The organism is Acidithrix sp. C25 (genome assembly GCF_904848545.2).
Genome location: NZ_CAJHCI020000010.1, coordinates 1,153,429 through 1,211,099, shown reverse-complemented (window position 1 = coordinate 1,211,099; position 57,671 = coordinate 1,153,429). Strand labels below are relative to the sequence as shown.

The 57,671-nt window shown below is 46.2% G+C and carries 39 protein-coding genes and 1 pseudogene (2 of these 40 only partly in view); 25 read left to right on the top strand and 15 right to left on the bottom strand.

Annotated features, from left to right (window positions below):
• The 4 genes from murJ to ACIDITHRIX25_RS80930 all read right to left on the bottom strand — a co-directional run.
• Positions 1 to 336, bottom strand: the 5' portion of a protein-coding gene (murJ, locus tag ACIDITHRIX25_RS80945; RefSeq protein WP_052606088.1) for a murein biosynthesis integral membrane protein MurJ. 1,281 nt of this gene lie to the left of the window's left edge; the window shows 336 of its 1,617 coding nt (coding positions 1–336); the start codon lies at positions 334 to 336; the stop codon falls past the left edge of the window.
• A gap of 3 nt (positions 337 to 339) precedes the next feature.
• Positions 340 to 2,589 carry a DUF6049 family protein gene (locus tag ACIDITHRIX25_RS80940; protein WP_201733506.1) on the bottom strand — a complete coding sequence of 750 codons (2,250 nt, stop codon included), beginning with the start codon at positions 2,587 to 2,589 and terminating at the stop codon, positions 340 to 342.
• Between the two features lie 941 nt (positions 2,590 to 3,530).
• On the bottom strand, positions 3,531 to 6,176 hold the full coding sequence (locus ACIDITHRIX25_RS80935) for a hypothetical protein (protein ID WP_201733505.1): 2,646 nt from the start codon (positions 6,174 to 6,176) through the stop codon (positions 3,531 to 3,533).
• Between the two features lie 730 nt (positions 6,177 to 6,906).
• Positions 6,907 to 7,725 (bottom strand): SDR family oxidoreductase, encoded by an 819-nt coding sequence (locus tag ACIDITHRIX25_RS80930; RefSeq protein WP_201733504.1) that lies wholly within the window; start codon positions 7,723 to 7,725, stop codon positions 6,907 to 6,909.
• Between the two features lie 431 nt (positions 7,726 to 8,156).
• Here ACIDITHRIX25_RS80930 and ACIDITHRIX25_RS80925 point away from each other — a divergent pair, with 431 nt between their 5' ends.
• Positions 8,157 to 8,279, top strand: a complete 123-nt coding sequence (locus ACIDITHRIX25_RS80925) for a pentapeptide repeat-containing protein (protein WP_349632165.1) — start codon at positions 8,157 to 8,159, stop codon at positions 8,277 to 8,279.
• Positions 8,280 to 8,411: 132 nt separating this feature from the next.
• On the opposite strand, the gene ACIDITHRIX25_RS80920 is transcribed toward ACIDITHRIX25_RS80925, so the two are convergent.
• Together ACIDITHRIX25_RS80920 and ACIDITHRIX25_RS80915 are read right to left on the bottom strand one after the other, a co-directional pair.
• Positions 8,412 to 9,200, bottom strand: coding sequence for a glycosyltransferase family 2 protein (locus ACIDITHRIX25_RS80920; RefSeq protein ID WP_152626052.1), 789 nt, complete (start codon positions 9,198 to 9,200; stop codon positions 8,412 to 8,414).
• 96 nt (positions 9,201 to 9,296) lie between these two features.
• The gene (locus tag ACIDITHRIX25_RS80915; protein ID WP_201733502.1) at positions 9,297 to 10,010 is read right to left on the bottom strand and encodes a transaldolase; all 714 of its coding nucleotides are present in this window, start codon (positions 10,008 to 10,010) and stop codon (positions 9,297 to 9,299) included.
• 135 nt (positions 10,011 to 10,145) lie between these two features.
• Here ACIDITHRIX25_RS80915 and ACIDITHRIX25_RS80910 point away from each other — a divergent pair, with 135 nt between their 5' ends.
• The 5 genes from ACIDITHRIX25_RS80910 to ACIDITHRIX25_RS80890 are packed head-to-tail and all read left to right on the top strand — an operon-like array spanning position 10,146 to position 14,372.
• Positions 10,146 to 10,748 (top strand): SIS domain-containing protein, encoded by a 603-nt coding sequence (locus ACIDITHRIX25_RS80910; RefSeq protein WP_052606078.1) that lies wholly within the window; start codon positions 10,146 to 10,148, stop codon positions 10,746 to 10,748.
• Positions 10,745 to 11,677 (top strand): NAD-dependent epimerase/dehydratase family protein, encoded by a 933-nt coding sequence (locus ACIDITHRIX25_RS80905; protein ID WP_201733501.1) that lies wholly within the window; start codon positions 10,745 to 10,747, stop codon positions 11,675 to 11,677. The genes ACIDITHRIX25_RS80910 and ACIDITHRIX25_RS80905 overlap by 4 nt, the downstream gene beginning before the upstream one ends.
• Positions 11,678 to 11,680: 3 nt before the next feature.
• Positions 11,681 to 12,682: a Gfo/Idh/MocA family protein gene (locus ACIDITHRIX25_RS80900; RefSeq protein WP_201733500.1), complete on the top strand. Its 1,002-nt coding sequence runs from the start codon at positions 11,681 to 11,683 to the stop codon at positions 12,680 to 12,682.
• On the top strand, positions 12,679 to 13,659 hold the full coding sequence (locus ACIDITHRIX25_RS80895) for a GHMP family kinase ATP-binding protein (protein ID WP_052606072.1): 981 nt from the start codon (positions 12,679 to 12,681) through the stop codon (positions 13,657 to 13,659). The genes ACIDITHRIX25_RS80900 and ACIDITHRIX25_RS80895 overlap by 4 nt, the downstream gene beginning before the upstream one ends.
• A complete protein-coding gene (locus ACIDITHRIX25_RS80890; RefSeq protein ID WP_201733499.1) occupies positions 13,659 to 14,372 on the top strand; it encodes an NTP transferase domain-containing protein in 714 nt (237 codons plus the stop codon). Before ACIDITHRIX25_RS80895 ends, ACIDITHRIX25_RS80890 begins: the two co-directional genes overlap by 1 nt.
• Here ACIDITHRIX25_RS80890 and ACIDITHRIX25_RS80885 read toward each other — a convergent pair.
• Complete coding sequence (locus ACIDITHRIX25_RS80885; protein ID WP_201733498.1) at positions 14,359 to 14,910, bottom strand: D-glycero-alpha-D-manno-heptose-1,7-bisphosphate 7-phosphatase; 552 nt, start codon at positions 14,908 to 14,910, stop codon at positions 14,359 to 14,361. The two genes, ACIDITHRIX25_RS80890 and ACIDITHRIX25_RS80885, sit on opposite strands and share 14 nt — an antisense overlap.
• 100 nt (positions 14,911 to 15,010) lie before the next feature.
• Between ACIDITHRIX25_RS80885 and ACIDITHRIX25_RS80880 the strand changes: the two genes are divergently transcribed.
• The 3 genes from ACIDITHRIX25_RS80880 to ACIDITHRIX25_RS80870 all read left to right on the top strand — a co-directional run bounded on the left by ACIDITHRIX25_RS80880 (position 15,011) and on the right by ACIDITHRIX25_RS80870 (position 18,582).
• Positions 15,011 to 15,163 (top strand): hypothetical protein, encoded by a 153-nt coding sequence (locus tag ACIDITHRIX25_RS80880; RefSeq protein ID WP_201733497.1) that lies wholly within the window; start codon positions 15,011 to 15,013, stop codon positions 15,161 to 15,163.
• Between the two features lie 858 nt (positions 15,164 to 16,021).
• Positions 16,022 to 17,035 carry a histone deacetylase family protein gene (locus tag ACIDITHRIX25_RS80875; protein WP_201733496.1) on the top strand — a complete coding sequence of 338 codons (1,014 nt, stop codon included), beginning with the start codon at positions 16,022 to 16,024 and terminating at the stop codon, positions 17,033 to 17,035.
• 5 nt (positions 17,036 to 17,040) lie between these two features.
• Positions 17,041 to 18,582 (top strand): CCA tRNA nucleotidyltransferase, encoded by a 1,542-nt coding sequence (locus tag ACIDITHRIX25_RS80870; RefSeq protein ID WP_201733495.1) that lies wholly within the window; start codon positions 17,041 to 17,043, stop codon positions 18,580 to 18,582.
• 351 nt (positions 18,583 to 18,933) lie between these two features.
• Here the strand turns inward: ACIDITHRIX25_RS80870 and ACIDITHRIX25_RS80865 are convergent, their stop codons facing one another.
• Positions 18,934 to 19,578, bottom strand: a complete 645-nt coding sequence (locus ACIDITHRIX25_RS80865; RefSeq protein WP_201733494.1) for a class I SAM-dependent methyltransferase — start codon at positions 19,576 to 19,578, stop codon at positions 18,934 to 18,936.
• A 660-nt stretch (positions 19,579 to 20,238) separates the two neighbouring features.
• Here ACIDITHRIX25_RS80865 and ACIDITHRIX25_RS80860 point away from each other — a divergent pair.
• Together ACIDITHRIX25_RS80860 and ACIDITHRIX25_RS80855 are read left to right on the top strand one after the other, a co-directional pair.
• Positions 20,239 to 21,978: an alpha-amylase family glycosyl hydrolase gene (locus ACIDITHRIX25_RS80860; protein WP_201733493.1), complete on the top strand. Its 1,740-nt coding sequence runs from the start codon at positions 20,239 to 20,241 to the stop codon at positions 21,976 to 21,978.
• A gap of 821 nt (positions 21,979 to 22,799) precedes the next feature.
• Entirely contained in the window at positions 22,800 to 24,398 is a 1,599-nt protein-coding gene (locus ACIDITHRIX25_RS80855) for an ABC-F family ATP-binding cassette domain-containing protein (RefSeq protein WP_052606055.1), read from the top strand.
• Positions 24,399 to 24,914: 516 nt separating this feature from the next.
• Here ACIDITHRIX25_RS80855 and ACIDITHRIX25_RS80850 read toward each other — a convergent pair.
• Positions 24,915 to 25,988 (bottom strand): inositol-3-phosphate synthase, encoded by a 1,074-nt coding sequence (locus ACIDITHRIX25_RS80850; RefSeq protein WP_052606053.1) that lies wholly within the window; start codon positions 25,986 to 25,988, stop codon positions 24,915 to 24,917.
• 126 nt (positions 25,989 to 26,114) lie between these two features.
• Positions 26,115 to 26,792, bottom strand: a complete 678-nt coding sequence (locus ACIDITHRIX25_RS80845; protein WP_201733492.1) for a PadR family transcriptional regulator — start codon at positions 26,790 to 26,792, stop codon at positions 26,115 to 26,117.
• A gap of 591 nt (positions 26,793 to 27,383) precedes the next feature.
• Between ACIDITHRIX25_RS80845 and ACIDITHRIX25_RS80840 the strand changes: the two genes are divergently transcribed.
• The 8 genes and pseudogenes from ACIDITHRIX25_RS80840 (at position 27,384) to ACIDITHRIX25_RS80805 (ending at position 34,711) form a co-directional block, all read left to right on the top strand.
• Positions 27,384 to 27,788, top strand: a complete 405-nt coding sequence (locus tag ACIDITHRIX25_RS80840; RefSeq protein WP_201733491.1) for a DUF5318 family protein — start codon at positions 27,384 to 27,386, stop codon at positions 27,786 to 27,788.
• Between the two features lie 547 nt (positions 27,789 to 28,335).
• The gene (gene panB, locus ACIDITHRIX25_RS80835) at positions 28,336 to 29,175 is read left to right on the top strand and encodes a 3-methyl-2-oxobutanoate hydroxymethyltransferase (RefSeq protein ID WP_052606050.1); all 840 of its coding nucleotides are present in this window, start codon (positions 28,336 to 28,338) and stop codon (positions 29,173 to 29,175) included.
• 321 nt (positions 29,176 to 29,496) lie between these two features.
• Positions 29,497 to 29,871, top strand: a complete 375-nt coding sequence (gene rpsF / locus ACIDITHRIX25_RS80830; RefSeq protein ID WP_201733490.1) for a 30S ribosomal protein S6 — start codon at positions 29,497 to 29,499, stop codon at positions 29,869 to 29,871.
• A gap of 39 nt (positions 29,872 to 29,910) precedes the next feature.
• Positions 29,911 to 30,402: a single-stranded DNA-binding protein gene (locus ACIDITHRIX25_RS80825; RefSeq protein WP_052606047.1), complete on the top strand. Its 492-nt coding sequence runs from the start codon at positions 29,911 to 29,913 to the stop codon at positions 30,400 to 30,402.
• Positions 30,402 to 30,656: pseudogene (gene rpsR, locus ACIDITHRIX25_RS80820) on the top strand (30S ribosomal protein S18); the annotation flags it as partial. The gene ACIDITHRIX25_RS80825 and the pseudogene rpsR, both read left to right, overlap by 1 nt.
• 137 nt (positions 30,657 to 30,793) lie before the next feature.
• Positions 30,794 to 31,237: a 50S ribosomal protein L9 gene (gene rplI, locus ACIDITHRIX25_RS80815; protein ID WP_052606044.1), complete on the top strand. Its 444-nt coding sequence runs from the start codon at positions 30,794 to 30,796 to the stop codon at positions 31,235 to 31,237.
• Positions 31,238 to 31,373: 136 nt separating this feature from the next.
• Positions 31,374 to 33,389 (top strand): replicative DNA helicase, encoded by a 2,016-nt coding sequence (gene dnaB / locus ACIDITHRIX25_RS80810; protein WP_201733488.1) that lies wholly within the window; start codon positions 31,374 to 31,376, stop codon positions 33,387 to 33,389.
• Positions 33,390 to 33,799: 410 nt separating this feature from the next.
• Entirely contained in the window at positions 33,800 to 34,711 is a 912-nt protein-coding gene (locus ACIDITHRIX25_RS80805) for a DMT family transporter (RefSeq protein ID WP_082058702.1), read from the top strand.
• A gap of 681 nt (positions 34,712 to 35,392) precedes the next feature.
• On the opposite strand, the gene ACIDITHRIX25_RS80800 is transcribed toward ACIDITHRIX25_RS80805, so the two are convergent.
• Positions 35,393 to 35,806, bottom strand: a complete 414-nt coding sequence (locus ACIDITHRIX25_RS80800; RefSeq protein ID WP_152626049.1) for a hypothetical protein — start codon at positions 35,804 to 35,806, stop codon at positions 35,393 to 35,395.
• A gap of 775 nt (positions 35,807 to 36,581) precedes the next feature.
• Positions 36,582 to 39,254 (bottom strand): aconitate hydratase AcnA, encoded by a 2,673-nt coding sequence (gene acnA, locus ACIDITHRIX25_RS80795; RefSeq protein ID WP_201733487.1) that lies wholly within the window; start codon positions 39,252 to 39,254, stop codon positions 36,582 to 36,584.
• Positions 39,255 to 39,502: 248 nt separating this feature from the next.
• Between acnA and ACIDITHRIX25_RS80790 the strand changes: the two genes are divergently transcribed.
• Positions 39,503 to 40,225 carry a VIT1/CCC1 transporter family protein gene (locus ACIDITHRIX25_RS80790; RefSeq protein WP_052606022.1) on the top strand — a complete coding sequence of 241 codons (723 nt, stop codon included), beginning with the start codon at positions 39,503 to 39,505 and terminating at the stop codon, positions 40,223 to 40,225.
• Between the two features lie 1,302 nt (positions 40,226 to 41,527).
• On the opposite strand, the gene ACIDITHRIX25_RS80785 is transcribed toward ACIDITHRIX25_RS80790, so the two are convergent.
• A complete protein-coding gene (locus ACIDITHRIX25_RS80785; protein WP_201733486.1) occupies positions 41,528 to 44,788 on the bottom strand; it encodes an acetyl-CoA carboxylase family protein in 3,261 nt (1,086 codons plus the stop codon).
• A 1,157-nt stretch (positions 44,789 to 45,945) separates the two neighbouring features.
• Here ACIDITHRIX25_RS80785 and ACIDITHRIX25_RS80780 point away from each other — a divergent pair.
• From ACIDITHRIX25_RS80780 to ACIDITHRIX25_RS80760, 5 genes are all read left to right on the top strand, one after another.
• Positions 45,946 to 47,628: a class I SAM-dependent methyltransferase gene (locus ACIDITHRIX25_RS80780; protein ID WP_201733485.1), complete on the top strand. Its 1,683-nt coding sequence runs from the start codon at positions 45,946 to 45,948 to the stop codon at positions 47,626 to 47,628.
• A complete protein-coding gene (locus ACIDITHRIX25_RS80775) occupies positions 47,586 to 49,238 on the top strand; it encodes a glycosyltransferase family 2 protein (RefSeq protein WP_201733484.1) in 1,653 nt (550 codons plus the stop codon). The genes ACIDITHRIX25_RS80780 and ACIDITHRIX25_RS80775 overlap by 43 nt, the downstream gene beginning before the upstream one ends.
• Before the next feature lie 668 nt (positions 49,239 to 49,906).
• Entirely contained in the window at positions 49,907 to 52,495 is a 2,589-nt protein-coding gene (locus ACIDITHRIX25_RS80770) for a beta strand repeat-containing protein (RefSeq protein WP_201733483.1), read from the top strand.
• Positions 52,496 to 53,018: 523 nt separating this feature from the next.
• A complete protein-coding gene (dcd, locus tag ACIDITHRIX25_RS80765) occupies positions 53,019 to 53,585 on the top strand; it encodes a dCTP deaminase (protein WP_052604367.1) in 567 nt (188 codons plus the stop codon).
• Positions 53,586 to 53,871: 286 nt separating this feature from the next.
• A complete protein-coding gene (locus tag ACIDITHRIX25_RS80760) occupies positions 53,872 to 55,914 on the top strand; it encodes a (Fe-S)-binding protein (RefSeq protein WP_201733482.1) in 2,043 nt (680 codons plus the stop codon).
• A gap of 652 nt (positions 55,915 to 56,566) precedes the next feature.
• On the opposite strand, the gene ACIDITHRIX25_RS80755 is transcribed toward ACIDITHRIX25_RS80760, so the two are convergent.
• Positions 56,567 to 57,229: a DUF4232 domain-containing protein gene (locus ACIDITHRIX25_RS80755; protein ID WP_201733481.1), complete on the bottom strand. Its 663-nt coding sequence runs from the start codon at positions 57,227 to 57,229 to the stop codon at positions 56,567 to 56,569.
• A 400-nt stretch (positions 57,230 to 57,629) separates the two neighbouring features.
• A protein-coding gene (locus ACIDITHRIX25_RS80750; protein ID WP_268749149.1) for a hypothetical protein crosses the window boundary here: on the bottom strand, positions 57,630 to 57,671 show its end. The gene runs 87 nt beyond the window's last position; 42 of the gene's 129 nt are visible here — the last part of the coding sequence; its start codon lies beyond the right edge, outside the window; it ends in the stop codon at positions 57,630 to 57,632.

The window sequence follows — 57,671 nt, the reverse complement described above, 5'->3', positions numbered from 1 at the left end:
GATCAAGGTGGCAATTATTAAGGCTCCAACGGTAACAGTCGTGATGGCTGAAAGGGACTCCCAGACCTCGTTTTTAGCCTTTCGAGACGATGCTTTTACCATCACCGGAACGATCGTGGAGGCTAGTACGCCCCCAATCAAGAGATCGAAAAATGTATTAGGTGCGTTGTTGGAGAGGTTGAAGATATCTGAGATCGTGTAAATTCCAAGTGCCCATGCAATTGCAGAGAGGCGAAGAAGTCCAGTTACGCGCGATATTATCGTGCCAATGGCCATAGCTCCAGCGTTTCGGCGCCTGGTGGCTACGTTCCCAATCAAAGACTCCATCTTTTTCATTTGTTAATCAGTCTCATCAATAGAGCTTTGGTCGGATTGTAAGGCGGCTTCTTGGTCGAAGGCAGGTGGTTCTGTTTGGTCCTTTGATTCAACTTGACTCTGAGGGGCTTGGCGGGGTATGAGATTTTGATTTCGCGACCGTCCTCTAAATAGGGTTCTGAGCCACCAAAATCCTAAGGTTAGCAGCGCCAAGATCGTTAGCAGCGATCCAACCGTGGAAAATGTAAGAGATCTAAAAACTACTTGAGTGGATGCGATCTCTAGGTTTCCCTTTGGTGTCGACAGTGTCATTTTGGCCGAGAAGATTCCCAGAGTTTTGGTCGAGATAACAAAGGTAGCGGTATTTGTGGCAGAGACTACTTTTACTAGCTCGTTGTTGCCATTTGGTATATTGAGACGGTCGCTAGATAGCCCAAGGCGAAGCATCAGGCCAACATGCGAATGTGAAGTAACAGAGATGGGAACGCTTGCATTATTTGAAGTCAATGTGACAGTTCTATTGCTTGGAAGTGAAACACCTGAGAAGATTTTGGTGATCGATGAGTTGATATTGGCTAGAAGGCTTTGGTTTTGAGATTGCGAGTTATTCGATGATAGCGCTTCCATAAGCCAAAGGGTCATTGGATCTGCGAGTTTCTTATTGATCAAGGCACTCTTTGTAGCAGCTAATTTGATAGCAGTTTTATTGAAGGTGGCAAGATTGGCTATTTGGGAGTGTCTTTGTCGTGTGAGAGAAGTCTCTAGCCACTGAGCTTTTGGCTTAGCGGAATTTAACGCGTCGAATGCTTGACCAAGTGTCATGATTTTTATCACTTTTGCACCCGATAAAGAGCCAAGGAAGTCATTGGCAACAGCTATTTGGTTTGAGCTATTGACAGGTAGGGTAAGCGACATTATTCGCTGTGTTGAATCATTAGGTTGATCTTCAAAGACCGATACCAAATCAGAGATCGTAAAGTTTGATTTCTCAAAGGCATTTGATGGTTTTTGAAGATCTTGCTTTAATTTTGGGTCTTGGCTTAATATTGAAACTGGACTCGAAGCTCCCTGAGGTATTCTCAACCCGGCTGTAAGTGTGTACTTTAGGTCAGGAAGGTCGAGGTTGTTGCCAGCGGTCACAACCTGATGAAAGCCATCGTTAGCAAGCGCGCTAAGGGCAGAGTTATCAAGGGGTCCTTGGGTAACAAATATTTTGGGCGATGTAGCTGGTGTAAGGCCGACTTGGCTTGCAATCTTTGAGGCGAGGGCGCTATCTTGGGCGATGTAACTAAGAAGGTTAGAAGCATCCAACTGCACCAAATTCAACGGAGTGACACTATTGATGAGAATTTGGTGGTTTGGCTGAGAGGCCCAGCTGGCGATCGTGCGTAACGCTTGGTGAGCGGATTGCGATTTCGAGGTTTTGATTACTTCTAGAGTTTGGGCGCTAAAGCTTAGGGTGAGCGAGAGGGTCGGATAGGTCGATAGAAGTTTAGCAAGCTCAGAGATAACTGGGATGGCATTTGCATTCTTTAGAGAAGTTAGATCTATGTTTAGCCCGAGTCCAAGAGGAACGGTACTAGGGACGGCCGGACTCAAAATAGCTATAGGAATTGCGTGAGATGCGATCGTGGCTCCTTTGTGGATCATGGTAATTACCAATGGGTAAACACCATCGCATGTGTTGGCGCAATCAGTGAGATCGAGGTTGAAGCCTGATTTGTTAGAACTAGCCGAACCCGGCGCGGTAAATGAGATCGGTATTACAAGGGTGGAAGTTGCCGTTTGGTTACCTGGAACCGATACCGGTCTAGAAAATGCGATTGGATAGCTGAGACTCCCAGCATTATTTAGATACTTTAACTCACTTCGATTTTGAAGTTTTGGATAGAGCAAGCCCTCTATAGCTGAGTGTGAGGGTGCGTTGGTGACCTTTATGGAAATTACATAGCCGCTTCCTAGATGTGCTATGGAAGGACCTGCTGTAACTGTGATTGAGGGCGACGTCTCTGCGGCAGCTGCGGACGATGATGCGATGGGCCCGACAAAGATCGTTCCGAAGGTGAAAAAGGTTGCGAGAAAGACGATCGAAGTAAGTAGTCGGCCAAAGGCCTTTGTTCTTAGCCTTGAATTATTCGAGTAATTGTTGTTCCGGTATGTATTTGAACTTGGTCTAACTTTTACCAAATAGAAATTCAGCTTATTGGGTCGAGAGTCATAGTTATCCCTATTCGTGAGGATCCTGGCTAGATTGAACTTTTGACTTAGCGCCATCGAAGCTTTCCATGCCCCTGCATTGTACTTAGGTCGCAACCTACACTCTTGACTACTCTGGCTCAGACCACGGTTTGTGGACGGTGGTCTTCGACCATGTCAATGCTAATGGTACTTTTGTTAGATTGTTGATATCGGCATCTTCTAAGGGGTTGCCACGTCTCGATCCTCTGACGGAGATAGCTAAATTGAGAGCTAGCTCAAGGATTCCTATGATATTCGATGGCCCATATTCTTGTGACGTTCTATTGAGCGCTACGTCTCTATTTTATCCTATGTGGAGATCGGGGTAATGGTTTGTTTGTTTCTAAAGGTACCTAGACAAATGCGTTGTGTGGCGGCTTATATCTTTGGTGTTTTTAGTCAGGCGGCTATGGGATTGGCTGTCGTTCGATGTGACCACGGTGCCAGCTAGAGAGCTCAAAGTTGTTTGTTTCGAGGAGTTACCTTTTGTCAAAATACGATTTATCGGTTCTTTGATGTGTAAATGGTTTTGAGTCATAGATCCAAAAATCGGCATGTAAAGCAAGCAGTCGCCTTCACTCTAAGTATAGAGGCATTTCAAATCGAAATTTTGAATGCCTCTATGTTCAGTTCTGTTGTACTTTTTGTGACCTTAAGGCTCTATGGTCAAGATCGGATGTGGAATTGATTTACGTGTGTGCTGAGGATTGTGATCTGTAGCCGGGTGATGGACGAGAAAGTCGCTCCACGATGACTTTTTTTGTGGAATTGTTTCGCTTTGAAGGTAAAAATAAGCGACATACAAACTAAATAAGACCTAAAAATATTGACCGAGGCGCAGGAGAATAACGTGACAGGTTTAGGCACCACAGCTTCTCGATAATTTCAAATAGTTAATCTCAGAAAGTGATGCAAGCTAAATCTAACACTTTTATTCCCAAATAACTAGGAGGAATTGAAAGTGTTCGTATGATTGTTTACCCTTCGGTTAGTTGAGCAAGATAATCATTTTGTTTATCTTGGCAGACAGATCCTAGCCTTCTACCGAAATAAAGAACTATTATTGTTGTCAATAAAGCAAAGTTTAGCAAGAGGTCTCCCCAAAAGATTATTAATTGTAATGGTGAAGTAAAGCTAATTTTGATTGAGTTATTTCCGGCTCTTACTTTGACTCCGGCCATAAAGTTGTCTACCAGGAGAACTTTGGTCTTGTGGTTGTTGACTGTAACTGTTTCACCGGGTGATATTTGTTGTCTAATTACTACAATTCCAGGTCTGTTGGCTTTGAAGCTTGCCGACATTTGAGACGAGTTTTCAGTGAAGTGTATTGAAGTCAAATTGACAGCATTATTTTGAAGAGTTTTTGATAGATTAGACGCCTCGATCGTTACTGAGTTCGAGGAGATGGCTATCGGATTCCGATTGCGATTATTAGAGTAATTGATTGTCTTTGGGACCCATAACGGAGTTCTATTTTTGCCATTTGCTATGTCGTAAATGAACTCAATTTGCCCTTGGACTAGCGTCTTTCCTAGTAGGCGAAGCTGAGGTTTGCGAAATCCACTCGTTGAATAGTTGTAGATCGTAAAATTCGGTTGGGTGCGCAAGTAAGAGAGCGTGCTCTTATATATTTGATCAAACGGAGCCAGTTGGGGCGCAGATGTGTCCGAGCTATTTGTGACGCTGATTGCCCATTTCAGGAGTGTTGTACCGCTTTTGTCAATTGTGAATGCCTTTTGTAGATCCGGTCGTGAGTCGTAGATATTCAAAAGTGTTGTGAATGCCTTTTGAAAGCTTTGTTGGGACACCTTTAGGCTTTGTGGAACATTTGAGATCTTTACAGCAGATAATGGAATTTCGCGGCTCAAATTTAATGGATTGGAGACAATGACAACTTCAACGCCGAGCGCTTTTAGCTCAGGTATTGTTTGATAATCTATGGGGACGTTGATCATCGCTGGAGCAAAGGGAAAGATCGGCGATTGCGGCTGAAATGGCGATTGATTTCCGAAATATTTTTTAAGTGAGTAGGCGTAGCCTTTAGGAAAATAAACATCAAATGCTTGAATACTCGGAATTGAATTCTTGATCAATATCGACGGAAGAAGAAAATTGAAGGGTGAGAAGGTAAGCGAGTTTTGGTAGCCGTTGTTGGTTAGGATTTGGCTAATTTTTCGTATTTGAGATGTGGGCACTTTAGTTGTATAGAAGGTGCTGGGTACCATGATTAGAATCATCCAAATGCTTACGATGGAGGCGACTGGAGCTCTAAATTTATTCGGTAGAAATACGATGACAAGGGGTAGCGCTATGAAAATCGCTATAATTGGTAGGTTTGTAGCGATTGTGGATGACAGATTGGTCTTTGAAATTATCGCAAAGATCGCTGGACCCTTTTTGAAAATGTCGAACCAAAGTAGTGCGATTATGCTAGCCGTCAATAGAAAGCCTGATATAAGCGGAAGTCGCCACTTCAATGCATCGATCCCAAATCCAGCCAGAATACATAGGGGCAGCCACCATAAAAATGGCAGGAATCGAACCATGGCTATTAGGTTCAGCGGAGGAAGTTGAAAGATGTTTAGTACCGAGAAAGTATCGTTGAATCCTAGTATCCCGAAGATGACTACTGCGGTCATGACCAAGGCGATCGCTCGATGATTGTCTTTGGAAGGTCTTTTTATAAATAGTGCTATCGGGGCCGTAGCACTCAGTCCAAAAAGAATTGGTGTTCCCGCGGTCCAAACGGTGTTGTTGATTTGCAAGGAGCCCGATGTTATTGCTTTGCCAAATGACCAGTAGTCAAAGAGTGACAGGAGCCAATACCGTGGGTTATGTAGCGACCAACTTTTGGTGTCTTGAAATGAATAATAGCTGGTTAGTGGTGTCAGAAATGGTACGATTGCAACTAATGCAGCAACGAAGCCCGCGATTAACGTAGCTGACCAAAGCGCTGCCATCGCTATCTTTGATTGCCAGGAGCCTTTAGTCTTTAGGATCATCGTCAATGTGATTAGCCCAATTGTGATGAGTTCAATCGGTAAGACTTCTACGAAGCCCGACAAGAACAATTGAGATGCAACGAATGTATTTATGGCGATCCACAGGTACTTATTGCGGTTTAGGTTGATTGCATCAATTAAATACGTGGAGCTTAAAGCGAGATAGGGCATCACCATAAGAGGATTGATCATATCTAGATTGAGATTTGCGATCGCAGGTCCGCTCAAGGAATACGATAGGCCAACTACGATCGAACCGAGGTAGCTAATATTGAGGGCGCGGGCAAAAAGATAGGAGCCGCACGCTCCAATAGTCAAGGCAACGACATTCCATATCGATAGATTGTGTGGAAAGAGAAGATGCAGTACTATCTCAGGCACAAACCAAGGAGCGGCTTGGTTTCCTGCCAGGGTGATTCCTAAACCTTCTTTGGGTAACCATATCGGCAGGTGTCCTAGCGACCAAGCATGGTTGACGGCTATTTCTTTATAGTAGGTTATCTGTGACCCAGCCACTGGGTCGGCCACAGAGTAGCTTTTAGGAATAATATTGGTGTCGCTAAAGAGACTCGCTTGCCCTAACAGGATTTTGTAATATCGGCCAAGAATGATTAGCGTCATTACCACAATTGAGGCAAGATCGAGTGTTTTGTCGCGTGACCCGTCCTTGCGTAGAATGCTGACAGGGGCTTGGTTTGCATGATCTATTGGTGTCTGATCTTTGATCGTTTTTATTGTCTAGCCCCTGTTTCTATGATATTTTGATTTATTTTTTGATTTTAGATATCGTTTACTTGTTGCAAATTGAATACGACACTGACCCGAAGATTAATAATTCGAGAAGTTATAAAGCTTTTATGTCTCGTTCGAATTGTTAGATTAGGATATCTTATCAGCTCAATTGTCGCCCTTAATTTTGCGATCAGTCATTATCTTTATATTAAATACTGAATTATATTAGTCCTTGCGAGACATGGATGGTCGATCACTTCATGGGCCAACCTTCAAATAGGGGTCTCGTATCTTGGATTGGAACTAAATTCTCATTTACTTTCTTCAAATTCAAAATCTATTGGGCATAGGTTTCTCTCTGTTGCGGTTTGATCGTCGAATTTTTGAGGTCAATTGGACTAGGGTCTCAGGACTAGGGGCATAACCTTTGACGTGGGTTTCGTGAAATAGCTATTAGATGAACGTAGTCTTAGTTGCACGCACTGGACTTTTGGACTCTTGGCTGAGCCGATTAATAAGCTTTGGCGACCGTAGTGAAAATGGTGAGCCGCGTAGTTTTCGCGATCGCTTAGCTAAAGTGCTGCATCTGGTTGCCGGGTCTTTTTTGGCTTATTACTTTTCAGGGAGTTACCTGACGCCGCAGGGTAAAGATATCTTGGCTATTGAATATTGAAGTATTGGCATCCCAGGATCTCCATTCGTCCCACTTCGAACTTATTAGCCTTCCAGTGAGTCCTGGTACGTTGTTATTCATTAGGAATAATATCAATTCCACGGCATTGTCCATGGAGTCGGCTCCATCTGATTTAGCCTGCACCATCCGTTTGAAGAATGATTCGCCAACAGCACTTGGTCCGGCTTTGATAACTTCATCTAGCATCGCAGTGTCTAGGAGACCTGGCGCTACTGCATTGATTTGAATGTTGTGCTCTTGAACCTCTAGGGCCAGTGTTTCCATCAATCGCACGACCGCTGCTTTGCTTGCGGCATAGCCTGAAATATTGGGCATCGGATTGGTTGCACCGCCCCCACTTAGTAGAACTATTTTGCCGCCGTTGTGCTCAAGCATCATGTCGATAGCAGAGCGAGCAACGTAGAAAGTGCCCATGAGATTGGTTTCGATAGTACGTATCCATTCGTCTGCCCTGATTGAGTTTGATGGCCCAAATGGTCCATAGATTCCAGCGCAGTGAACGACCGCAGAGGCAGGTCCGTTGTGATCAACTGCATTTTTGAAAAATTCAGTGACGCTTTTCTCAATTGACACATCGATTGAGTTTGCGTGATTGTTTTGTTTTGGGTTGAGCAGCTTTGAGATCGTATCAAGATCGACTCTCGAACGTGCACCAATGGAGACGTCCCAACCTAAGTTAGAAGCTCGTAGAGCAACAGCTGCTCCCAAACCCCTACTGGCGCCGGTGATGATCACATGCGACATATTTAAATTTGTCCTTTTCTAGGTTTGGTGTTTTAGTAAAGTGTAAAAATTGCAACCCGTTCATCCTTGAGTGGCCTGACGGTGAAGCCCTTATCCATGATAAGGAGCTAGCGGCATTGGTGGTTTATCAATGTGGCAAATTGTCAAACTATATCCGTCGCAACCTCCTCTTTGTTCGAGTGGAATCTCTAAAGAAGTGAGTAGGTATTTACAAAAGTTTCTAATGCAATGGATCGATGTGGTGGTTTGGGCTGAGGTCTGTAAGTCACGACTAATTCGGTTACCCTTGTGTTTCTAAAGGAGAAGGGTTCGCATGATTTTTTGTCAAGTGGCGAAGGTTTTACGTAGCCTTTGATCAAAGGTGATGTAACGGGCTCTGTGTTAGGGGGCTCGTCCGCATTCTTAGGTTCTGTTTTTGCTAAACATTTGATTTGGTCAGATTGAACGGGGTCAGATTGAACGGGGTCAGATTGAACGGGGTCAGATTGAACGGGGTCAGATTGAACGGGGTCAGATTGAACGGGGTCAGATTGAGATTTGGAAGTTTTAACTAGCGTTACTGGTTGGCAATCGTTCGATACCGAGATGGTCGCGATGTAACGCAGATGACACCAATGAGGGCCACTCGAATCTTTGAGTGGCCCTCATTGGAAAGTCTTGTTATGTTGAGAATTGGCTATTTGGATTTAGATTCTTGTCGAACGGAGTTCTTTGGTGGCTTGGCTGAATCGCAACTTGAGGAGTAGTACTATCCACGAGATTGGATCGCTAATAAGCTTTACCTTTTTACCTTGACTATAGTCTCTGGAGATGTAATTTATTGGAATCTCAAGTGGCACGAAGCCCAAGATCGCGAACTTACAGATAATTTCCCAATCGAGATCAAACCTATCACTTACGAGCTCTAGATGATCTAGGATCTCTCTTCGAAATACCTTCCACATCGTAAACGGATCGCGGATACGTACGTCAAATGCAAGATTGATCATGGTTGCAAAGATCCAATGCATAAGATTCATCGATTGAGCAAGCCAATTGTGTTTTCCAAATTGCCTGACCTTTTGACCCGGTCCGTGTCGACTTCCGAGGACGAATGACGCACGTCCATCTTCGATAGCGTCAACTAGTTTCCAAATGTCGGAGAAGACATATTCCCCATCAGCATCGAAAATCGAGATTATGTCACCCTTGGCATGGCTGATTCCGTTGCGCACAGCGTGACCTTTGCCGAATGGGCGCTCCTCAAGAATGACCAATATTCCCTTTTCATCCTGGAATTTAGTGACATATTCTCGCGAACCATCATCGCTCGCACTCTCTACGATTATCAACTCTAGGCGGCTATCTAATTTGTAGGCATCTTGAAATGATTTGATTGCCTCTTTAATCGTAGAAATCTCGTTATAAACCGGCATGATAACGCTTATGCGATCCGCACGCTGTGCGTAGTTATATTTGGCTTGTATCGTTCTCAAAATCTATGAATCCATCTTTTTACCAGTCGAACCTTAGTTCGTTGTTAGGTACGAGCTGAGGGCTAAGGGTCGACTGTAGCTATCTATATCAGTTGTTCAAAGCGAATATCCGGCTGCAGTAGCGTCGTTGTAAAACATTTGAACCGTCTCTAGGGAAAGATCGGTCAAATCTTTTCCAAGCATAGGTAATTTTTTCCAGAGATCTGGTGTCATAGTAATGATGTCGCAATTGGACTCTTGAGCTTGGATTAGATTTAGGATCTCGCGCGGACTCGCCCATAGCAATTTGTGCCCGACTTTGGTGTGGGTGATCTCTGACGATCTTTTCATGATCGGGATGGGATTAGTTCCGGTATCTGCGATTCGCCCCGCAAAGACCGATATTATTGCATCGACCCCAGAGATTAGCGCATTCGACACTCTCTCGACCTGATCTATCGTCATGAGCGCAGTCACGTTTATCTTGACTCCGTTGTCGGCGAGTTTATGAATCGTTTTTTCTAGGCTCTGTCCTTTGGTGTTAGTCACAGGTACTTTTACGAAGACATTTGGTGAAACTTTTGAGATGTCGATTGCTTGATCATAGATCTCTTGCTCATCGTCTGCGAATACTTCAAGCGAGAGGGGAAAGGGGCTAACCAGTTGAGCGGCTTCGAAGGCGAAGGCCGCGTAATTTTTAACGCCCGCCCTATTCATAAGTGTCGGATTTGTTGTGAATCCCTTTACAAGGGGGTTATTCATGAATTCTGCTATGGCGCTGAGATCTGCGGCATCTACGTAAAGGTCTAAATCGATTGTATTTGCTGTCAAGTTAGTTTCGCTTTCAACAGGTCTGTGATTTTAGGTTGGTACAATACAAGAATGCGTTTACGGTGATAAACGTTTACCAGTGGTTTTGATTGGATGCTTTTCAGATCTAAATTGTAGCGAGAACAAGGTGGCTATATGACCTACGTTGAGGACTTCTTGTCCGAAGCATCTAAAATTGCCCAACTGATTGACGTCAACAGTATCGAACGATTAGTTGATGTGATTTCTGACGTAAAAGGTCGGAACGGGCGGGTGTTTTTTGCGGGTTCCGGTGGGGGAGCAGGTCATGCCTCTCATGCTACCTGCGATTTTAGGAAATTGCTAGGGATTGAATCGTACTGTATCTCAGATAACGTAAGTGAATTGACTGCGCGCATAAACGACCAATCTTGGGAAGAATGTTACGTTGAATGGCTGAAGGCTTCGCGTTTTTCAAGCAATGATGCTGTTTTTGTTTTTTCGGTAGGAGGTGGCGACGCCGCCCGTAAAGTGAGCATGCAGTTGGTAAGAGTCGTTGATTACGCAAATTCCATTGGCGCTAGTGTCGTGGGCGTAGTCGGTAGAGATGGCGGTCACCTAGGGGAAAATTCAACGGCTTCGGTGATAATTCCAACGGTCAATGATGCCACGGTGACAACGCAAGTGGAGGGGTTTCAAGCAGTCATATGGCATTTGATTGTAGGACACCCTAAGGTGATCGAGTCCAAGCCGGTTTGGGAGAGCATTACTTCTAAATGAGAAATGTACTTATAACTGGCGGTGCCGGCTTTATTGGATCGAATTTGGCCGACCAATTGGTACGAATCGGATGCAACGTTAGGATCTTTGATAACTTTTCCACTGGTCGCGGCGAGTTTCTAGAGACGTCGAATGCAGATGTGCGACGTGGCGACCTGTTGGGGGACGTCGATGAGTTGCGATCGGCCATGGCGGGGATAGATACCGTATTTCATCTTGCAGCGAATGCAGATGTACGCGATGGGTGGAACAATCCCGATAGGGACGCCTATCAAAACGTTATCGCTACTTTAAATGTAGCTAACGCAGCAGCAGGCGAAGGTGTCATAGATTTTGTTTTTAGCTCGACTGGTTCGATCTACGGTGAAGCAGAGATCTTTCCCACCCCTGAGAATGTGGCGATACCAACTCAAACAAGTCTTTATGGTGCTTCCAAAATTGCAGCCGAAGGCTTTTTAGCCGCTTATGCCCATGCGAAAAAGCTTAGGGTTACGGCTTTCAGGTTCGTGTCAGTTCTTGGCCCTCGTTACTCACATGGTCACGTCATTGATTTTGTTAGACAGCTCGCTAAAGATCCATCCAAGCTTCATATCCTAGGAGATGGCAATCAGCGTAAATCATATATGCATGTCGAGGACTGCGTGAGAGCTTTGATCGACATTCGATCGGATTCTGGCTTTGACGTCTTTAATTTAGGTACACCCGAATTCTCAACGGTGAATTCTTCGGCTAGGTGGATTGCCTCAGTGATGGGTCTCAACCCAGACATTACCTATAGCGGAGGAGATAGGGGTTGGATCGGGGATAATCCCCTTATCTTGCTTGACGTCGATAAAGCAAAGCTCGCTGGATGGACAACTCAAAGGTCGATCGAGAGTTCTGTCAAGGACACCGTCAAATGGATTCTTGAAAATGATTGGATACTATGAGCCATGGCTAGCGTAAGCAAACGGTTTGGTCTAATCGGAGCCGGACTTATCGGCAAGAAGCGCAGCGGAGCTTTGGCCGAGCTTGGCTTTGAGATGGCCGGCGTCTTCGATATTGATGAGAGTCGGGCTAGTACTCTGGCGCACTCTTTTGGATCGGTAGCCAAATCAACCATCCAAGAGCTGATCTCCTCAGTTGGTAAGGATGGAGTCATTGTTGTAGCGACTCCTCATTGCGAGTTAACTAAGGCTGCAATGGCTGTGGTTGAATCTAATGTCAATCTTCTTCTAGAAAAGCCCGGTGCCATGTCGCTGGAGGATGTAACTTCTTTGATCGACTTTATAGCCCATTGTGGCTCAGACTCAAAGATAGCGGTTGGCTTTAATCATCGCTTTCATCCGGGGATCTTGGCGATGCGCGAAGCGATTTTCTCTAGAAGATATGGGCAAGTTAAATTTATTCGAGCTGTTTATGGCCATGGTGGTCGCCTTGGCTATGAACGCGAATGGCGATTTGATCCAGCTATTTCTGGAGGTGGCGAACTGTTAGATCAAGGCTCTCATCTGATTGATCTGGTGAGGTTCCTAACAGGGGAAGATCTTTTATATAAATTTTCAAGTATTTCGAACATCTTTTGGGGAGGCAAGGTTGAGGATAACGCCATCCTAAATCTTGTCGGCTCTAATTCGGGATTCGAAGCGCTTTTGCACGCTAGCTGGACAGAATGGAAGAACAAGTTTTTGCTAGAGGTCTTCTGCGAAAGTGCAAAGGTCGAGGTTTCAGGTTTGGGCGGTTCTTATGGCGCGGAGACCTTCCGGATATACGACATGGGGGAGAAGTTGGGGCCCCCTCAGATATCGTCCGTGGAGTTCAAACCAGACGATCTTTCCTGGAAGCGTGAGATAGTGGACTTTATCGGCGCAATAGAGGGAAATGAATCAATTGGCGCCACAGTCTTTGATTCTAGGGCTGTCTTTGAAATCGTTCAAAGGTCCTATGAGGCATGATAATTTCAAGAACCCCTTTGCGAATCTCTCTTGGTGGGGGTGGAACCGATCTTCCGTCGTTTTATCGAAGCCATGGTTCCGGGTTTTTAGTTGCAGCGGCGATTGACAAGCATATCTACATTGCAATACATCGCAATTTCGAGGATCGCTACCTCCTTAAATACTCTGAGATAGAGAACGTAGCCAAGGTCTCCGAGATTAGACATCCCATGATACGAGCTGTTTTGGAGAGACTTGATTCTCCAGGTGCTCTTGAAGTGACGTCAATTGCTGATATTCCGGCTGGAACGGGTCTGGGAAGTTCGGGTAGTTTTGGTGTTGGATTGGTAAGAGCGTTATCTTCTTATTCGAGAGATCCTCGCTCGGCTCAAGAGATAGCGGCAATTGCCAGCGACATTGAGATAAACGTCTTGAACGAGCCAGTGGGAAAGCAAGACCAATATATTGCTGCCTGTGGTGGAATTACTGCTTTTGAATTTCGCAGCGATGAATCCGTCTCGGTTACCCCAATTGTCATGCGCGAGGCCGATAGGCGTGATTTTGAGAGATCTCTGATGCTTTTTTATACAGGTATTAGACGTTCTGCTTCAGAGGAACTCAAGACGCTCGCCAGAGGGGCCGGGACCACTAAAGCAATTGTCGATAATTTAGAGTCGGTGCGCAAGGCGGGATATATTGCTGCTGAAGCTTTAGCAAATGGCGAAGTTGAAGGCTTTGGAAGAATGTTGACTCGCCAGTGGGAGCTGAAGTATCATCGTCAACCTTCATTGGTTCACGATGAGATGGATGTGATTATTCAAAAAGGGTTAGCTACCGGTGCTTTTGGCGGCAAGTTGATTGGTGCTGGAGGTGGCGGCTTTTTACTCTTTTCGACTGATCATCCAGCTAAACTTCGTCTTGCTATGGAGGAGAATGGCCTTCAAGAAGTTCCCATTGCGATTGATTACGAAGGAACTACCACCTTGAGAGCGTGGTAATGAACGTCGCAGTTGTTTTGGCGGGTGGTTTGGGTACCCGGATAGAGGCCTTGGCAAAGGGCAGACCGAAAGTATTGTTGCCCTTGGGTGGAGCTGATTTCCTAGAGTGGAAGTTAGCGGAATTCTATCAAAATAAGATTGATTCGGTCTTTTTATTGACCGGCAAGGGCTCTATGGCTATAAGTGCTTCGCTGTCGGTTAGAGATAGCGCGATTCCTGTTGCTATGGTAGACGATGGCCCAAACCTAAGAGGCACAGGTGGAGCCTTACTTAGGGCACTCGCATTTCTACCAGATAACTTTTTTCTTACCTATGGTGATACCTTACTGGATATTTCATATGAAGAGATCACAAGGTTTTCGAACCTAGATCCTGAGAGAAGAAGCGTCCTTGTGGTTTCAAGGCCACAAAATGGAGTCGATGGACGCTGCAATACTGCAATAGAAGGTGACCTGGTCAAGAGTCATTCCAAAGTGGATGTAGCTGATAAAGACTGGATTGATTTTGGAATTTCATTGCTAAATCGAGACCATATCTTAGATCTTGGTATTTCAGAGACGAGATTTGATCTGTCTGAGATTTACTCCCGATTGGCTGAGAGACAGCAACTTCGAGCGTTGCCCACAGAGGCGCTCTACTATGAGATAGGTACACCTGAATCGTTTGACTATGTTGAGCGGCATTTAGTCGATAAATCCGCTAGATCGAATTAGCTGTAATGATTCGCAGTGCATCGATAAGATCGTCCGCTTGGAAGTGTGGATAGTGGGATTCGCAGGTACGTCTTGGTCGACTATGACTAAGAAGCGATGGAACGCAAATCGACCTTACCCCACAAGCGACTCCCGCTTCGATATCAGAACTTCTATCACCAATCATCCAGCTTTGATTTAAATCGATACCAAGTCGCTCCGCGGCTTTAGTTAACATTCCGGGCAATGGTTTTCTACAGGTGCAACGGTCGTCTTTGTCGTGAATGCAGGTCGCAATACTTTCAATTCCAGGAATTCTATTGGCTATTAATGAATTTATTCTAAGGAGTTCATTTAGCGAAAGTAGATGGCGAGCGATGTCAGGCTGGTTAGTTACTACCACAACGCTATAGCTGAGTTGACGGAGTGACTCTACAAATTGCACTGAGAGTGGGTTGATGATTACATCAGCCCTGCTTCTTGGACTGCCAACAGTCTGGTCGCTTCGAACGACATTATCTATCAAAACTCCATCACGGTCTAAGAAAATTGCTCGCATTTGTCTCTCGTTATTTTACGCTACTTAACCAATCTCACCTTAGATGGCAGGCACCTACGGCGATGCTTTAGGTTTAGTAATGGTTTTTATCTAAGGTGAGATGGTTCCATGGACGCTGCCAGTTGGTATTTTGCTTCTTGCCAAGGATCCTGAGGTAACAGTGATTATCGAATTGTTGTTGGGTATTGGAAGTTCATTTAACTTGTATGACTTTGCATCTAGAGATCGATACTCGCATATGAGAATCTTCTAGAGGGGCTATCGAATTTTATTTGGAGAAATAAGTGATTCAGAGCGGATCAATATGAGGTTGTATATCTATTGGTAGAATCCATAATTTTAGAGTCTTGATTTGAAAATATTTTTCTTTTTGATTTTAATGTAGATCCTATATTGACTTTGCATTTATATATGAAGCGATTAATTTATGAAATATTTTTTATATTTAGCTTTGTTTTTCACTTATTTTTATAGGACTAGGTCCAGACTACAAACCGCTTAGATTGAGTTAGAGTGACTTGGGTGGTTTAAGGTGACGACTTCAAGCTTCAAATGTTAGATCGTTCCGAGGATGCTATTTTGCGGTGACATTCCTTACGGTGAGATGTTGAGAATCTATGATTATTCACTTTGATTCATCCTAGGCCACCTTGTTGACAATTTGAAACGTTGACAATTTGAAACGTTGACAATTGTTAACATTAGGTTTGTATCCCGAGTAGATTTTATAGCTTCATTTAGTTATTTTCTAAAGAGTGGACTAGATGTTTTAAATAGCGGCGATCTATTGCTATAAAGCATCTGGAAAATATCGATGTGGTTGTTATTTATCACAAGATAACTGTAATATTTGGGGGAGTCGGGATTGTTTTTGATGGATTAGATGGCGAAAGCTTCGTTGGAAATGATCTTGAGTCAATAGGAGGGATTCCCCAAGTTATTAGGGTTTCCGTTGAGATCGAAGCCATCGTTGTTTGAAGGGCAAAGGCAATGTCAACAACTGGAGACCCCGAGTTCAGATGGGAGTCTCTTTCACTTGATAGTTGTTGCTGTTGAAATTTCCATATGGTGATTATTACTCTAGGGCGCTGTGGACCTAAGCTATTGGGTGATGGCAATACTTGTTGGTACTCATAAAAAATTCCATGAGCATGACTCCGGAACTGATCATCCAGAGCGTCCAGAGCGTTTGGAGGCCGTACTAGAGGGTGTGGATCTGTCAGGGGTTGGTGAGGCGGTTATTCACTTCGAGCCAACTCCAGCCAAGATGGAAGATCTCTACCGCGTGCATGATAAGAACTATATCGATGCTCTGAGACGGTTCTGCCTTATGGGTGGCGGACGACTAGATCCTGATACCTCTGTCTCTGTGGCTTCATGGGATGCTGCCATCCTTGCGGCAGGAGCTGGATTAGATGCCATACGCCGCCTTGGTGACAATGAAGCCGATAGCGCTTTTCTAGCTGTTCGACCCCCGGGCCACCACGCCGTGATAGATCGTGCGATGGGGTTTTGTCTAATTAACAATGTCGCAGTAGCCGCCGCATCCCTTGCTAGCCAAGGTGAACGGGTGTTGATCTTTGACTACGACGCACACCACGGCAATGGGACTCAAGATATCTTTTATTCAAGTAAAGACGTAATGTACGCATCAGTTCACCAATATCCTCTCTATCCAGGTTCAGGACGCGCCTCAGAAGTTGGAGTTGGAGAGGGACTGGGAACCACAATAAATATCCCGGTTCCAGAAGGTACAACCGGTGCTACCTATTTTGGTGCGATCGAGCAGATCTTGATGCCCGCTATCGAGAAGTTCTCTCCAACCTGGGTAATAGCCTCTTCTGGATTTGATAGCCATATTGGGGATCCTCTTTGCGATCTGGGATTGACCTCAAGTGACTTTGGCTCGCTCATTACGTGGCTCTTTTCACTCGTTCCAGGGGGTCGGCGCTTGGCATTCCTAGAGGGCGGTTACGATCTAGATGCCCTTCGGTTGAGTACAGCCGAGACGATAGCGGCCATGGGGGGAGAGACTCTCCATCTAGAACGAGCCAGCGAGGGAGGAGCCCTTGTTGGAGTTTTGAATGCTATCAGAGAACAAAGGGCGCGATCACTGGAACTTTAAAGACTATGCAATTTGATAAATCGGAATTCGACGTTCGTGTTAGGGAGATCAAAGGCGAACTTCATACCTTAGTTGAGGCCTTTAGTCGTCACGAAAGAAAGATCTATCTAGTTGGTGGTTCGGTCCGCGACGCGATTTTGAGTGCGACCCATGACAAAATGAGTTACCCAAAGAGTGCATCTCACATGGGTGATAACTCTGTCGGAGATTTTTTTGGCGGTGATGGATCTCTAGAGGATGATCCAAGAACGGATGTAAGCCAAGCTTCGGCGGATCAATCAAGAGGTCCTTCGATTGACTATGACCTAACCACTGACGCCATGCCAAATGAGGTAGAGGCGATCCTTTCCTCTATCAGCCGCAAGGTTTGGACGGTTGGCGCCGAATATGGCACCATCTCAGCACTTATTGGTTCACGGATAGTTGAGATTACTACTCATCGAGGCGATCTCTATAGGAGCGATTCCCGCAAACCGGTGGTGACCATGCCAACTACCCTTGAAGAGGATTTGATCCGACGCGACTTTAGGATCAACGCAATGGCGCTAGATCTTTCGGATGAGTCGCCTTCTGTAATAGATCTCTTCGACGGGATGGGAGATCTCAGGCAAGGTTTGATTCGCACGCCTAGAGAGCCGGAGAAGTCCTTCGATGACGATCCCCTTCGGATGCTACGGGCTTGTCGATTTGCAGCGCAGCTGAACTTTAGAGTTGATGAAGGCGTTGTTTTGGCGATGTCACAGATGGCAAGTCGCATTGAGATTATATCGCCAGAGAGGCTTGCTACGGAGTTCAACAAACTTATGGTAACCCCAAAGCCATCTTTGGGACTTAGGATTCTTAACGACACCGGCCTTACGCATTTCTTTTTACCAGAACTCTCCCAATTGGCCCTAGAACAGGATCCGATTCACCACCATAAAGATGTACTTGAACATACTTATAGCGTCATAGATAAGACTGAAGCGAATTTGGAGCTGCGACTAGGGGCGCTCTTTCATGATATTGGAAAGCCAGCGACTCGTCGTTTTGAAAAAGGCGGAGTGACCTTTTACAACCACGACAAAGTTGGATCAAAGATGACCAAGAAGAGGATGCGGGCGCTTCGCTATTCAAGTGAGATGATTCAGAGGGTTTCGCGTCTCGTCTATTTGCACTTGCGATTTCATACCTATGAAGCGGGGTGGACAGATAGGGCGGTGCGACGTTATGTCGTGGACGCAGGCGATCTCTTAGATAATTTGAACGCGTTGACGTTGGCTGACTGTACCACCAGAAATGCAAATAAGGTGAGAGCACTAGAAGCTCGGATGCAACAGCTCAAGGTTCGAATCCAAGAGCTACGAGCCCAAGAGGAGCTAGATTCACTTCGCCCAGAGCTAGATGGAACCCAGGTTATGCAGATCTTAGGTATTGCTCCATCGAAAGAGGTTGGAGTTGCCCTTGAATTTCTTATGGAGTTGCGAATCGAAGAAGGTTTGATCGGTGAAGATCAAGCAACCAAGCGCCTCTTGACCTTTTGGCAAGAGCGAAATGGTCGGCTCTAAGACTAAGCAGGACTAAGTAAGTCGATCCAAAGCCAACCAAGATGATTCAGCGCCTTCATTTACCCATCAGGTGATTCAACATTCTTAAAGACGTAGGTCGATGGGTTTTGACTATTTAGTGGTTTTTGATTTGATCAAGGCGAGTCGCAGGTTCATCGAATCGAGCAAGACCTCTGCCGCGTGGATACGGCTTGATGGTTGCCAATTTGACGCCTTTGAAATGGCCTGATTTGCATTGGCTTGTGTGCCGCCCCAGGGAAAAGGGCTTAAATGGCGAGATTGGTTCTATTTGCTAACTCGATTTTGGTGAAATAGCAAATGAAGTGCTCTTGGAGTGCTAGCTTCGCTTCTCTATCGTTTTTTTACTTTGACAATTATGAAATCAGGTAGATCCTTGTCTTTATCTTGTTGTTGGGTTTTTTGTTTGATTTGATTTCTTATTGAGATCTCTTCAAAGGTATCGACATAAAGTCCCGCTCGTTGCACAAGCGAAAAGAGTTTTGAGATTGGCCTAAGCGATATCTTTTGTGGGAGTTCAAGGCCAAAGCCGAGCACTTGGGTATCGACGATGTGGCTTTCGAAGTAGCGATAGTCACTAGGAGGTTCGATCAGTGAATTGGTTATTAGCAAGGGATGGGCAACGCTGAAGATGAACGATCCAGATGGGCGTAATATTCTCTTTACACTTCGAAGAAGGCGATCTGGATCACTAGTTGACAATAAGCCCAGTGCGCTAATGACGGTGTCGGCCGAGTCGATGTTGATAAAGGCCAATTCATCGAGACCTCCATTGTGAACCTCATATCTAGGGCTATCTGGATCAGCCTCTTGAGTAAGTTTCGTTATAACTTCGGCGGATGGTTCTACAACTATGAGGTTTGAGATGACGTTGGTATATGGAGCGCTGACTATGCCTCCTATCGCACCTAATTCAACAACGCGGCAACTTCGAAGTGATCCAACGTTTCTTTCGATAGCTCCAAAGAGTGGGTTCATCTCGACCGTACCTAAATCTTGAGCGCCAGAATGGAAGTATTATTCGTCCAAAAGGCAGTCTTTTAAAAGAAATGTTAGCGCCCTTTGGCGACTTAGGGGTTGTCGAATTGGCTTAGGGATGCATGGATCTTTGATTTTGGATCCAAATTAATTTTGATGCAATATTGTCGTTACCTAGCTCGCACCCGGAGACTTGTCGCTAGGGGGTCATCTTTGAGTCTTTCTTTATTTGAGTCTTTCTTTATTTGAGTCTTTCTTTATTTGTCGGGTGCATTTGTCCTTAGCCAACGGGTGCAATAGAGGAGATTTTCTCGAATCTTCTAAGATAAAGCAAGATTGAGAGCTCTAATTCAAGTATTCATCGATCTTTATTTTTATCCAAGGTGAGTCGACTACGTTATTGCCAGAGATGAATGCAATGTTCATTTGTTCGATGTCGCCAAGTTGATAGACGACAATGGCTGGTTACCTAGTGAGGTTTTGTCGCCGTTAGAACAACTCGGGGACGGCGGATGACAACCAGCAGGAGTTCCAAGTTTGGCTTAGCCAGTTGTATTTACCGTATAGCGGCGTGATGAATGGCGAGACGAATAAGTGGTGCGTCAAGATTTTCTTTAGCCCAAGGGCTATCGTCAGAGCAAGATTTTAAAAAGAGGTACTATGACTGATCAAATTTCTCCGTCGCATTTAGATGGCGATCCTAATTGGTGGTCTCAGGCCAGCATCTATCAGATTTACATTAGATCCTGGGTGGACTCAAACGGGGATGGCATTGGCGATCTTAGAGGCGTTATCTCTAAATTAGGTTACTTAGCATGGCTTGGAATCGATGCAATCTGGCTTTCCCCGATAACTAGGTCTCCTAATTCGGACTTTGGATACGATGTTAGTGATTACATCGCCTTAGCGCCGGAACTTGGCAATGACAGTGATTTTGAAGCTTTGATCGCCAAGGCGAAGAGCTTTGGAATTAAGGTTTTTTTGGACATAATTCCAAATCATTCAAGTTCTAAGCATCCATGGTTTATTGATAGCCGATCATCTAAGGCTTCGAAATACCGGGACTACTACGTTTGGGCTCCGCCAAAGAGCGATGGTGGACCACCTAATAATTGGCTAGATGGAACGGGATCGAGCGCTTGGACGCTAGACGACGATAGCAATGAGTACTATCTTCATAATTTTTTGGCAGATCAACCCGACTTAAATTGGTGGAATCCAGCGGTCCACGAAGAGTTTGAGAAGATCTTGACCTATTGGTTTGATGCGGGAGTTGATGGCTTTCGTATCGATGTTGCCCATGGGATCTACAAAGATCGCTATCTTCGCGATGATCCGATCGCTATTGCGGATGTAATGGATGCACCATTTGGAGTGGCACCAATCTTTTCCAAGAACCGACCCGAGGTTCACGGACTCTATCGAAGATGGAGAGAAATCTGTAATGAATATGATCCTCCTAAGGTTCTCTTAGGTGAGACGTGGGTCAACAAACCAGAGACCTTGGCTCGCTTTTTTGGAGATGGTGACGAGCTGCAGCTGACTTTCAACTTTGGCTTTACGACCTCGTTATTTGAGCCAACCGCGATCCGTCGTTCGATCATGGGCGCTATTGGCGGCCTTCCAATGGGAGCTAGGGCTACATGGACTGGGTCGAATCATGATATTTCTCGCTTTGGGTCTCGGTGGTGTAATAAAGATAAAGACAAGATAAAGGTAGCGTTGGCGTTGATCTTTATGGTGCCAGGGGTGAGTGTCTTGTACTTTGGAGATGAGATCGGCCTGGCTGATTCAGATTTAGACGAGGCTGATCTTCTCGACAACATGAGCATTCAGGCCAGAAAACGCATCGGAAACGAAAAAGCTTTCCTACGAGATAGGGTTCGAACTCCGATGCCGTGGAATTCGCAGGTAAATCGTGGCTTTTCCAAGGGAGATAAGACTTGGCTTCCGATAAGCGACCCGATCTTCGGAGATGTGGAAGAACAGATCGCCGACCATTCGTCGATTCTGAATTGGAGTCGAGCGCTGATCTCTCTGCACTCGGAGATCTCCTTAGATGCCAAGATCGAAGAGATCGTCTTTTCTCCGGTCCAGTGGATCTATAGAATCGATAAATTTCTCGTCAATGTCACCTACTCTAGAGAAAATCTATATAAAACAGATCGCCTTGGTTTTGATCATCTTGAATTGATTATGACTAGTTTGGGAATGGATAGTCATGGTGAAGATGCTAAAAACGACGATTTGGCTAGCCACCGAGAACCAGTAGTTCGCGGCGCGGGGGAAGAAATCTGTGCCGGACTAGTTGGTGTGGGATCAACCGACGAGGCGCATCTTGAGGGTCCATTTGCTGTGGAGATCTATCGCATTATTGGTCAACCCAACGATGTTAGGTGAGGTTTGCTTGCGCCATTAGTTGGGAGCTAACTATTTGAGAGTTAATTAGAACCCAGCTAATCAGAAAATAGCCAATCGAGTCCATGTGAGTTAGCGATTGGAAAATTTCAGCTCGATCCCTATCGGCAATTGGTGAGGGTTGATCTAGTGGTTTTGTGTGGGTTTTTTCATAAATACGATTTTTTCTCTATATAAGCTAGTTTAAGTTCATTTTTAGTTGTTAAATAATTGTTTTATGTGATTATATCTCTATAAAGTGTTAGCTCCCATAGGTGGGCTCTTATCGACTGGCTAATTGCCCACCCAATTGACTATGAGTAAATAAGTGATTGGTTAAACGGACGAGGCACTTTGAGGCTCAGGTCTATTTGACTCAATTAAATTTGAACCAATTGATATGACGCGAGTACTCTTTGGTGGTTTTTCAGTTGGCTTTAATTGTTGGATCTAATTTTTTAAAGAATTAGCACTAGGAGATGTAACTTGGGCGGGTTACGGCGCGATTTTTAGCTTCACTTTCTTCGATTAGGTGAGTGTATCCAAAGTGAGAAATACCGTCCTCTTGGATTGGTCAAGTCGGCAGTGCGCGGTAATAATGGGCATTTAGTTGTCTGGGTCATCTTCGACCGCTGATCTTCGAAGATCTCTTTTTTATTCGGTTAGAGTCGCTGGTAGCGGTTCATTTTGGCTCTCTTGTTTGAGTGGTGTGAATATTTGTATTTGCATGGGTGATGGCCCGCCTGCTATGCGACGGTCGATAAAGCCGCTGTGGCGAAGTACGCTGTTATAGTAACAAGTCCAGAAATGCAGGTTTACTTTTCGTGCTCAGAGTAGAGAAACTCGATGTGAACCTTGGGGCCCGACAACTCGTCGGCGGCGCAAGTTTCTCAATCAATAATGGAGATAAGATCGCACTTGTCGGACGTAATGGGGCCGGCAAATCATCAATGCTGTCGGTGCTCATGGGTGATGCAGCAGCTGCCCTGTCTTTTAGTGGTGTCATAGAAGCCCAAGGTAGTGTGGGGTTTCTTCCTCAGGATGTAGACGATGAAGGTCTAGGTATGGAGCCATATGGCCTGTATCATGTCCTTTCAGCCAGGGGTCTGGATCGCATCGAACATGACCTAAGAGTTGCCCAAGAGCTCGTAAGCAAAGATCCAACCACTGAAAACATACAACATCTCGTTGATCTACAAGACGATTTTGGCCACCGCGGTGGATACGAGTCGGAGTCAGAGATCTTCAGGTTGGCAAAAGGCGTTGGCCTTGATGAAGATGTCTTATTGGCTGAATTGTCTTCTCTTTCGGGTGGTCAGCGTCGTCGATTGGAGCTTGTAAGAGTACTTTATCAAAAGCCAGAGACGATGATTTTAGACGAACCTACTAACCACTTGGACCTAAAGGCCAAGGCATGGCTAATGGCGGAGCTAACCGCCTTTGCCGGTGCACTGTTGGTCGTCTCCCACGACTTGGCACTATTGGATAAATCGGTAACTCGAGTCTTTAACTTAGAGAACGGAAAGCTGGAGCAGTTTAAGGGTAACTACTCTGCGTATCTTGCCTTCGTGGAAGAAGATTCAGCACGACGATTTAAAGCTTCCACTATGGAAGAAAAAGAGATAAAGCGTCTCAAAGAACTTGCTGATTCGATGCGCCACTCAACCGCATCACGAGCTAAGACCGCCCAGAGCTTAGATTCACGAGTTGAACGAATGCAGTCGAGTCGAACAGAGGTAAGGGCGGCTACCACCAAGATTAAATTCAAACTCCCTACACCACCAAGATCGGGTGTGACCGCTCTAGAGGTCGATAAGTTATCGGTACGATACGGAGAGTTGGTAGTTATACCTTCGCTTAGTTTGAGTCTTGAGCGAGGAACCCGACTGGTTGTAATTGGCCGAAACGGTGCTGGTAAGTCATCTCTGCTGAGATGTCTGGCAGGAGTTCAACAAGCTACATCGGGCACGATCAAATTGGGCCACAATGTGGCTATGGGCTACTTTGCCCAGGAGCATGAAGAGATCGACTATGGAACTACGGTTCTTGGTAATTTAGGGGATTCGATTCTCAAAGAAGAGCGAGAGCGTCGAGCGATCTTGGGATCTTTTGGACTCAAAGATGCCCACGTAAATGAGAATCCCGCTTCGCTCTCCGGTGGTGAGCGTACCAAGCTCTCATTGGCTAAGATCGCAGCTGGAAACAACAACCTTTTGATCTTGGATGAGCCTTCGAATAACCTTGATCCTCGATCGAGAGCGGCAGTAGGAGAGATGCTTCGCCACTGGAGTGGGACTTCGATTCTGGTGAGCCACGATCGAGCTTTTGTGGCTGCTTATCATCCATCACATGCCCTTATGCTGCCAGAGCGCAAGTTCACCTATTGGAAAGAGTCGATGTTGGAGCTAATCGAGTTGATTTGACTCTAGCGAAGGTTCTTTTGCCCCCGATTAATTTGTGTTGCGATTAATTAATTAATGTTGATGATGTGCCTTCTGTGTGTGCTGCTTGGTTTGGTTTGATCTGTTTAACAGAGTTGCTCACCAGAGTCATCTACCCATTTTTATCAACACCTTGGGATTTGATTGCAAATGGGTGGCTCTTATGAGGTGACCAGGTTATTTGTTTTAGATCGACATGGAGATTGCCAAAAGATGGCCTTTTGGGCTAAGTCTCAATTTTCCAACCTTGGGTCGGCAAAGTTTATCTAGTTTTGTCTTGGTTGGATCTATGTGGTTTCGGCGATGTAGTTATCAGTTGACGTTGTTGGCGAATATAGCCATTAGGTGATTTTCGAGGAATTTCCACACTAACTAGCCGTTAAGTAGGATTTCAATAAAAAATAGAGGCCAATAATGAGATAATTTCTCATCAAGGGCCTCTATAAATTTTGATTATAAAGCTGTCGCTGTAACCGTGGCCGTCGGCCCTAGTGGAACTTAGAGTCCCTTGGCGAATTCATTGACCATATCGTGGGCGATGTGGTCGCGATATTGTACCGGTGGAGACTTCATAAAGTAGGCTGAGGCACTTAGAATTGGGCCTCCAATTCCACGGTCTTTGGCGATCTTGGCACAACGTAGAGCGTCAATGATAACTCCAGCTGAGTTAGGCGAATCCCACACTTCGAGCTTTAGCTCAATGTTCAAAGGTACGTCACCGAAGTTTCTTCCCTCAAGGCGAATATAAGCCCATTTACGGTCCTCTAACCAAGCAACGTGATCCGATGGCCCAATATGGACGTTGTAGTCATCTATGCCACCATCTACCTGGCTTGTGACGGCTTGTGTCTTAGAGATCTTCTTGGACTCTAGTCTTTCACGCTCAAGCATGTTTTTGAAGTCCATATTTCCGCCAACGTTTAGTTGGTAGGTTCGATCGAGCACCATTCCACGGTCTTCAAAGAGACGGGTAAGAACTCGGTGGACGATCGTAGCGCCAACTTGGCTCTTGATGTCGTCGCCAACGATGGGCACATTGGCTTCGGTGAACTTGGCTGCCCAGATCGGATCTGAGGCGATAAAGACAGGGATTGCATTTACGAAGGCGACCTTAGCGTCGATGGCAGCCTGTGCATAGAACTTTTGCGCTTGCTCGGAACCAACGGGAAGGTAGCTGACGAGAACGTCAGCGCCAGTGGCGGCTAGGATTGCTGCTACGTCGACGGGTTCGGCGGGAGACTCCTCGATAATCTGTCGGTAGTACTTGCCAAGGCCGTCAAAGGTCGGTCCGCGAAGGACCGTAACACCAAGATCAGGCACTTCGGCGAAGCGAATAGTGTTATTTTGACCACTGTGGATCGCCTTGGAGAGATCAGTCCCTACTTTTGAAGCATCGACATCGAATGCGGCTACAAATTCTATATCTCCAACGTGGTAGTCACCTAGTTGGACGTGCATCAATCCTGGGACGACCTCAGTTGGGTCAGCGTTTCTGTAGTATTCAACTCCTTGTACCAGCGAGCTGGCACAGTTACCGATTCCGGCTAGAGCTACCTTTATCTTTGAGCCCATATTTATTCCTTCCTAGTTTAGAATCACTATCTCTGATAGATCGATTCACCCTTAATTTTTTGATTCTTGATCTCCCTGAACCGCTGACTTTGCTAATGCAAAGAAAGGATCGATGGAGGTTAGAAGTTATGGTTGTGAAACCGACGTAGTCTCCCTAGCGATCCTTTCTTCATTATTTAGTGAAATTTGCGATTCAACCGTGGCAATTAGGGACTTTACGAAATTGATTTCGTTTTCAACGATTCCAATTAGCCTTCGGTTGATCTGGTCAGGCAAGATGCCAGCGGTTGCATTTGGTTTTGATGCGACAGAGCGTATCTTGCGAAGCCTCTCGAGATTTGCCACCCTCTCGTAAAAGCGCTCCAAGACGATATCGAATTTGGATTCATCGGCGAGGCTTAGCCAAGCTAAGAAATCGGCTTCAGATTCGAGTGGAGCATGCTCGAAAAGTTCGTCGAAGAGCTTGACTCCAATCTCGGTAATTTTATAGACACGCCTAGTGCGAACGGTTCGTTCTGTATTTGAGCGCCATGTAGTGGCCCTCACCCATTCGTCACTCATCGCGAGATCACCAGTCAGCGATCCTGTGGCAGCTACAAAGGTAGAGGCAGAGTCGACGAAGGATTCAAGCGCGGAGCGTTCCTCCAGGCGAGCTAGTGCTGGATATAGCGATCCAAATGAGAATTGAAGAAGAGGACCAGCCAACTCTGAGAGACTTTTTTTGATTTGATATCCGTGGTAATCGCCTCGCTTCAAGAGCGCTAAGACGGCTAGATCTAATAATTGTGACGATGTCTTTTTCATGATCACCTCCTTGGCAATTCACTTTAAGTCAAACTTGTAATCGTTGATAGCTGACATCTGACAATCAGATTTGGTGTCAGCTATCATCTATCGAACTTTTCTTATATTTCATTGGCCAATCTCATTGGCCACCATCTCGATCTCTGTGGGCGAAATGATAACTAGATTCACTACTACTTGATAAAGCCACGCCCGTAATTAAGGCTGTCCTCAAGTGGTGGTTTCTACCTGATTTCAAGGACCAAATCTTAGAACCAACGGTTCGAGGTTCTTTTTGTATCCAAGCATCAAACCAAGTTCAAGATATCCTGTTTGATGCAACCCAGATCGATAGAACCCAGCGTTTTGGATTTCCTTGACTTTGATATCAACTAATTACTCTCAAACCAGTCTGCCCTAGTGCGTCTACCCATCAATTATGCGATTTCGATATATCAACTTGATATATCACGAAGTTATTCCTTAAAAAACAATACCCGATCGTATTTTTTTTCAAGCAGGGTCGAAATTTCACCCTTTTGGCAGCCATAGTTGCTCAAAGATAAATTTCGTTGTCGTTACTTTCTAGAAGCTCGGTAACATTTAACTTCGGTGGAACGACAATCTAAAATAGACATATCAGGTGTAAATGAGCGAACAATTGATTTTGTGCTTGCTCGAAGAGCACTTCTACGTGCCTTTGGACGAGGAGAGGTCCTAAAGACGGAGATTTGCGATGCCCAACCAGAGTTGATGCGCGCTGCTTTGAACCTTGGGAAGCCCAAGAGTTCTATATGTCCTATATGTCGAGATACCAAACTCGTTAGCGTCTACTTTGCCTTTGGTCCAAAGTTGCCAGCACACGGGCGATGTTTGAACTCTGAGAGTGAGATCGATTCGATCCTATCGAGACATATAGATGCAAAAGTGTATGAGGTAGAGGTGTGTTTAAACTGTAAATGGAACCATCTTGATCGACTTTTGGCCCCTTTTGTCTTTGGCGAAGAGAGCGCTTAGCGTAGCCTCGCTCGATGACGAAATAGTGATATTCGCTGGGATGGCGACCTTTGCTTTGGATGATCACCGCATAGATTGACCAAGTCCGTAGAAGCAGGAAGCATTTGCGAACGCTAGTCAATTTTATCGATCTGATTGGCTCTAGATTCAGTATGGCTAGTCCATCTCGACGGGTTAGCTGACCTCCTCTGGGGAGTCACAAGGTCAATTTTAGGTTTGATCGGTCTCTTGTTATTGGGTCTTTTGCTGGGGATCATTTCCATCTAGATATTTCGATTGTGTCGCTCGATGGCTGTTTTGCCAGCCATGGCCTCTTTGCGATATGACGCAAGTAAAGATTGCGCAGGCAGACCAAGGATCCAATCTATGCACCGATAGGTCAAGCAGATTAGCAATTCAAGGCGGCAGATTTGAAGAGTTGTTGAGCGGCTGGTAGGAAAAGGGTAGAAAATCTTTTTTGGTTGCCCCTTGCGTGCAATAAGTAGTTACTGATATTGTTGAAATCAGTGCCTGCAGCTTCTAGCGCGGGACACGGGAGGTAATTACCATGATTCGGGAACGCGTCACTGTTCCATCTATTCGTAACTCTAAGGTTCGTCTCGGGCACGAGCCAATTTCCATGATCACCGCGTATGATTTTCCTGGTGCGCGTATGGTCGACCAGGCAGGGGCCGACATGATTCTCGTCGGTGACTCATTGGCAATGGTTGTTTTGGGCCACAAAGACACTCTCTCGGTAACCATTGACGATATGGTACATCACACAAAAGCGGTAGCCGCAGCAGATCCTCTTGCTTTGATTGTCACCGATATGCCTTGGATGAGCTATCACACCGGGACGAAAGATGCTGTTGTTGGCGCATCGAAGTTGATTCGAGCTGGTGCCAGTGCCGTCAAAATTGAAGGCGGTGCGATCAGGGCTAAGGTTATAAAGGCGATTGTGGAGGCCGAGATTCCAGTTGTCGGCCATTTGGGATTGACGCCTCAATCGGTAAATAAGTTTGGTGGTTTTAGGGTCCAAGCTAAATCCAACGAACAGGCCCAAGCACTTTTGGAAGACGCCAAAACAGTCGAGGCGGCCGGAGCGTTTTGTCTAGTTCTAGAGGCAATTCCAGATGTAGTGGCTAAGGCGGTTACAAATACACTTTCGATTCCAACTATCGGTATTGGTGCGGGTGCTCAATGTGATGGACAAGTTTTAGTCTTTCACGATATTTTGGGGTATGGCTCCAAGAAGCCTCCGAAGTTTGTGAAGCGTTACGCCAATCTTGAAGAATTGGGTATAGAGGGTCTAGCTCGATATGTTAAAGATGTGCGGACCGGCCACTTTCCTGATGACACTCAGACATATCATGACAGCGACGGTGTAATTTCTAAGCTCTATTAGACCTTTATTCTTAGGAACATTTAGTTTCTGGGAGATAAAACTCAAATATGAAGCCTTGGGGTTGTCGCCACTTTAGAGAGGTGACCCCAAGGCTAAGCTTTTTTAATAGCCGATAGTCAAAAGGCGATATGGTCGATTTCCATCAATGTCCTTGTCTTTGCTTCTTAGCCGAGCCTCTAAATCGAAGTAGATGACGTTTTGCTGAGCGATTCTCATGAACGGTGCCTTGGTTGGCTCGGTCGTTTTTTATTCATATACAACTAAGCTTTACTCTTTGAAATTGTGGGAGAAATCTCACCGAACCTGTTCTGTGGATTGGCCATGGAACCCCTGGGAAACCAGGGTCCGGAGGAGGAATATATATTGCTTAGGCCATATGAACTTATGGTTATTCTTGACTCGCGTCTAAATGATAGCGATTCAGATGGAATCATAACAAGAGTCTTAGATCTCGTGCGTAAAGACGGAAATGTCGGACGTATCGATCGATGGGGACGACGCAAACTCGCATATGAGATCAATAAGGTTTCAGAGGGTAATTACTCGATAATTGAATTTGCATCTACTCCAGCTACGGTTACTGAAATCTCTCGAATTCTCTCCATATCGGATGGAGTTCTACGCCACAAGATCATCAGATTGCCAGAGCGCATCGCGGGTCGAGTGCTCGCCAAAGAGGCTTTAGCCCAAGAATAGCGAGCCGATGGCTCAGACCACACCAGCTGGAGAAGACAGATGTCAAACGGAAACTCGGTAACTTTGATTGGAAATGTAACTCGTGATTTAGAGTTACGATATACCCAATCAGGACAACCAAGCGTAACATTCGGAATTGCAGTTAATAGACGCTGGCAGAATCGACAGACAAATGAGTGGGAGGAAGCAACCTCTTATTTTGACGTCGTATGCTGGCGCGAATTGGCAGAGCACGCCGCGCAGAGCCTATATCGGGGCTCGCGTGTGATTGTGGTAGGGCAACTTCAGCAAAGAAGTTGGGAAGATCAAGATGGACAAAAGAAGTCCAAAATTGAGATCTCGGCTGAAGAAGTTGGACCTAGCCTGAGGTTTACCTCTGCACAGTTGAATCGTACCGAACGCCGTACCCGTACTAACGACAATTCACAGGGTTATTCCGCTCCAACCTATGGAGCGCCTACCCAAACACCATCGGGTCCTGTGAATGAAATAATTCCAAGTAATTACATCGAAGAAGAGGAACCCTTTTAATGGCCAAAGGCAAAGAGAGCTCGTCCCGTAGAGCGCCCAAGGAAACTAACAAGAAGATCAAGAAAAAAGTATGTATGTACTGCATCAAGAAGATTGAGTACATAGATTACAAAGACACCGATCCGCTAAAGAAATTTATGAGCGAGCGTGGCAAGATTCGTGCCCGTAGAGTCACAGGTAACTGTGATCAGCATCAAAGGGCAATTGCGGGAGCAATCAAGAACGCCCGCGAAATGGCACTACTTCCCTATACCCAACGAATGGTCGCAGAGCGTACCTCGATTCGTCCGCCTAAGCAAGATTCCAATAATGCTTATACGCCTGACGCAGATGAAAGCGATGACTTGGTCGACATGTTTGCTGGTGGAGCTGATTTGGAGGATGAGAACTAATGCAGATTGTTTTGAGAACTGATCAAGCCAACTTAGGTAAGCGCGGCGACATCGTCAATGTCGCTGATGGGTACGCAAGAAACTTTTTGATTCCACGGGGCCACGCCATAAAGGCGACTCCTGGAATAAAGGCACAGGCCGATTCGATGCGTCGTTCGCGCGATCTCAAAGACAAAAAGGCCAGAGAAGGTGCTGAAGAGATAGCCAAGAGGCTAGCTGGAGCTACCGTTGTGGTTGGCGGAAATGCTTCCCATGAAGGAAAGCTCTACGGCTCAGTCGGTATTCCTGAGATCATCGAGGCGATCGAAAAGAGTCACTCGGTTACACTCGAGCGTCGTTCGATTCTCCTAGTGGATCATATCCGCGAAGTTGGAGATCACACGGTTGAGATCTCCTTGCACCCACAAGTGCGAATTAGCGTTACGGTTTCAGTAACCGAATAAAGACGTCATCATGGCTTTTCTTTTAGCCTAGGCGTTAGTGAATAACTATTATAAGTAGAGCAACGGACTATCTCTTTTTAGCGATTTTGCTGATTAGGAATAGTCCGATCCTCTTTTTTAGCAGGTGGTGACCAAAGTGGCTAGAGCGCCGCGCCGTGATTTAAAGTCAGTGGATGGTGGTCTAGAACGAGCAATTCCTCATAACCTCGAGGCTGAGGAGTCTTTGCTGGGCGCCATGTTATTATCCAGGGACGCAATTGCAGATGCGTTGGAGTTTTGCCAGGCATCTGACTTTTACAAACCATCCCATGTAGCAATCTTTGAGGCGTTAGCCAGTCTTCATTCTCGAGGTGAATCTAGCGATCCAGTTAGCGTTGCTGATGAACTTCGTCGCCAAGACAAGTTGGAGACGGTAGGCGGAACCGCATCGCTCTTGGAACTTCAGGCCAAGACCCCAACAATTGCCAGTGCTGCGAGATATGCCAGAATCGTTGAGGAATACTCCCTACTTCGAAAGTTGATCAGGGTAGCCACTGAGATCTCAGAGCTTTCTTACTCTGTCCCAGAAAATGTAGGCGCAGTCATAGATATGGCTGAGACTTTGATCTTTGAGGTCTCTCAAAGAAAGAGCGCTGAGACCCTAGTCTCTATCAAAGATGTGTTACTCAAGACCCTCGATGAACTTCAGGCCCAATATGAACATCCAGACTCCATTACTGGAGTTGCAACTGGCTTTCATGAGCTCGATGAGATCCTGTCGGGTCTTCAGCGTTCAGCTCTTATTATCGTTGGAGCCCGACCCGCTATGGGCAAGACATCATTTGCACTTGGAATCGCTACTCAAGTCGCGACTCGCGCAAATCTTCCAGTTTTGATCTTTTCCTTAGAGATGAGCCATATAGAACTCACCCAGAGAATACTCGCGGCTGAAGCACGGGTTGACTCGCGCAAGATGCGAACGGGCAACCTCTCTGAAGAGGATTGGAGTCGAATCTCTCGCTCTCTTGGTCACTTGGGCGAAGCTCCAATATTTATAGATGACAATGCATCGGTAACGGTTTTAGACATACGAGCCAAGGCAAGACGATTGAAGGCGGCTACTGGCGGCCTAGGCCTTGTGGTCGTTGACTACCTTCAGTTGATGTCGGGTGGCTTTAGGTCGGAATCGAGACAGGTTGAGGTATCAGAGATTTCAAGAGGCCTAAAGCTCTTAGCCCGAGAGCTAGAGGTGCCAGTTCTTGCTCTTTCGCAGTTGTCACGCGGTCTTGAGATGCGTCAAGACAAGCGTCCAGCACTTGCAGATCTCCGTGAATCTGGGTGCATCGCCGGCACCTCTAAGGTGTGTTTGGCCAATGGTGAGACAATATCTATTGGAGCCCTAGAGAGGCTCTGGGGCCTTGGTGAGACCAAGGTCTTGACGATGAATTCAAATGGCGATCTGGTTTCAAGTCCCATTAGCGATGTGCGGTTTTCTGGTTTCAAAGAGACCACCCGACTCGAGCTTTTGAGCGGACGTTATATCGATGCGACATTGAACCATAGGTTCTTTACTCGTCGAGGTTGGAAGATGCTCTGGCAACTAAATGACCAAGATGAAGTCGCTGTCTATCCAACGACGAGCCAGTCCACCCAAGCCCGAGGCCGCCAAGGAGACCACCAAGGAGATATGACTCGGACGGTCTATTCATATGTTGCCGACGATTCCCAAGGTGGCCCCACTTTTCGCGGTGGCCTTGCGGTGTTACTTCGCAACGAACAGGATGGCCACATTGACTCTTTGAGTAGCGATTTGTCAGAGGATATCGAGGCAAGTGTCGAATCGAATCCGCTGTTTTTGGGAGACGATCTCTCCTTTGAGCCAGTGGTTGCGGCTAGATCCATGGGTCTTTCATCTACATATGACATTGTTGTTCCAGCAACCTCAAACTTCATAGCAAATGAGATTGTTGTTCATAACTCGCTAGAACAAGACGCCGACGTCGTTATGTTCATCTATCGTGATGAGGTCTATAACGCAGAGAGTCAAGACAAGGGAATTGCGGAGATCATAGTTACCAAGCATCGAAGCGGCCCGACCGGAGTGGCGCGTCTTTCGTTTTTGGAGTCTTATACCAAGTTTGCCAATATGGCCAGGGGCCCAGGAAACCAATAGGCGTAGTAGTTTCTTTGAGCCATGACCAAGCTCAGCTTTTTTGCCCGCGATTATCATGGATTTCGCTTTGGATAAGTGGTCATTGCGAGTATCTAGAGCTTGGTAGCTTTTGGGGGTGGGCATTTCATTTTTCGGCCCTTTTGATTTGGTAAAAGTTTTTCTTCAGCAATAGTTTTATATGCAACGATGTATTTTGATCAATCCGGCCCCTATGGGAATTCTCCACCTGAAGGTAATGCCACCTTTCAATCGGTAGCTCAGCATAGAGAGTTATACCATGGAAATGGTGATCAAGCAGGGCATTTGATTCGGAATATTCAATTTCGCTATTTAATTTTTTGATGGATATCACCTGCTTTGTTTAGGTTTAATCTGATTCAGGGGATTTTGCTTGAAAGTTACGGTGTTAGGTGAAGGATAAAAGGTCGGGATTGGCCAAGGCGGCCTTGGCGTTAGTCGCTATTGCTTGGGGTGCTTCTCCAGTGGCCACTCGATTCTTACATCGTGGTGGTGGGGTTGTGCTATTGATGGAATATCGGTTCGTCCCGCTTGTCGTTGTAATTTTGCTCCTATTGGTAGTTCGATCGATCAAGCGGCGAGATTTCAAGGTGCTAGATTTAGGTGGCTTTAGCTCTATTCGTGTCATAGGCGTTTCGTTGCTGGGTGGCCTTGGGTACAATGGCCTGGTAAGTGCGGCTTTGACCTATTCCCATGCCACGATCGTGGGTATATCGCTCACGACAGAGCCGATATGGATATTGATCCTTGGCACTCTTTTTATCAGGAAGAGACTCTCTCGCGGCCTTTTATTGGGTGTCGCGCTCGCCATTGTTGGAACAGTGGTGGCCGCAGTGGCCGCACCGGGCGGTGAAGCAGGCGGTTCGAATGCAGTAGTGGCAGTAATCCTGGGAGTCTTAGCCACTTTTTGCTGGGGCCTCTATAGCGTTCTGACCCAAGATTGGAAGATATCGGCTTTAGATATGACCTCTTGGATGGTCATCTGCGTTAGCCCTATTGTTATCGTTGCTCAACTACTCTTGCATCCAGTCATTCCACAATTAAATAGTGTCTCTGTGGTGATCTCGATTCTCGTGGTCAGTGTGATATCGACACTTTTGGCGATTACGGGCTGGAACTTTGGGGTTTCAATTCTTGGATCGTCGCTGGCCGCACCCTTTCTCTACCTGCAGCCAATTTCAAGCGTTTTGCTCGCACTGGTTTTTTTAGGCGAGACTCCGACTTTATTCGAGGTAGTCGGCCTTGTGATAATCGTTCTGGGAGTAGCAATATCGCAATATTTGCAACAAGTACACGTGAAATAACCCTCTTAAGAGGACTTAGATCCCCGCTAACCAATGACGATCGTCGATTTTGGCCGTCAGCGAAATTATGTAATTTTTCTAGAGCCCTGGTTGTCTATCCCATAAAGTGATCCATGGATTAAGACAAGATGCGAGTGTGCTGTTGAGGCCTCATTCTCGTGCGGCTATGGATCTGCTCCTTGCTAAAGGGTGTAAATGTGTTGCCCAAGAGGTGTTCATCACTCAGATACGCTTAGGCACAAGGTGTCAAATGATAATTTTTGAAGATTGTGAATCTACCAATGATTGGCGATGGCGAGCCTATCTACTCATTGGAGATGATAGAGCCAGGGTTGTCAAAGCTGGTGAAGTAGACTTTTGGCTAAGAAAATGGCACTTGGAGCCTTTTGTGATATCTGGCGAGGTTACTCTCCAAGCAATGAAATTGGCGCTATAGCGAGATTGTCAAAAAGATTGCGGTTGAACGGGGTGCGAATCAAAATTCATCTTTGAGTCATTGCGCTAATGTAAATTAGCTAGTAATGGTCTGGATGTCGCGACTTATTGCATGGGAACGCTGGCAAACCCAATTAATAGGTCACCTGGAATTGGACGAGTGGGGCGACCCTCAAATAATTCAAAGACTACAAATGGACTCTTTGTCGTGGGTTCTTGCCGGGCTTTAATTTGTTCCCAGTTGTTTTAGCTGATTTGAATTATTTCAGGCAAAGGTTCTTGGGCGGGTATTGCACCGATTATTTCCATTAGATGAACCGACATTAGATTGATCATAACTTCTTCACCTGAACTATTGGGCCAGAGTTCCATCGAGGAAGAGTCATTTATCACCGGTAGGTAGTCATCTGCGTCAAGGGTTGCTATTGTGGATGATCCATCTCGAATTAGGTGTATGAGAATACGTCTTCGACCCATCACCGGGTCAAAAGTTATATCTAGAACTTCAAAGCCAAGATATTCAGAGGGAGGGATCTCTGAGACGATATTGGGGGGCATGAAAGTATGGTCAAAAGTTACCGAAATGACCAAGCCGGCTAGGAGGGCTTTAAGGTCGATTACCACCTGCGCATCGAAGAGGTTCTCACCTTTGGTGCCCATTTTTGCCTTTCCAAAGGATAACTTAGTCCTTTGCGGATCTTTTTGGCAAGTTGATTTCGATTAGAGAGATTTTCGCGAGAGCGAGCTTTGGATTGGTATAGTGCGGTTATTTTTGATTTGGCATTATAAGACGTGGCCTTTTAAAGAAGTTACCCTTTGGCTATCTCCACATTTGTGAACGACGACATCGATCTTTTTTTCCTGAGCAGATGGGATGACTATCCCAATGTAGCGCCGGGTTGCAATGGCTTGGTTGTCGAGGTTTTGGTCTTTGTATAAATCATCGACCATCTGCCATCTAAGTACGAGAGTGCCTCGGTGGTGCATTTTAGATGTGCAAGCGGATCAAATCACGATTCCAGATAGGACAAGGAAAAGCCGATTCAAGAACATCCTCTAAAAAGACTTTTTCAAAAAAATACTGATTCAAAAACCTTAACCCAAAAGAACTGATCCAATGGGCTATAAGCCTTTGGCCGTCCATATCTTTGACATTGCAAATTCAAGGAGACCCGCCAGATAGATCCCATGTTTTTCTTGAGTTTGGAAGCTTTTGGGTCGAATTGGTAAGAGGTAATTGATTGATTTGTCGTATGTCATAACCTGTTAATGCGAATCAGCTAGAGAAAGAGACATCTTCCTCTAGCTGATCTTTAATCGCGGCTTTTCATAAAAAAGAACCCATTGAAAAAGTCGACCATCTCAATGGTTTGGTTCAACTAGTTGAACCAAACCAGGTTGAGATTCAAAGGGTTAATTTCAATTGCCTTGGTCTTTAGGATTTGGCCAAGTTGCGAAGCACATATTGAAGAATTCCACCGTGGCGGTAGTAATCTAACTCCTTTGGAGTGTCGATTCTTACCTCTACATCGAAGGATTTGTCTCCAGCGGTCACCGTAACCATATCGGGAAGTGAGTCACTTTGAGCTAGCTCTTCGACTCCGCTAATGTCGAAGACTTCCTGACCGCTTAGACCTAGGGAGGCGATTGAGTCACCGGTGATGAATTGCAGTGGAAGAATGCCCATTCCGACCAAGTTGGAACGATGAATTCTCTCAAAGCTCTCCGCAATAACTGCCCTAACTCCAAGGAGGAAAGTTCCCTTGGCGGCCCAGTCGCGTGATGAGCCAGAACCGTATTCTTTTCCAGCCAAGATAACCAGTGGAACGCCTCGCTCTTGGTATGTCATAGCAGCGTCGTAGATCGTAGTAATGGTCTCTTCGGGGAAGAGTTTGGTAAAGCCACCTTCTTTTGGTTCAACAAGGCGATTTCGAATTCGAATGTTCGCGAAGGTTCCACGGATCATTACTTCGTGGTTACCACGACGAGCACCATATGAGTTGAAATCTCCTTGGGGGACACCGCGCATCGAGAGCCATTCGCCAGCAGGAGATGAAGCTTTGATCGATCCGGCAGGCGAGATGTGATCTGTGGTAACCGAGTCACCAAAGACCCCTAGAACTCTTGCACCTACAATTGGCTTGACTGGCGCTGGAGTTGGCGTGATACCCGCAAAGAAAGGCGCCTTGTGGACGTAGGTTGACTCCTCATTATTCCATTTGAATTGACTTCCAGATGGAGTATCAAGGGTCTGCCAACGCTCATCGCCTAGGAACGCATTGTTATATGATGAGGCAAACATCTCAGTTCCAATGCTTTGGCGGATCACCTCAGCTACTTCAGCTTCACTTGGCCAGATGTCACTCAAATACACCGCTTTGCCGTCAGCCGTCTCACCAAGTGGCTCGCTGGCGAGATTGATGTTCATGGTGCCAGCGATTGCATAAGCGATTACCAAGGGAGGCGAAGCTAGATAGTTCATTCGTACGTCTGGATTGATTCGGCCTTCGAAGTTTCTATTTCCCGAGAGCACCGATACCGCAGAGATGTTGCCCGCGGCGATTGCAGCTGAGACCTCAGGAAGGAGTGGTCCTGAGTTGCCGATACAAGTTGTGCATCCATAACCAACTAAGAAGAACCCTAGCTTTTCTAGATATGGAGTCAGTGCTGCTCGATCATAGTAGTCCATGACAACCTTGGAGCCTGGCGCTAGTGTCGTCTTTACCCATGGCTTGGCTTTGAGACCAAGCTCAACCGCTTTTTTGGCTACCAGTCCAGCGGCAACCATGACCGAAGGATTCGAGGTGTTAGTACAGGAGGTGATAGCAGCAATGACAATATGCCCATGATCGATATCGAAGCTTCTGCCATCTTTGAGTGTGACGGGGACTTTATTGGAGAGCTCGCTGTTTGATCCTTGTTGCGCGAAGGATTTTTCAAGCGCGTCAACGAAGCGCTCTTTTCCTTGTGTCAGTGGAACACGATCTTGTGGTCGTGCTGGCCCAGCTATCGATGGCACGATGGTCGATAGGTCAAGCTCTAGGTATTCGTCGTATTGAGGAACATGATCTGGATCTAGCCATAGACCTTGAGTCTTAGCATATGCCTCAACGAGTGCGATCTGATCTTTGGACCTTCCCGTGAGGGATAGGTATTTGAGAACTTCGTCGTCGATTGGAAAGACGGTGATGGTCGATCCATATTCTGGGGACATATTACCGATCGTTGCGCGATTTTCAAGAGGTACATTTGCGCATCCGGGACCGTAGAATTCGACGAACTTGCCAACCACTCCATGGGCTCTCAACATCTCAGTAACGGTGAGAACAAGGTCGGTCGCTGTCGTTCCAGCGGGTAGAGTTCCAGAAAGGCGGATTCCTACGACTCGTGGAACCAGCATGGAGATGGGTTGTCCCAACATTGCAGCCTCAGCTTCAATTCCACCAACACCCCAACCTACAACCGATAGGCCATTGATCATGGTGGTGTGTGAATCTGTGCCGACCAAGGTGTCAGGGTAGGCGTTGTTATTGTCGTCGACAAAGACCACTCGAGCTAGGTATTCCAAGTTGACCTGGTGGCAAATACCAGTATCTGGTGGTACGACTGAGAAGTTGTCGAAGGCTTGCTGGCCCCAACGAAGAAATTGATATCTCTCCTTATTTCTCTGGGCTTCTAGCCCAGCGTTGATCGAGAAGGAGTCCGAATTTCCAAAGTCATCGGCAATTACCGAGTGGTCAATTACCAATTCAGCTGGAATGAGTGGATTGACTTTGTTGGGATCCCCGCCGAGTTCAATCATCGCATCTCGCATCGTTGCGAGGTCAACGACGGCTGGCACTCCGGTGAAGTCCTGCATCAGAATGCGAGCAGGGGAAAAAGCGATCTCTTGTGGCGCTGCGCCATTTCGAGAGTTTATTAAATATTCAATATCGCTTGCTTTGACTGATATGCCATCTTCATTTCGAAGCAGGTTCTCCAAAAGTATCTTTAGAGAAAAGGGTAGTTTTGAAACGTCTCCCAAGTGCGAGGTAGCACTTAGTGCGTGAATTGAGTAGCTTTTGTCACCGACAACGAGGTCTGTCTTTGAACCAAAAGAGTTGGCCATCGTCTCTCCTTCTATTTATGTCATACCTATCGTAGCCACGGGCGCCCGTTCTTGCTAATCCGGCTCGTTGGGGTTTTATAATCTTCTAACTTTTTGAAGGCAAACTGATTCGCGAAATACATTAATGACCTTATGTTCAAAGATGAATCTTGGATTAATCGAACCTAGGGCAAATATTGAGTAAAGTACGGGTAAATTCAACTTCGCAATTAGTTAGGTGACTTTACATAGAGGTTAAAGTCTTAACTATGACTTCTGTCGATGACACTAAAAAACACCACCCAAAGGCCGAGGGCCACAAACTACATAGGGCTGGATGGCTTCGTGCAGCGGTTCTGGGCGCCGACGACGGTATTGTCTCAACTGCTTCGTTGATGATAGGCGTTGCGGCATCTTCAGCCTCCCACAGTGTAATTCTAACTGCAGGCTTTGCTGGATTAGCTGCCGGAGCCATGGCTATGGCAGCTGGAGAATATGTCTCAGTATCGTCCCAGCGAGACGCCGAAGAGGCGGACTTGGCTCGTGAAGCTCACGAACTAGAGCACTATCCAGAGGCCGAACTTCGTGAACTAGCTGGATTTTACATTGAGCGAGGTCTGACCAAAGAGTTAGCCGTTCAAGTTGCGGAAGCTCTTAGCAAGCACGACGCTTTGGGATCTCATGCCCGTGAGGAACTTGGGATACTTGAGATGTCAAAGGCTCGTCCAGTCCAAGCAGCACTGGCCTCAGCCGCTGCATTTGCTTCTGGCGCAGCTTTACCCATTGTGGCTCTGGTGTTGGCTCCATCTAACATTCGAACGATAGTTATCGTTGCGGTGGCTGTAGTAGCTCTGGGAGTCATTGGCTTCTTAGGAGCAACAGTAGGTGGTGCTAAGCCTTGGCGTGCAACTTTGCGCGTTATGATAGGTGGTTCGCTCGCCATGGCGGTTACCGCGGCCGTAGGCGCACTTGTTGGCCATGCGGGCCTTTAAATCGGGATCAATCTGCTTTGAACTTTGATTCTTTCAGGGGGCTTAGCTTCCTGAAAGAATCAGGTACCTCTTTACAGTCTCAAGCGCTGTAACTAGGAAGGCATTGAGGTCTAGTGTTGCCAAGAAGTTTTGCCAAGGAGTGTTATCACCAAACACTCGCAATTAGCCTTTGGATAACTGTTCTTGGGATTTGACGCGTTATTGATTTTGATCTTCATTGGCTTTGATGGGGTCATTTGGTAAATCGGTTTCCTTACTTGGGAATCTATCTTCCAGGTTGTCGCATTTGGTTATCTTTCTTAGGATAGACGAGATGGTTTGACGACAAATTTCATTACTACGACAGCGTTTTTGGCTGTTTCTATTTCAAGAGTTCTTTTGCAAATAACCAGATTGCTTCCCCTAACGGTGCTCAATCGATGGGTCTATCGAATTGCATATGTGCGAAGTCGATAACGATGTCATCGAATATAGGGAATCTTTATTTGTTGAGCCCTGTTTGGGTCGACGAACTAACTTAGACGGTACCGAGAACGGTAAATCTCGAATTGAATGATGAGCTAGATTTTGCTTGCAGAATGGCATCATCTTCTCCTACTCTAGTGAACATTGAACATTGAGCTTTGAGCTTTGAACATTGAGCTCAGTGGAGGTAGGATACAATTTCACCTACATAAGTCAGCCGGTGAATTATGTATTTATCATATTTATCTGGTTGATGCATTATCTGGTCGACTCCTAGCGGTGGAATGGCGTCTCTATTTATGACTTGTATTCGCTCCCTATGGGTTTCTCTACGGAGTTAGACCCCAAGTTATCAAGGAGACTATCTTTAGCTAGGACTTTTATGGAAGATTTTAAGGGTGTTTTGAGAAGGGTAGCCTCCATGCAATCGGACAGCGACCCTCACAACGGCCCATGAAATACTAAGACTAAGTCGCCAGAGCTCAAGGTATCTGAAGCACGGTGACCGTCAATGGCAATTGATACGATCTGATCCATTTCATGCATTAAGGCCAGTTATTATTCGGAGCAATCTAATAGAGGACTAATAGATAGGTGGCCTTGTGGAGATTTAATTGAACTTTTTCATGGGCAGAACTTTTCTATGGGTTGATCTTTTTGGTTCCTTAAACCTTTTGTGTTGTTCATTTTTTTAGGGTCGTTAGTTTTTGAGTTTGACGTCATGTTGACTTGCTTCGGATGAGATTTTCACCGATGGATTCTGAGCCTTGATTAGGATCGTTTAGGGACCGTTTCTCTTTATTCTTTGAATGGCCAAGGTTTCATCGTAGCCAAAGATTAAAGCTGCGAGAGAGTCTTCGAGATTTTGGAACGGGTGTGAGAGGGATCGATAACGTCGTCAATCTCGAAGACGCTAGCCATTGAGATCGCTTTGCCCACCTCATATATTTGTGCCAATAGTTCGTCATATCTGTTTTGACGTGCTATTGGATCCGTGATCGCCTCGAGTTCACGGCGATAGCCAAGGCGAATGGCCCCTTCGAGCCCCATTCCGCCGAACTCCCCACTTGGCCAAGAGACCGTGAGCGCACAGCTTTTGAAGCCTCCACCCGCCATTGCCATTGCTCCAAGGCCGTAGCCCTTTCGTAGGACCACTGTAATGAGAGGGACATTAGCGTTCGCGCCGGCTATGAAGAGGTCTCCAAAGACCTTGACCGCTCCTAGGCGCTCAGAATCGGGGCCCACCATGAATCCAGGGGTATCACAGAGTGAGATAATCGGCAACTTATACGCGCTGCAGAGTGATATAAATCGACTTGCCTTATTGGCAGCATCTACGTCGATCGCCCCACTGAGATGAAGAGGGTTATTTGCCATTACCCCAATCGATCTACCCTCGATCCGAGCTAGATAGGTACGAATACCTACTGCATATTGGCTTCTTAGTTCAATGACTGAATCAAAGTCAAAGATCGTCTTGATAATCGGGTCTATCTCATAAACCCGTAGGCGATTTGGCGGAATAGCTACCCGTAGTTTTCTTTGATCTTGTTCTATGGAATTGTCAGTAATCTTTGGCTTTGAGACAATGGATAAGTATTTTTTAGCCATGGTAATTGCACTTTGCTCATCTGGTACGGCAATATCGATGACTCCGTTTTTCGACTGAGTCTCCATGGGGCCGATATCTCCTGGTGCAACTACCCCAAGGCCACCACCTTCAATCATGGCTGGACCACCCATTCCAATGCTTACGTCGTCAGTTGCGATGATGACGTCGCCACAGCCGGCCAATGCTGCATTTCCAGCAAAGCAATAGCCAGAGACGATCGCGATAATTGGTACCACTTTGGAGAGAGAGGCAAATAGGAAGAAGGTATTTAAATCTAGACCCGCAATTTGAGAGGTGTCACTATCGCCTGGCCGCCCACCGCCTCCCTCGGCAAAGAGGACAATAGGAAGTAGTCTTTCTCTGGCAATTTCAAGGATTCGATCGAGTTTTCTATGGTTTTGAAGGCCTTGGGTTCCGGCCAGGACCGTGTAGTCATAGGAGATGACCACGCATGAGGTGTTATCGATTTTTCCGATTCCTGTAATAATGCCATCGGCTGGAGTGTTCTTTATTAAATCATCGAGGTCTCGACGTCTTCTCTGTGCGGCAATTGCTAGTGCCCCATATTCAATAAAAGAGCCTTGATCACATAGATCATCGATGTTTTCGCGAGCCGTTCGACGCATTTTTGAGTGACGTTTTTCAACTACTTCGATCCGATGTTGGTCAAGAGTTAGGTTGTGCCGGTCAATGACCTCTTTTAGGTCGTCTCGAATTTCATCTAGGTCTATCTCTGTTACCTCTAAGGTTTCACCAAGCTTGAGCTCTTCGTCTATTGATCCAATAAGGACAATCGGATCACCGATTCGAAGCTCGTCTCCAACGCTGACAAATATCTGCTCAATTCTTGCTGGTGTCGGAATTAATACGAGGTGGTGCATCTTCATTGATTCAATTACCGCAATAGCCTGCGATGCCTTTATCTGTTCACCTGGGAAAACCAGCATCTCCACTACTACCCCAGTGATCTTTGCACTTATTAGACTTTGATTCTCTGAAATAAAAAGAGGTGTTGGGTCGATCTCCTTCGCCTTTGCATCATCGAATGCTTTTGTCTTTTTGATGTCGGACTGCAGCTGAGCGGCGCGGTGAAGGAGGCGGGCTCTATATTTGTCGAAGAAGTCTGTAGTGGCAATACCATTTCGAAATTCCGGCGTCTCCAAAATGGCACATAGGAGCATTTGGTCAGTGTCAATAGGTTGGATCGAAAGCCTCGAAAGGCTACGGACCATTCCTTTGGCCAACTCGGCCAAGGTCACATCTTTGTCTGTCAGAATCATCTTGGCTATCAATGAGTCGTAGCGTGAACTAATGTGACACCCTTGTGTGAGATTGCTCTCCATTCGAATTCCACGCCCGCTAGGAAAGTTCAGGTATTGAACTATGCCAGACGAATGTGTTGTTTGTCCTTCTATTGAAAGTGCTTCAGCGCAGATTCTCACCTCAATCGAGAGGCTCTTGGGCGGCTCAATCTGATCAGGTCGCATTCGAATCTGAGAGAGGCGGGCGCCACCAGCGATTTTGATAGCAGCTGCCACCAGGTCGACCCCAAGGATCTCTTCGGTTATGCAATGTTCGACTTGGATTCGAGGGTTGGCTTCGATAAAGTAGACTTTGTCTTCGTGGACCAGAAATTCAATGGTTGCAAGGCCCATCAGTTTGAGATGCTTGCCAATCGCCACGCTGTATTCGAAGAGTTTTTTTCGAATCTCGTCTTTGACTGTGATAGCTGGAGCTATCTCAATTAACTTCTGATGATTTCTCTGTAAGCTGCAATCTCGATCATATAGATGAGAGACCCGCCCACTTCCATCTCCGATTAGTTGTACCTCGATGTGTTTTGCTTCTTCGATTAGTTCTTCGAAATAGAGGTCTCCACTTAGAAAGTTGGCCTTTGCCTCATTGGAAGCTTGGTCAAAGACGATCTTTGCGTCGTCGCCGGGTCGAATTATTCGAAGGCCTTTTCCACCACCTCCGCTGATTGCCTTTAAAATTAGAGAGGCATTTGAACTCTCTAGTCTGGATTGAACTTCGCTCAAGGTAGTTGGGCCATCGCTACCGGGAACCGTGGGAACTCCAAGCATCTTTGCGAGACGGCGACTAGCGGCTTTGTCTCCAAGGAGTTCGAGCGTCTCAACACTGGGACCTATGAAGGTTACGCCGTTTTCTAAACACAACCTCGCAAAGGTTGGACTTTCGGATAAAAAGCCATATCCAGGATGAATGGCGTCACATTGATTTTCTAGTGCCGCTAATACAATGGCTTCTGACTCTAAATAGGCTGCTGCTCCTGAATTTTGGGATAGCGCAATAGAGCTAGCCCCATAGTTTTGGGCGATCTCTTTTTCGTCTAGCGCGACGTAGGCAATAGTGTCGATCCCTAAATTGTTTGTGCTTTGGATGATGCGCCGTGCAATCTCGCCTCTATTGGCTACAAGAACTCGTTTGATTGTCATAGATTCTCCACCGCCGATTTCTCTATTCATTTCAATCATGGATCTTTGTTCAAAGTGTATTTTGTTCCATTGAGACCAAGCTACGATACATTAGGATCCCGGTTGAAACTGTTTTTATGTTTGTTCGAATTTTTGATTGACCATTTGTGGCTCTTTTGGAGATCGGTGACTCTTTTGCAGAGATCTAAGTTCGCAGACACAGTTTTTTTGTGAAGGACAACTCGATACAGCGGAAATTGAATTGGACTATCGAAACCTTAGCCTCTGCCGTTGAATTTTAGGGGTGACATGGCGATGACTGGCCCTTGGATTTGAGCAGTAATGGTTGAGCGGTGACTAGTTGAGTAGCATTGGTGTGCCGAATCGTACCATCGAAGGTGATATGGGCGACATGATGTTTATCTGGCCCGGTGTTTATCTGGCCCGGCGGTTATCTATGGTGATTGAGATTTTGTTCTCGGCGAACCGTTGAACTAATTCGCTTTTCTAAGGTTAATCGCGATTCTTCAGGGCGATGATATTTTGTGGCGGTCGCTACTGGTGCCCAGCTTTTGTCAGTAGGTTTCCAGGATTAATTTAAGGACTTATCCCTGTGTGGTTCTTAGAACTTTAGTTCGTGTTTCAGGTTATTACCTTGTGTTGTGAACTCATATGTAGCCAAGGTGATCGCCTAGTTGGCTGTGATGGTTGACTTTGCAAAGCAACGATAGAGAAGTTTTAGGGAGCTCTTGAGAAGGGGATCGCTTTTTGGCTAGAAATCAAGATAACTTGGGTGTGATCCCAATCGCTAAACAAGCTGGACAAAACCGACATTGCAATTCGCTCTAATTTATGCTGGGTGCCATGGATAAAGCAACAAGACGAAGATTTTTCCCTGAAGCGAGATATATTTTTGTTTGTTGATCTAGACATTTTTCAATGGTCAAAGATTGATCGGTGCTAACGCGGTGTGTTGCAACTATCTTTGGTAGTTGATCATCGATCGGCTATTGCATTTCCAGTCAGTTGGACTAGAGGGTTCAAGGTGTTACGGGAGCGATCCAAATGTGTCAGTACGCCCTTCAACTTTTGCTAGGGCTAGGATTAGTGGTACTTACATCAATTTAAATTAGAAGGGTTCGTCTGGCAACGTCATGGAGAGCGATCTCATCTTGGCCAGAAGTTCTGATTTTAGGGAGTTTTCAGACGTGACAAGCGGATCAATGGACAGATATAATTGGCTGAATCCAAGCATCTTTAAAGTTCCCGACAGATTGACCGAAATTCCTGGGTGGCATGGCCATATTCCCTTTGCATTGTGGGTAATTGAAGCAGTCAAACCACGATTGTTTGTTGAACTTGGCACTCATAAGGGTGACTCTTATTCTGCTTTTTGTCAAAGTGTCAGCGAACTAGGTCTTCCCACTGCTTGCTATGCCGTCGATTCCTGGGAAGGTGACGAGCATTCGGGTTTGTATGGCGATGAGATTTTCGCTGAGCTGTCAGCGTATAACCAAAGAAAATTCGGTGGTTTTTCTACACTCCTTCGAATGTATTTTGACAATGCCCTTTCATACTTTGACGATGGCACTATCGACTTGCTTCATGTAGATGGGTACCATTCCTACGAGGCTGTAAAGGTTGACTTTGACAAATGGGTCAGCAAGCTCTCATCTCGAGGGGTCGTTCTCTTTCACGATATAGTCGTAAGAGAACGAGACTTTGGCGTTTGGAAGTTTTGGGATGAAGTCAAGACCCGCTATCCAAGCATTGAGTTCACTCATTCGAATGGATTGGGCGTTCTAGCGGTCGGTCCGGAAGTGCCACCTGTTTTGGCAGACCTCATAAGGTCTTATCAGGAGTACCCTTCGAGTGTCTTAGGACTCTTTCAATCACTTGGAGCGCGATGTCAACAGATAAGCGAAAAAGATCGGTTGAATGCCGAACAAAGAGATCTACAGGCTCGTCTCTTCCAAGAACAAAGTCGTAGCGCGGAAGCAAATCGACAATATAGCGAATTGATCGATGAGATGTACTTTGTCAGTAGTGACTTGGCCGAGCATAAAGTACTCGCTGATCGGCTCACCGAGGAGATTAAAGATCTTAGGGCTTCTCTGGCGGCTGAGCAGGAACTCAACTACTCAGTTTCAATGCAAATCGGACGAGCAGTTGAGGAAAAGACCGAGGTTCTAAATTCCGAGGCGTGGCGCATTACAGCGCCCCTTCGATATTCAATAATATCTATCAGACGCTTAATGGGTTGGCGTCGTTTTTTATCGATGACGAATCCGAAGTTAAAGCCCCTCCAAGGCGTAGTTTCGAGTGGCTTGGCCGGTAAATCCATCGCACTTGGTGGACAGGTGCGATATTCGATTGAACCACCTCTACCGTTGCCAGGCTGGTATCAGCTAGAGGTCGAGATAGAGACTTTGGTTGGTACGGAAAATCTTCGCGGCTATGTTATCGCTGAGACCAATAATTTTGATCGCTATAGCCAACAGGTTCCTTCTCGAAGAATTGGTCAGCAGTTAGAGATCCAATTTCACTTCAATTCTACGATAACTCGCTTAGAACTTGTCGTTATGGGCTTTACCGGAGAATTCCAACTGAAGGAAGTCCGACTGCGTCCGATTTTGGGAGTCCCAAATCATCGAATCGCTCGAATCTTTGGTCCTCTTATTGGAAATGTTTTGTTGTCGGAGCTGCCCGAAATTCAAAACCAGCAAGAACTTTTGAGTGACGAAAGTAACTATATAAAGTGGATTGAGAATTCTGAGCGCATTGACGAAGGCGATCGTCAGGCGATTTTGGACGAAATAGCAGCGTTTCAAAAAAGCCACTCATTAGCGTGGTTATTCCATCCTACAATACCCCAATCGATCACTTTGTAACAGCAATCGAGTCTGTTAGAGCACAGATCTATCCAAATTGGGAGTTGTGCATCTCAGATGATGCATCTAGCGACGCTCGAATCAAGACATTGATTGAGCGCTATGTCGCATCGGACAAGCGAATTAAAGCGCATTATCGAGAGCAGAATGGCGGAATTTCAGTTAACACTAATGATGCCATCTCGCTAGCGACAGGCGAATACTTGGCATTTTTAGATGCCGATGATGAGATCTCTGAGTTCGCCCTCTTTTATGTTGCTAGGGAACTGCAAAAATCGTCTGGGCTTGAGTTGATCTATAGCGACGAGGATAAGATCACCGGAACCGGCAATCGTTTCGAAGCCTATTTCAAACCTACTCTCTCTCCAGAACTGCTTTTGTCTAAGAATTACATAAATCATCTCAGCGTCGTAAAGACTTCAACTCTGCGACGTTTAGGTGGGTTGCGGCCGGCTTACGATGGTGCTCAAGATTGGGACTTTCTTCTCAGATTGCTCAGCGAAATTGGAAATGACCTCTCCTTATCGAAGAGAATACCAAGAGTCCTCTACCATTGGAGGAGTCTGCCTTCTCCGACATCGACTGGATCTGAGGTAAAAACTTACGCGCTCGAAGCGGGGCGTAATGCAGTGAAGACTTATTTAGATAACATTGTTCCAGGTTGTGAGGTTGTTGCCTCGGCGGGAGCAAAAGCAATAAATAGGGTAGTTTTTCCGATTCCTAATTCGACTCCACTCGCCTCTGTCCTAATTACAACTGCTGGTGGTTATTCAGTGATAAGGGCATGTCTAGATAGTCTATTTGGAAAAACTACCTATTCGAATTATGAAGTTGTTCTGCGGGTAGATTCAAATGTGGCGCTATCGCCGAGAACGACCATGTATTTGGATTCCTTGACCACAAGACATCGATTTTCTTATCACCTAAGCATGCGACGTGCTGACGCTGGTTTTAATTATTCGGTCGCTGTGAATGCTCTCGCGAAGATATCAAAGGGAGATATTTTAGTCTTTCTCAACGACGATACCGAGATCATCGAAGGCGAATGGCTAAGTGAGATGGTCTCAGTTCTGTCCGTGCCGGGCGTAGGCGCTGTTGGTGCTCATCTTCTTTATCCTAGTGGCCAAATTCAGCACGGCGGTGTGCTTGTTGGAATGGGCGGGGTGGCAGGACACTTGTACCACCTGCATCAAGATGGAAGTCACGGTTATTTCAATGATCTCTTTGCCCTTAGAAATGTCAGCGCTGTTACTGGTGCATGTCTTGGGGTGCACCGTGATATCTATCTTAAGGTTGGAGGTTTCAACGAGGAACGACTGGGAATAGCTTTCAATGATACCGATTTTTGCATGAAAGTGCTTTCGAGCGGTTATCGAATTGTGCAGGATCCGAATGTCAGACTCGTGCACAAAGAGTCGATAACTCGAGGATATGAAGATACCACCGCTAAAAAGCGTCGCTTCAACTCTGAAATAGCGTACCTTCGCGCGACTTGGATGAAATACATCGAAGACGACCCATTTTATAATCCGAATCTTAGCAGAAATGGCACTTTTGAGACCGAGTCGGTTAGCCGAGTTCGAGAGATGGATAGAAAATTGGCTAAGTGATTCTCCCGGAGAGTCGTTAGGTGCTCTTACGGAGTTCCGACATCACTCATTGCTCTTAGGTGCACTTGCTCTGAAGGTAAATTCAGTATTTCTCGTATTTTTAACTGTATACACGTCTACGAATAAGCCGGGAGGACTTGACACTCAAAGACTTTTGTTTTTGGAGTTGCCTTTCTATAGTTCGTTGAGGGTGATTAGCTCGGAATTGGGGAGAGCGCTCGACTCCTTGATAGTAGCAACGGAACCTCTATGGTTGTCCAGTAGTTTCTCTTTCCCCGTCGATAAATCTGACTCCGCAGATCAACAGAGTCAGATTTATCGACCCTTTGAGTTTTCGCCACGATTGCTATGAATGCACTTGGGCAATCGTTTTTGTGAATTTGAATGAAGGATTGACCTAAATCAGGAGTAAAGGTTGAGGTTTTCAAAGGATTTTGGATTAATTAGGAGGAATTTCGCATTTGTATTGAGAAATTTGGCACCATTGGCGGGAAGTAGGTGCTAGATTATCTTTCGATCAGCTAGATCCATACGTCTAAGATTACACTTGGTGTAGGTGAAGTAGATCAGAGTGTTCTGGCTCCCATGTCTGGGAATACTCTGGAAAAGATGGCTTTTGGCCTTTACAGAGCTAGACAAAAAAAAGTGCAGGAGGAAGTGGAGAGGATATGAACAAATTGAAATTTGATAACTCTAATACCGAGGAGGGTGGATTGTCCCGACGAACAGGATCATTTACTAAGAGATTTTTAGCTATGACTGGTGCTACGGCGCTAGTAGTTGGTGGCGTAGGCTCGGTCTTTATTGGTGCAACAGCTGCATCGGCCGCAACGACGATTAATACTTCAAACTATATAGTTGGTTCGCAAGTTACCGGCTTGTCAGTAGGATTGTCAAATCTAACAGCTGGTAGCAATACAGTTTATACTACGTCATTTGTGGCTACTGACGGAGTCGGAACTGCAGGAACGATCACCCTTAAGCTAACGGGTGGCACTACGGTCCAAGCAATCGCCGCCTCCACTCCTTCGGTTGCGATAACGAGTGGTGGAAATACGGTTGTTGCAACGAGCAGCATTACCTACGCGAGTGGTGTTACTACAGGTGTTACTACAGTAGCCATCAAGCTTCCAGCCGGCGCCTCAATTGCGGCTGGCTCGGCTGTTTCTATGACCTTCACCACGGCCAATGATGCAGCGGGGACATATACTGCAACGCTAGCGGACTCGGTTGATTCCGTTTACGCCACGGCAGCGAATACGTTTACGGTCGCTACTGCCGCCCCCGCCGCGACGACAGATTCATTGTCGAGTCCGGTCTTGGGCGGACCAACCAAACTCACAGTTGGAAACGTGGAGCTGTATTCTACTACGGCCCCGGCTGCTACTACTTCAAGTTGGACCGCAGCGAGTTTCCCGATTGGGACTGTCCTTACTTTAGGATTGCCCAACGGTACTTTCACCTCGACGGCAACTGACTATACGATCACCGTTACTAACTCAGCAGGTACCGTTATAAGTACAACTAACCCAACATCAGCTACTGCTGGTACGAATAATGTTGACTTGGTTGTCAGTACGGCCATTCCAGCTGGCGACTATGTGTCGATTTCGGCTGCAAATGTACTCAATCCGGGGACTGGGACAACCGTTACTCCTACATTGACGCCAGCACCAACCACGGGTACTGACTGGTTGACCGGTGCAGGTGGAGGGGCAGCTCCTACCACAAGCAACGCTACCTTTAGTGCACTGTCTCTTGGTTCTCCAACTGCAGTTACAGCTTTGGCTGTAACGCCAGCTAGCGCAACCACGGGTGCTTCGACCTCCTACTCGGTTGGCTTCAAAGCCGTTTCGGCCCTTTCGACAAGTCAGCTGGTTCACGTAACCTTAGCTAGTGGAACTGTGCTCGGAACAAGTGCTTACTTTGTTGATACGACAGCCGGCACTTCTGGTCCGGCCACTGTAGTTCCAGGTGTTGGTGCGGCCGCAAATACAGGAACGGTTTCGGTGCCAACTGCCGTAACAGCAGGTGATAGTATTTCCATCACGTTGTTGGGCGTAACTAACCCGAGCGCCGCTGGTTCGGATTCCGCGTCTGTCTATACGGATAGTGACACGATTTCAACTTCAGCTAGCTATTCGCTAACCGCAGCTTCGACAACAACCTCGACCCCTACCGTTACGTTGAGCAGTTCCTTGGCAGGTGGAGCGTCGACATATACGATTTCTAATGTTTCGGCTTCCGCAGCATTTCCAGTCGGCGTATCGTCAACAACACCACAGATAGGCCTCTACTTCCCTACAGGAACAGGGTTGCCGACGGCTACTTCTCAGTATACGATCACTGACTTGACTAATTCGAGTGGCACTGGGGCTCCAGCAACGGTTACGGTTGACACCACTGTGGCTGGTGATACGGGTGTGACTTTGACCGTGAGCAAGGCGATCGCACAAGGCGATCAGTTGAAGATCGCGATCTCTAACGTGATCAACCCAGCTGCTGGTACGGACGTGGCCACATTGTCCGGTCTCGTTGCATCGACAGTTTCAGTTGCGCCAACATTTCCAACTACTGCAATGACCTATCCAAACGGCGCGTTCGTTCAGTCTGGTGCTCAGATTGACGTTATTGCCGGCGGAATTGGGTTCGGAATCTCAACCCAAGCTGCTTTTGGACAGCTACAGGCGATGAATCCTGCTTCAGTTGTTACTGGAACATTCCCAACCGCAACGGGTCCAAGGGCTGGTACTTTGATACAGGTTGCTGGCTCTGCTGGTATCTGGGTTGTGGGTACTGATGGTAAGATCTACCAGTTCTCTAGCGCATCGCAGTTTATGGCTGATGGATATTCGCCAATGCAAGTTGTAGAAGTTCCAAGTTCGGGTGGTTTGACCGCAGGTACTGGAGTTCCTCCAACGGCAGCGACCACGATGGCTGACGGTTCGATTCAGAACTTCGGCGGAACGTTCTACGTTTACGATGGTGGTCACGCATTCGGAATTTCTACACAAGCTCAAGCGGCTGCTGTAGAGGCATCGACGGGTTCAACTGTTATTACTGGATCCGGTTCGGCTCCAGCAAGTTCGACTATTGCTGACGGTTCTCTTATCCAGCCAGTAGGCTCAGCTGGAATCTACGTTACCTCTGGAGGCAGTGCCAACCAGTTCAATAGCGGAACACAGTTGAGGGCCAATGGCTACACAGGAATGTATGTAGTTGCGGTTCCTTCGCTAGGATCCGTTACAGTAGCGTAAGTTCTATCAATATATCTAATAGTTAGTTGACCTCAGGGGGGTGTGCGGTTATGTCGCACGCCCCCCTGTTTCTCTATTGGGGTAGAGAAATTTATCACGCGGGTCTCATTGTATGGCGGAGATGTTTGGCGAGTTTTGGCTTCTAAGACGATGCTTTGGTTGTAGTAGTCATGGAGAGCGGATTGGTTTGCCATTGAATAGCCCAGCGTTAGGTAATTGCTCAAATGGATTATTACAGCTACGACAAGGATGATCCTATTGTCTGTCCTTAGTATCACAGGTTCGTTACCTTAGAGGCTGATTTAGATAAGGGCCAAGGCAGCACAGTTGAATCTGTCATGAGATTGACTTAGATTGGCCAGATTGACCTAGGGTTCCCCTCCTAAGGGGGTCAGCTTGTCGGCCTCCCCTCCTCGCACCAAGAGCCTTCTAAGCTTTTTGATCTGTCTTTAGCCCTTAAATGAATCAAAAGTTCCCCCGACCTCGTTCGTCAGTGCAATCTCTCTTACTATCGTTATTTTGTATGATTCTTTCCGATCGCACCATACGCTCTGAGATTGAGGCTGGACGAATAGTAGTTGACCCATTGGGTGAAAATGCAATTCAACCCTCATCTATAGATCTACGTGTCGATCGCTTCTTTCGTATCTTTCGCAACCATGTAGCTAAGGTGATCGACCCACGTGTTGAACAAAAGGATCTAACTGAAGTTATCGAGGTAGATCCCGATGGTCTTTTTATCTTGCATCCAGGTGAATTTGTCCTAGGCTCAACTCTTGAGCGCATTGGAATCCCAGACAACTTAGTAGGCCGCCTGGAAGGAAAATCATCCCTTGGCCGTCTTGGCCTTTTGATTCACTCAACCGCCGGCTTTGTCGATGCTGGCTTTAGTGGCAATATCACCTTGGAACTCTCCAATGTAGCCAATCTCCCAATAACTGTCTATCCAGGTATGAAGATCGGACAGATCAGCTTTCTGGAGATGACAACCCCAGCCCTTATCCCATATGGCTCTAAGAGCCTTGGTTCTAAGTACCAAAATCAAAGCGGCCCAACTCCATCTATGAGCCATAAGAACTTCGAAGAATAACCATCTTCGCCATCGACTGTTATTTTTTTTGGGGGGGTGACTGCGTCAGCCATCTATGAGCCATAAGAACTTCGAAGAATAACCATCTATAGAGTTGGCAGATTTGTTACTTGGTGGTAACATTAGTTTTTGCCTATTTTATGACTGCTCTTTCCTCTAATCTATTTGGATGTTCCACCAATTGGATACTTTTGCCAATTGGTTGTTTCAAACTAAATGGCGACTAAATGACGAAATGAGCACTCGTTAGAATCTTTTGGCACCGATGAAGATCCCTGGAGGCTAGATGCGTCTAATCGTTGGATTAGTAATTACTGTGGCTGCATTGGCCATAGCTCTAAATAGAGCGCTATTTATTATGAAGTTGGTGAGATCTGGAGCTAAAGCCCCAAATCGCTCATCAACCATAGCTTCTCGAATTTCAACTGAACTCACAGAGGTACTTGGTCAACGAAAGCTCCTCGCCAAGACAATCCCAGGAATTGCACACTTCTTTACCTTCTGGGGATTTACCATTTTGATCGCAACGATCATAGAGGCATATGGAGCTCTCTTTCAATCCAACTTCGCCATTCCACTGATTGGCCATGACTCATGGCTTGGCTTTATCGAAGACTTCTTCTCTGTAGCTGTCTTAGTCTCTTTGGTCGTCTTTTCAATAATCAGAGTGATAAATGCACCTAAGAAAAAGGCTAAAGCATCTCGCTTTTATGGATCACATAACTCTGCAGCATGGCTAGTACTGGCGGGAATAGCCCTAGTTGTCATAACCCTATTGGTCTATCGAGCCGCTCAAGTAAATACAGGTGACTTCCCCTATTCCAACTTCGCATTTGCAAGCCACCTAATCGCTAACGCCCTAGCACCCCTGGGCCATTCAGCCAACAGTGCAATTGAGACCATCTTCTTATTGGGTAACATCGCCATCATCATGGGCTTTTTGGTCTTTGTCACCTACTCCAAGCACCTACACATCTTCGTAGCTCCAATCAACATCGCATTCTCTCGACGTCCCAAGGCACTAGGTGCCCTAGATAAGACACCTAACATGGACCCAGAAGAGCTAAGTGAAGACAGCGTCTTTGGCGTAGGCAAGATAGAGGACTTCTCCTGGAAGCAACTGCTAGATCTAGTAACTTGTACAGAATGTGGTAGATGCCAAGAACAGTGTCCCGCCTGGAATACACAAAAGCCCCTCTCTCCCAAACTCCTTATCATGGATCTAAGAGAGCACCTCTTTGAATCCTCCCAGCGCCTATTGACAACCGCTGGAACCACTCAACTTCTTGAAGAACCCAAGATGCTGGTCCCAAGTGTCATAGATCCAGATGTCCTGTGGTCTTGTACCACCTGTGGAGCTTGTGTTGAAGCTTGTCCTGTAGATATAGAACACATCGATGCAATTGTAGATATGCGTCGTTACCAAGTTCTAATGGAGAGCGACTTCCCAAGTGAAGCCCAAGGCATGCTCCGTAACATAGAAAACCAAGGAGACCCATGGGGCCTTGGCTCTTCTCATCGAGGAGATTGGGTATCAGAACTTGACTTTGAAGTCCCAATAATCACCAATGAGATCCCTGAGGATATCGAATACCTCTTTTGGGTTGGCTGTGCTGGAGCACTAGATGAAAGAGCTAGAAAGGTCACCCAATCGATTGCTCGCCTACTTCATAGATCTGGAGTCACCTTTGCAATACTTGCAAAGAAAGAGAGCTGCACCGGTGATCCAGCTCGAAGACTAGGCAACGAATACCTCTATCAAAGCCAAGCAATGACCAACATAGAGACCCTAAATTCAGCCAAAGCCAAAAAGATCATAGCCTCTTGCCCCCACTGCTTTAATTCCTTAGCCAATGAATATCGTGGCCTAGGTGGCAACTACGAAGTCATCCATCACACCCAACTACTCAAAGAGCTAGTAGATGCCAAAGCACTAGTTCCAACCATTACCCAAGATGCCAAAGTAACCTATCACGACCCATGTTACCTAGGTCGCCACAACAACATCTACGAAGAACCAAGAAGTGTCCTTGGATCGCTTCCAGGACTGTCGTCTGTTGAGATGCACAAGCATAAAGAAAAGGGCTTTTGCTGTGGTGCCGGTGGAGCTCGCATGTGGCTAGAAGAAAAGATCGGCAAGAGAGTAAATGTAGAACGCATGGATCAAGCCCTAGAGATGGATCCAGATATGGTATCTACAGCATGCCCCTACTGCATGATCATGCTCGATGACGCAGTCAAGGCCAAGATCGCCGATGGTGGAGCCAAAGAAGGTGTAGAAGTCCTAGATGTAGCCCAGATCCTCGAGAAGTCACTTGAGGCCAACTAGTGTTTCGCTCACGGAGCTTTTGAGTCTTTGACGTTAGTATTTTTTGGCGGAAATTGTGCCTTGGATTTTGCTTAGGTGTTCTGGTTTTTTTGGTAGTGGTGTTTTTGCGGGATGCTACTGAAGGTTTGTCAGATAAAGGCATATGTTGGTGAGCTTTAGTCCTAGGAGGCTCCGCGGGTTGATAGATAGTTACCTTAGGTGAGTGTTGGCTAGAGGCTATATGCGACAAGTCTGGTAATTGCTACCGGGTGATTGGTAAAGGGTTGTTGTCTGGTTTGCAATTTATCAATTTGCCTGAGCGGCAATGGCCATTGAAAACTGTGGTTGTCTCGACCCGGCACTCTTTCAAGGGGAGTTGTAATTAAGTTGATTGAGGATGGGCTATATATCCAAAAGAGACGCCACGAGTGCTCGAGTGGGTTAAACAGCATATGTTTGATGTGGATCAGGGTGTGTCGTATTATCTGAGGTTCAACGGTTGAGTCTCGGTAAATGAGTTTTTATAAAGGAATCTATCCCTGGTGTTGGAACCAGGGATAGATTCCTTGGATTTAAGGTACCTAAAAATAATCGTTTATGCAATGTGCCAAAGTAATTCTTTCAGTGGCGTACATCTAACTGTTCGTAGTGGTTGGTGGAATTGTTGAGATAGTTAGTATCCTGGGGGAAGCGATGCGATTACCGGTGAGACCGTGACGTCTCCACATTGAAGATTCGCGATGGTCCTACCGCCATAGGGATTGATAATAGCTTTAACGACGTTGAATCCGTAGTCATTTGGTGGTGTGACCTCAATCGAAGCGGATGTGGGGCAGCTTGCACTACCATATCCGGTGCCGTCGGAGTAACCAAGGAGAAAATAGGCGGTTTGGCCGCTTTGGAGAGTGACTTTAGTTACAGGTTCTGAAATTACAGATACTGAATTTCCCCGATGTACATAAGTGGGGATGGAGCCGCCAGCGCTATTGAGCATCTCCAGACCGGGATATCCCTGCATGTAACATTCGGTTGATGCTGAATTAGTCATCGAGAAAGATACGCCGATCGATCCTGCCGCCACAGAGGGGCGGCCCTCGGTGATGGTGAGCTGACTTGGTACACATCGTCCGCCCGCGACTCTTACATCTTTCGGTTTGGTAGTGGTAGTGGTTGGTGGAATTGTTGTCGAGGTAGTGGTTGGTGGAATTGTTGTCGAGGTAGTGGTTGGTGGAATTGTTGTGGTCGTCGCGCTTTGGCCGCTTGAGCCACATGCTCCAAGTAAAAGGCCGAGCGATAGAACCGCCCAACAGGTTCCGATTTGTTTGAATAGCCGCACATTCACCTCTTCTTATTTAGCGTGGGGTATGTTTGCTTAATTTGTCTATGAACCTTATACCTTAGGCGTTCCATCGGTTATTCGTTGTAAGGGGCTGCTAGACGAAGGGTAATAGTGGCAGTTCGTTGCTTGGAGATGTACGTAGCGGCAGAAGTTGATCTCCTGGTGCCGTCGGAAACGGTTTTGTACCAACACCTGCTGGAGCCACTGAAGTACTAGGGGATTGAACCTCCAAAGCCTTATTAGACCTGAAGTTACCGTTAGGGGCTTTTCTCGCGTGACCCATTTGTAATGTAGCCTGATTATTGGTTCGGGGTTGGATTAATAGATTAGATAGTTATTTAGGTTTTTTCAATGATAGCTTCGCAGACGCGGTTTGGGTTAGGTGACGGAGACAAATTCATTCGCAGAATTCATAGGGCACCCGAACTGTCAACTTTTC

Excerpts from the sequence above, each read along its gene's own strand:
- ACIDITHRIX25_RS80890 (WP_201733499.1), top strand. The coding sequence starts at position 13,659 with ATGAACGTCGCAGTTGTTTTGGCGGGTGGTTTGGGTACCCGGATAGAG.
- rpsF (WP_201733490.1), top strand. The coding sequence starts at position 29,497 with ATGGAACCCCTGGGAAACCAGGGTCCGGAGGAGGAATATATATTGCTT.
- ACIDITHRIX25_RS80785 (WP_201733486.1), bottom strand. The coding sequence starts at position 44,788 with ATGAATAGAGAAATCGGCGGTGGAGAATCTATGACAATCAAACGAGTT.
- ACIDITHRIX25_RS80875 (WP_201733496.1), top strand. The coding sequence starts at position 16,022 with ATGGCAATACTTGTTGGTACTCATAAAAAATTCCATGAGCATGACTCC.
- rplI (WP_052606044.1), top strand. The coding sequence starts at position 30,794 with ATGCAGATTGTTTTGAGAACTGATCAAGCCAACTTAGGTAAGCGCGGC.
- ACIDITHRIX25_RS80910 (WP_052606078.1), top strand. The coding sequence starts at position 10,146 with ATGACCTACGTTGAGGACTTCTTGTCCGAAGCATCTAAAATTGCCCAA.
- ACIDITHRIX25_RS80790 (WP_052606022.1), top strand. The coding sequence starts at position 39,503 with ATGACTTCTGTCGATGACACTAAAAAACACCACCCAAAGGCCGAGGGC.
- ACIDITHRIX25_RS80770 (WP_201733483.1), top strand. The coding sequence starts at position 49,907 with ATGAACAAATTGAAATTTGATAACTCTAATACCGAGGAGGGTGGATTG.
- ACIDITHRIX25_RS80845 (WP_201733492.1), bottom strand. The coding sequence starts at position 26,792 with ATGAAAAAGACATCGTCACAATTATTAGATCTAGCCGTCTTAGCGCTC.
- ACIDITHRIX25_RS80885 (WP_201733498.1), bottom strand. The coding sequence starts at position 14,910 with ATGCGAGCAATTTTCTTAGACCGTGATGGAGTTTTGATAGATAATGTC.
- ACIDITHRIX25_RS80760 (WP_201733482.1), top strand. The coding sequence starts at position 53,872 with ATGCGTCTAATCGTTGGATTAGTAATTACTGTGGCTGCATTGGCCATA.
- ACIDITHRIX25_RS80850 (WP_052606053.1), bottom strand. The coding sequence starts at position 25,988 with ATGGGCTCAAAGATAAAGGTAGCTCTAGCCGGAATCGGTAACTGTGCC.
- ACIDITHRIX25_RS80900 (WP_201733500.1), top strand. The coding sequence starts at position 11,681 with ATGGCTAGCGTAAGCAAACGGTTTGGTCTAATCGGAGCCGGACTTATC.
- ACIDITHRIX25_RS80880 (WP_201733497.1), top strand. The coding sequence starts at position 15,011 with ATGGTTCCATGGACGCTGCCAGTTGGTATTTTGCTTCTTGCCAAGGAT.
- ACIDITHRIX25_RS80865 (WP_201733494.1), bottom strand. The coding sequence starts at position 19,578 with ATGAACCCACTCTTTGGAGCTATCGAAAGAAACGTTGGATCACTTCGA.
- ACIDITHRIX25_RS80935 (WP_201733505.1), bottom strand. The coding sequence starts at position 6,176 with ATGACGCTAATCATTCTTGGCCGATATTACAAAATCCTGTTAGGGCAA.
- ACIDITHRIX25_RS80825 (WP_052606047.1), top strand. The coding sequence starts at position 29,911 with ATGTCAAACGGAAACTCGGTAACTTTGATTGGAAATGTAACTCGTGAT.
- ACIDITHRIX25_RS80860 (WP_201733493.1), top strand. The coding sequence starts at position 20,239 with ATGACTGATCAAATTTCTCCGTCGCATTTAGATGGCGATCCTAATTGG.
- ACIDITHRIX25_RS80930 (WP_201733504.1), bottom strand. The coding sequence starts at position 7,725 with ATGTCGCATGTGATCATCACCGGCGCCAGTAGGGGTTTGGGAGCAGCT.
- ACIDITHRIX25_RS80940 (WP_201733506.1), bottom strand. The coding sequence starts at position 2,589 with ATGGCGCTAAGTCAAAAGTTCAATCTAGCCAGGATCCTCACGAATAGG.
- acnA (WP_201733487.1), bottom strand. The coding sequence starts at position 39,254 with ATGGCCAACTCTTTTGGTTCAAAGACAGACCTCGTTGTCGGTGACAAA.
- ACIDITHRIX25_RS80895 (WP_052606072.1), top strand. The coding sequence starts at position 12,679 with ATGATAATTTCAAGAACCCCTTTGCGAATCTCTCTTGGTGGGGGTGGA.
- dcd (WP_052604367.1), top strand. The coding sequence starts at position 53,019 with ATGATTCTTTCCGATCGCACCATACGCTCTGAGATTGAGGCTGGACGA.
- ACIDITHRIX25_RS80905 (WP_201733501.1), top strand. The coding sequence starts at position 10,745 with ATGAGAAATGTACTTATAACTGGCGGTGCCGGCTTTATTGGATCGAAT.
- panB (WP_052606050.1), top strand. The coding sequence starts at position 28,336 with ATGATTCGGGAACGCGTCACTGTTCCATCTATTCGTAACTCTAAGGTT.
- ACIDITHRIX25_RS80870 (WP_201733495.1), top strand. The coding sequence starts at position 17,041 with ATGCAATTTGATAAATCGGAATTCGACGTTCGTGTTAGGGAGATCAAA.
- ACIDITHRIX25_RS80800 (WP_152626049.1), bottom strand. The coding sequence starts at position 35,806 with ATGGGCACCAAAGGTGAGAACCTCTTCGATGCGCAGGTGGTAATCGAC.